Here is a 57,671-nt window from a genome sequence, read left to right on the forward strand (position 1 = left end):
CTGGAAAGCTGAGAATTGCATTTGATTTTCAAAAGTCTGGAAATGCATCAATTGCTGGATAATATTGAACAAAGGAATTTGAAAAAAATTGATATATTTGTGCGTTAATTTGAGGGTAAAAATATAATATACCACATAAATAAGAATTTTTAAACCTAAACACATGCGAAATAAAGGAGCGATTCGTCTACTCGCTATTGTCTTTGCGTTAGTGAGTTTGTATCAATTGACTTTTACTTACGTAACGAAAAAAGTTGAAAAGGAGGCTCAGGAATTCGGAGCCGGCGACATTAAAAAGGAACAAACTTATCTTGACTCGATAAGAGGAGAAGAGGTTTACAATTTCTTTTGGCTGAAAAAATACACTTACAAAGAGTGTAAAGAGTTAGAGTTGAATCTTGGTCTTGACCTTAAGGGAGGTATGAACGTTACCATGGAAGTTTCAGTTGTTGATATCATCAAAGCGATGGCTAACAACAGCAAGGATGAAACTTTTAATGCTGCAATTGCTCAGGCAAAAAAAATGCAGGCAAACAGTGGTAAAGGATTTGTAACCTTGTTCGGGGAAGCATTTAACCAAATTGATCCAAATGCTCAGTTGTCATCTCCTGATATTTTCGGAACTCTTGAGTTAAAAGATAAAATTCCATTTGGAGCTTCTAACTCTGAAGTGTTGAAGGTGATCAAAGAAGAAACTGATGCTGCGATTGATAATACTTACAATATCCTTCGTTCTCGTATCGACCGTTTCGGTGTTGCTCAGCCAAACATTCAGAAAGCTGATGTATCGGGTCGTATCATTATCGAACTTCCAGGTATAAAAGATGCAGCTCGTGTACGTAAGCTTCTACAAGGAACTGCTAGTTTAGAGTTCTGGGAAACTTATAGTGCTCCTGAAGTAATGGGTTATCTTAATGCAGCAAACACCAAGTTGGCAGAAATTAATGCTGCTGCAGATGTAACTGTTGAAGAAGCTGAGGTTGTTGAAGAAGCGAAAGAGGAAGCAAAAGATGAAGATGTTGCTCTTCTTGATAAAATCGAAGAAGGTGCACAAGATTCTTTAGCAAATACTCAAGATGCTAAAGCGATGGCTAAAATGTATCCATTGTTTTCAGTATTGAATCCTACTCAACAAGGAGGATCATCAAAAGCTGTTGTGGGAATGTCTCACATTAAAGATACTGCTGAAGTTAATGATATTCTTAAAATGCCAGCAATTAAATCAAGCTTACCACGTAACCTGAAATTTTTCTGGGGTGTGAAGCCAATTGATGAGGCTGGAAACGTATTTGAGTTGTTTGCAATTAAAGTTACCAGTCGTGATGGAAAAGCTCCTCTTGATGGTGATGCTGTAACTTCTGCTCGTGAGCAAGTTGATCAGCAAACTGCGAAATACGAAGTTTCGATGAGCATGAGTGGCGAAGGTGCTAAAGCTTGGGCTCGTTTGACAAAAGATAACGTAAACCGTGCCATTGCAGTTGTTTTGGACGGATATGTATATACTGCTCCTAATGTAATTGGTGAAATTAAAGGTGGTCAGTCTCAAATTACAGGAGGTTTCTCTGTTACTGAGGCGAAAGACCTTGCTAACATTTTAAAATCCGGTAAACTTCCTGCTCCGGCACACATTATTGCCGATGAGGTTGTTGGTCCATCTCTAGGTAAAGAGTCGATTGAAAAAGGTATGTATTCATTTATCATCGCTTTCGTGTTGGTATTGGTTTACATGTTCTTCTTTTACAGTAAAGGTGCTGGTTTAACTGCAAACATTGCGTTGATTGCCAACTTGTTCTTTATTTTTGGAGTTCTTGCATCATTGGGTGCTGTTCTTACCTTACCTGGTATTGCCGGTATTGTATTAACAATTGGTATGTCGGTTGATGCGAACGTACTTATTTATGAGCGTATTCAGGAAGAGTTGAAAGCTGGTAAAGGATTAAGCCTTGCTGTTAGCGATGGTTACAAAAATGCTTACTCAGCGATTATCGATGGTAACATCACTACTTTATTAACTGGTGTTATTCTTTACTTGTTTGGTGCAGGTCCAATTAAAGGTTTTGCAACTACATTGGTAATTGGTATTTTCTCTTCATTATTTGCAGCGATTTTCATTACTCGTTTGATTTTTGAAGCTTCACTAGTACGTAACAGAGCAATTACTTTCTCAACTAAGTTTACTGATAACTGGTTGCGTAATGCTAATGTTAAGTTTTTACAGAAAAGAAAAATATTCTATGTGGTATCTGCTGTAGCAATTACTTTGAGTGTTGCATCTTTAGCAACAAAAGGATTGAATCAGGGTATCGATTTTAAAGGTGGTAGAACTTATGTTGTAGCTTTCGATGATGCTGTATCTGTTGAAGGTATTGCTCAATCTCTTGATAAAGTTTATGGTCATGCTCCAGAGGTGAAAACTTTCGGTGGAGACAATCAAGTTAAAATTACTACCAAGTATAAGATTGAAGAATCGGGTACTGAGGTTGACGACGAGGTTGAAGAGTTACTTTATTCAGGATTGAAACCTTACTTGGCTGATGGTACTACTAAAGTGGATTTCTTAGAGAACAATCGTAAAATGTCTCAGAAAGTAGGTCCAACCATTGCTGATGATATTCGTACTTCTGCATTTTGGTCTATTTTAGGTGCATTAATCGTTATCTTCCTATACATCATGTTCCGTTTCTCGAACTGGCAATATGGTTTAGGTGCGGTTGCTGCCTTAACTCACGACTCGATTATTGTATTGGGTATCTTCTCAATTGGATATGGAATGTTACCATTCTCATTAGAGATCGATCAGGCGTTTATTGCGGCTATCCTTACAGTAGTAGGTTACTCTATTAATGATACCGTGGTTGTATTTGACCGTATTCGTGAGTACTTGGGATTATATCCAAAGCGCGATCGTGAAGAGGTTGTTAACAAAGCCTTGAACAGTACAATGCGTCGTACATTTAGTACATCGCTTTCTACAATGGTTGTATTATTAGCGATCTTCTTGTTCGGTGGTACTTCAATCCAAGGATTTACATTTGCATTATTAGTGGGGGTTATCGTTGGTACGTACTCTTCTCTATTTATTGCATCTCCTATTGCTTATGACACAAGTTTACGTGTTCAGAAAGCAGCTGCTAAAAAGAAATAATATTTAAAATATTATATTTCAATCCCTCGAATCTTTTGATTCGGGGGATTTTTTTTAGAATAAATTGTAAAGAATCTATGCTTACTCATAAGTTTACTTTCGTCATTTTCTGAAGATGGGTTTGTGATAATGAATTTACCCCCATTATTTTTTTTTGAAAGGTGTTTCATGATGACTTTACCTCCATCAATTTTTTGCGAAGGTTTTGTGATGATAATTTTACATCTATCATTTCTTGAGGATGGGTTTGCGATGATGAATTTACCTCCATTAATTTTTTTGGAATGGTGTTTCATGATGATTTTATATCCATCTATTTCTATGGATTGGTTTGTAATGATGATATTACATCTATCGATATTTGTGGATTGGGCTTCGATGGTGATTTTGTATCTATAATTTTTTGAGGATTGATGTGTACGTATGAACTTATATCCATTATGAATTGAATTAGCTTTAAGATTTTAGTAATACAGAAGTGCTAATTTGTTTGTTTTGAGTAGATCGGTTTAATAAGAATTAAAGTCAATCATCTCTTATTAGAAATTCTTGGTATATTTGTGAAAAATAGATTTCAAATGGATAGTATTCTTTTATTTATAAGCGGAGCAGAAATTGTAATTGTATTGGTTGTAATTCTTTTGTTATTCGGATCAAAAAAAATTCCGGAATTGGCTCAGGGATTAGGAAAAGGTATGAAGGAATTCAAACGTGCTGCTGATGATATTAAAAAGGAAATAAAAGACGAAACGGATATTCTTGAAGATATTAAGGATTTGAAAGATGATATCACAAAGAAATTGTAGTTTCAGTTAAATCTTATCTTATCCGTACCCGGTAAATTTTTTCATATAAATGGATTATTTGTATTTATTCCTAGGATTTATAATCCTGTTATATAGTGGCGATTTGCTTGTTAAGGGCGGAGTAGCGCTTTCTTCACATTTTAGAATATCAACTTTGGTAGTTGGAGTTACGGTTGTTTCTTTTGGAACATCGGCTCCTGAGTTGTTTGTTAGCTTGGATGCAGCATTGTCTGGTAGCCCGGATATTTCCATTGGTAATGTAGTTGGTTCCAATATTTCCAATATTGCATTAGTATTAGGTTTTACGGCAATTTTACTGCCTTTGCCTGTGCGAAGCAATTCGATAAAATACGATTGGCCTGTCATGATGGGTGCTTCGTTATTATTCTATGTTTTTATTCTAAATCATAAGTTAGAAACTTACGAAGGAATTATTTTTATAATCCTTTTGATCTCGTTTATGGTGTGGACCATTTGGAACTCGAGAAGGGAAAATAGGGGTTTGGCAGAGGAATTCCCAGAAGCAAAACATTCTATTCCAATAGCAGTACTTTTATTGATTGCATCATCGGTAGGACTGTATTTTGGTGCCAATTTATTGGTGGATAGCGCAAAAAATATTGCTATCGAATTTGGTGTTAGCGAACGTGTTATTGGATTGACGATTGTTGCCTTTGGCACATCGGTTCCAGAATTGGCAACTTCGGCAGTAGCGGCATTTAAAAAGGAGATGGACATTTCCATTGGAAACATTATTGGATCTAATATCTTCAATATTTTTGGTGTTCTAGGAGTTACTTCAATTGTGAAAAATATTAGGATAACTGAGGCTATCATATCTTTCGATGTGTTAATCATGCTAGCTATATCAGTACTTCTATTTTTACTAATATTGCCATTGAAAAAAGGAAAACTTCACCGATGGAAAGGGATACTACTTCTGTCTTCCTATTTTATTTATGTATATTTGGTTTTCATGAAATAGATGATTCAAAATGATCAGTGCAGAGCAAATCAAAAAAAGTTTTGGAGAGGTTAATGTTCTTAAAGGAGTTGATCTGACTATAGAAAAGGGAGAAATTGTATCAGTTGTTGGAGCCAGTGGAGCTGGTAAAACGACTTTGTTACAAATTTTAGGAACTTTAGATCGCCCTGATACCGGATCCATTATTTATGATGGAACAGATGTGTCTTTATTAAATGAGAAAGACCTTTCTACTTTTAGGAATTTAAATATCGGTTTTGTATTTCAGTTTCACCATTTGTTACCTGAGTTTACAGCATTAGAAAATGTGTGTATTCCAGCCTATATTGCAAAAAAATCAAAACAAGAAGCAACTTCCAGAGCAAAGGAGTTGCTTGAAATGCTAAATCTTGATCATCGTTTGGATCATAAGCCGTCTGAATTATCGGGAGGTGAAAAACAAAGAGTGGCAATTGCTCGTGCGCTTATTAACGAACCTTTGGTTGTTCTTGCCGATGAACCATCGGGGAATTTAGATTCAAAAACAAAACAGGAATTACACGAGCTTTTCTTTAGCTTACGCGATCAGTTCAATCAAACTTTTATTATTGTGACTCATGATCCGGAATTGGCTGAGATGTCGGATCGACAGATTGTAATTTCTGATGGATTAATAGAAAAGGATGCCTGATTTAAATTCGATAGAATTGAAAGAGTTTCTCGATGAGAAATTTGAATTGTATAATCGGGAATCTTTTATTGGTAGTGATCCGATTCAAATTCCTAAACGATTTTCAAAAAAAGAGGATATTGAAATTGCTGGTTTTTTAAGTGCGGGAATTGCATGGGGGCAGCGTCCTACAATAATTCGTAATGCGAATCGTCTAATGGAACTAATGGATGAGCAACCATTCGAATTTGTAACGAACGCATCGGATATTGAATTCAACACCTTTAAAGATTTTAAACATAGAACTTTTAATGGCGAGGATTGTATTTTCTTTTTAAAATCTCTTCGCAATATCTACAGGACCCACTCAGGTTTGGAGTCTGTTTTTACATTAGGATATAAACAGTCGGGTAATATTAAAGGTGCTTTATCTTATTTCAGAAAAGTGTTTTTTGAAATCGATCATCAGCAAAGAACCCAAAAGCACATTTCGAATGTTGATAAAAAATCTGCAGCTAAGCGCTTGAATATGTTTTTGCGCTGGATGGTGAGAAAGGATGATAGGAAAATTGATTTTGGCTTATGGAATAATATTAATATGTCAGATTTGTATTTGCCACTAGATGTACACACCGGTAATGTGGGTAGAAAATTAGGATTGCTAACAAGAAAGCAGAGCGATTGGCAATCGGTTGATGAAATAACATCAAATTTAAGAAAGTTGGATCCTACAGATCCGGTAAAGTATGATTACGCTTTGTTTGGATTGGGGATTTTTGAAAAGTTTTAGGAATGGCAAACAGTTATTTTGACTTCAAGCAGTTTAGAATTAATCAGGAAGGTTCTGCAATGAAAGTAGGAACCGATGGCGTATTATTGGGCGCCTGGACTGATGTTGAAGAAACAGAAAGAATTCTTGATGTTGGTACGGGAAGTGGATTAATTGCTATTATGCTTGCTCAACGAACTGAGGGTAATACAAAAATTGATGCAGTTGAAATTGATAGTGATGCTTATCAACAAGCTGTTGATAACTCGAACAATTGTCAATGGCATTCAAATATTAGCATTTATCACCAATCATTTCAGGAGTTTGAGAAGGAAAATTTGAACACTTACGATAGAATAGTAAGTAATCCTCCTTATTTTATGAATGGCTTAAATGCCAAAAGTGAAGGGAGAACAAAAGCCAGAAATGCTGATCATCTTCCTTTTGAGGATTTATTGAATGGGGCAAAAAAAATGCTTAAACCAGATGGTACCTTGTCAGTAGTACTTCCTATTGAAGAAGGCAATTATTTTGAACGAATTGCCCGATTGAATGGTTTTTGTTTGAAACGAAAAGTATCCGTTTTGCCCAATCCTGGAAAACCTGCAAAGAGATTTTTACTTGAATTTTCCTTAGAAGAAACTGAGGTTAAGGAATATGAAATATCAGTAGAAAATGGTCAAAGACATGTTTATTCGTCTGAATACATTGAGCTAACCAAAGCTTTTTATTTGAAGTTTTAATTCCTTTTTTCGAGCTGAAAGTTTACCCACCATTCTTCCAATTCAAATTTATTTTGGTAGGCTCCAGCCTTCAATTTATCTAATCTTTTGTTGATATATTCCTTACTGGTTAAAGCTGAAAAATATTCTTCATTGGCTTCATTAACACTTGATATACCTATGCTAATTATTCTTTTTTCGGGTATTGTGTTTGGGTATATTGTTTCAATAGGAATACGAACTCGTGAGCTATATAAAACCTGATTGTTGGTGCTTAAATAAACCTGAACAGCTTCATCTTTATTAATTGTAGATAGTAAAATACTTTCATTTATTCTGGTGTCAATGGTTTCATATGCCTGGAATCGATCCATTAATTCTTCTTGAAATTCAACGATAGAAAATCGGTTTATATATTTACGAAAGCTTTTATCAGTAAAAGGGAATTCAACAGGTAAAGGGTAATTAACCGCATAAACATTTTTTGAATGTCCATTAGGATCTATCCAAACACTTAGTCCTAGATTATAGATTTTTTGCAGTGTAATAGGTGAATTGGTTTCTAAAACAATATCCACAAATTTGTCATCGTTAAAAACCTTAATGCTTATTTTATCACTTGCATGATAAAAGTGGGCTTCCGATTTCGAAAAAATATCACTTTTACTATTGTCATTCCAATAGCTATTAAAATATTTTCCTCCTGAGCAGGAAGAAATAAAAATTAGAAGTATTGCAAGAGGTACTAAACGTTTTCCAATCATGAATTCTGTGCTTTAGTTTTCAAAAATATAAAAAGCTCATGATAATAGTGGGGATTAACATGAGCTTTTACTTGAATAAATGATGTTGGTGATTATATAATTTCTTCTTTTTCGATAAATTTTACACCTAGAATTTCCAATTCCCGAAGAACAGGCTCGTATATTTCTGGCATTGTAGGTATGTGTACACCTGGCATTTTTATTTTATCAGTTGCCAACAGTTTTGTGGCAATGGCAAGTGGAGTGCCTACTGTATAAGACATTGCAGTATGATCTTTATCGTTTCCCTCAAAGGTCATTGATGAAATAATTCGTTTTTTCATTCCAGTATTTTCATATTCAAATTGGTGCTGCATAACCAATAAATCTCTATCATTTGGACCTAAGACCCATTTCTTTTCAAGAATTCTTTGAAGAATCATGGCAGGTGTAGCATCTTTTATTCCTGATATTTCATCAGAGAAAATTCCCAGCCAAACCAACTTCTTCATGATTTCTGAATTTGGATCAATACCAACAAATTCACAGAGATTGTTTTCTGTTGTATTAGCATTTTCTGGAAGAAAACTATTGAGATATTCACGATTAGTTAACTGATGAGAGTTCTTCATTGAATAGGAATCATCGGTACAGCCCAGTTGAACCAAAATATTCCAAGCTTCCGAATATCCAGGTCGGCGCATGGTTCCTCTCATTATAGTTGGAATATCGCCCAAACCATAAAGATCGATGTATTGCAATGAATCACGGTTGGCATAAACCTCAAATTCTCCGTAGCCTTCAATTTCTGTTTGAATTAGATTGTTAAAAAGATGATTGTAAGGAATGTATTTGTAATGACCACCTTCTTTGTATTGAGCAATTCCTTGTCCTGCTACAACTACATTTCTTGGATTCCAGGAAAATTTGTAGTTCCAGGGATTGTCATCGCATGAAGGAGCAACCAATCCACCACAGAAAGATTTAAAAGAGAGTAATTTTCCACCTTCTTTTGATATCTGATCGATAATTTTCATTGCCGACATATGATCCAGTCCCGGATCAACACCAAGTTCATTTAGAAATGAAATCCCCAATTCTTTAGCTTCCTCGTGTAATTCTAATATTTCTTCGGATACATAGGAAGGTGTTAGCAAATGCTTTTTATATTTTAAACACTCTTTTGCTACAATAATATGCATAGAAGCTGGTACCATACTAATTACGATATCAGCTGCTGAAATTTCACTGGCTCTCTGTTCTAAATCTTTTAAATTAAATCGTAATGCCGTTCCGTTAGGATGAACTCCTACTTTTTTTTGTGCTGTTTCCAGCGACATGTCACCAACAGTAATATGCCAATTGTATTTTTCAGATTGTTTAAGCAAGTAGTGAATTAGGTCGGTTGAGGATAAACCTGCGCCTATTATTAGAATGTTTTTCATTGGGTTAATTTTATATCAAGTATCTGGTTGTGGTTTGTATATTTATACTTGTTTATTTTCTGTCTGATTTAAATTTACAACATTATGAAAGTAAATACCATGAGAATTGATAGAATTTTTGATAATACTTTTCTATAAGGGCATTTATATTTTATATCAGTTGTATATATCTATAATCTATTTTTAAGGAATGAGTATATTTGTTCGTGATAGAAAAAAATAAAAATTTACTCTAAATATATTTCCCTTGGCAAAACAGAAAAAAGCCGTTGAAACTCCTTTAATGAAACAATATTATCAGATGAAAGACAAACATCCTGATGCGATATTGTTGTTTAGGGTTGGTGACTTTTATGAAACATTTGAGAGAGATGCAGTTCGTGCATCGGAAATTTTAGGCATTACTTTAACTAAGCGTGCTAATGGTTCTGCATCTTATGTAGAGTTAGCAGGGTTTCCACATCATGCAATTGATACCTACTTGCCAAAATTGGTGAGAGCAGGTATGCGTGTGGCTATTTGTGAGCAGTTGGAAGATCCTAAAAAGACCAAAAAGATCGTGAAGCGAGGTATTGTTGAATTGGTAACTCCAGGGGTTTCATTCAATGATAATGTACTTGAACACCGGGAGAATAATTTTTTGGCTTGCGTGCATTTGGAGAAAAATTCTGCAGGAATCGCTTTTCTAGATGCATCGACAGGAGAATTTTTAACTGCAGAGGGAAATTTTGAATACATTGATAAGTTGCTTGGCAATTTCCAACCTAAAGAGGTTTTATATCAGAAAGGAAAGGAAAAGATATTTCATGAATTGTTTGGTGGCAAGTTCTATACCTTCACAATGGACGATTGGGTATTTACCGAAAGTGCTGCTAAAGATCGATTGTTGAGACATTTTGAAACAACATCATTAAAAGGTTTTGGAGTACAGAATCTTCGCAATGGAATTATTGCTTCTGGAGCTGTTTTGCAATATCTCGATATCACCAAACATAGTCAGGCTGGACATGTTACTCAGCTTTCCAGAATTGAGGAAGACAGATATGTATGGCTCGATAAATTTACAGTTCGTAATCTGGAATTATTTGGAGCTTTAAACGATGGTGCTCATACTTTATCGCAGGTAATGGATAAGACATTATCTCCGATGGGATCACGTTTATTAAAACGTTGGATTGCTTTGCCTCTTAAGGATATTGCTAGAATTAACAGTCGATTAGATGTAGTAAAGTTTTTTCATTCACGAGAGAACGAAGCTCTTACCATTGAAGATGAGATCAGACAAATTGGAGATTTGGAGCGTATCATTTCAAAAGTTGCAGTTGCCAGAGTTAGTCCAAGAGAAGTGATTCAATTGAAAAATGCTCTGTTAGCTATTGAACCAATTCGAGATTTCTGTATGCAAAGTGGAAACGATGGTCTTTTGAAAATTGGAGATCAGTTGAATCCATGTTTGAGTGTAAGAGAAAAGATAGAGAAGGAAATTAAAGCCGATCCACCAAATATGGTGAGTAAAGGCGGAGTGATTGCTGATGGAGTTTCCGAGGATTTAGATGAGTTAAGAAAAATTGCTTTCTCAGGTAAGGATTATTTGGTTCAAATGCAGGTTCGCGAAAGTGAGCGAACTGGTATTCCATCACTAAAAATAGGCTTTAATAATGTATTTGGATACTATATTGAGGTAAGAAATACACATAAAGATAAAGTGCCTGAAGAGTGGATCAGAAAGCAGACATTGGTTAGTGCCGAAAGATACATTACACAGGAATTAAAAGAATACGAAGAGAAAATTTTGGGTGCCGAAGAGAAAATTTTGGCTCTGGAAACTCGTCTGTACGATGAATTGGTGTTGGGAATTGCCGATTACATTTCAACCATACAGTTGAATGCTGCAATGATTGGTCGCTTGGATTGTTTGCTGTCTTTTGCACGTTTGGCAAGAGAAAACAATTATTCCTGTCCTGAAATAAACGATTCTCAGGTGATCGATATCAAACAAGGTCGTCATCCGGTTATTGAGAAACAATTGCCAATTGGTGAGCAATATATAGCCAATGATGTATTTCTGGATAATGAAAATCAGCAGGTGATTATTATTACAGGTCCTAATATGGCTGGTAAATCTGCTTTGCTGAGACAAACTGCACTAATTGTACTGATGGCGCAAGTTGGAAGTTTTGTGCCTGCTGAGTCGGCAAAAATTGGTTACGTAGATAAGATTTTCACTCGTGTTGGTGCTTCGGATAATATTTCATTGGGGGAATCAACATTTATGGTAGAAATGAATGAGGCTGCGAGTATTTTGAACAATCTATCTTCCCGAAGTTTGATTTTATTGGATGAACTGGGACGTGGAACCAGTACATACGATGGAATCTCCATAGCCTGGTCAATTGTAGAGTACATTCATGAGAATGTTAAGTCTAAAGCAAAAACTCTGTTTGCGACACATTATCACGAATTGAATGAGATGGAAAAATCATTCAACAGAGTGAAGAATTACAATGTTTCGGTGAAGGAAGTGAATAACAAAGTGATTTTCCTTAGAAAATTGGTTCCTGGAGGTTCAAATCACAGTTTTGGTATTCATGTGGCAAGAATGGCTGGAATGCCAAAATCGGTTGTGAAACGTGCCGATGAGATCCTTCTTCAACTGGAAGGGAATAAAAATGGAGAATCGCTTGGAAAACCTGTTGGTGAGATTGCACAACAGCGGGAGGGTTATCAAATGAGCTTTTTCCAGTTGGATGATCCGGTATTGGAGCAAATAAGAGGTGAAATTTTAGATTTAGATGTAAATAATCTAACTCCTATTGAAGCACTGAACAAGCTAAATGAGATAAAAAAGATCTCAGGATTATAATCAGAGAAAAAAAATAAAAAAAGTGAGGTGCCCATTATTAAAGGCTTTCGGCGCGTACTGTCTGAATTTCAATGAGTCAGAAAAGTGAGATCAATGGAAGCTTTTAAGATGATTTAAAAAAAACGAGATAATTATTTTTTTTCTTTTGCAGAATCAAAAAATACGCATATATTTGCATCGCAATTGAGAGAACAACGGTTCACTTTTAAAAAGCAAAATGCGAGAATAGCTCAGTTGGTAGAGCATAACCTTGCCAAGGTTAGGGTCGCGAGTTCGAGTCTCGTTTCTCGCTCAAAATCCAATAAGGATGCCCAGGTGGTGGAATTGGTAGACACGCTGGACTTAAAATCCAGTGGCCTTTTGGCCGTGCGGGTTCAAGTCCCGCCCCGGGTACTCAGGATGAAAGCCGTTTCAGAAATGAAACGGCTTTTTTTATATACATATACTTCATGTTTTTTTAAGGAATTGAATTGAGATTTTTCGTAATTTCGAATTGTAAAATCGATTCCAATGAACAAACTTATCTTACTACCCTTCTTTTTGCTTCTTTCTTTTGTTGTTAATGCTCAAAAAGTAGAAATCCTTTATTTTACCGATGCTCATAGAATATTTCCTGTTGACGATGTGGAAGGAGGTCGAGGAGGAGTTGCTCGCTTAAAAACAATCGCAGATCAAGTAAAAACAACAAACCCGAACACATTAGTAATACATGGTGGAGATTTGTGCGGAGGTGTTCTGTTTGGCGGAATGTACAAAGGAATGCCGATGATTGAAGCATTCAATGAAATTCCGGTGGATATCTCTAATTTTGGTCAGCATGAGTTTGATTTTGGTGTGGATCATACGTTGGAAATGCTTAGTAAGTCAAAATTCCAATGGCTGAGCTCGAATCTTAAAAACAGAGATGGTGGTACTTTTGCCAGTTTGCCAAAATATCTAATTAAGAAATTTGGCGACATGCGTATTGGTTTTATTGGATTAACCGATGCAATGAATTCAACAATGCAAACCAAGAGAGTGATTCAGGAAGATTTGTTGGTTGCCATATCAGATGTGATTGAAGAATTGAAATCGGTTGATGTTTTGATTGTAATCAGTCAAACAGATTTAAAAACCAATCGAGAAATCCTAAAACAGTTTCCCGAGATTGATTTAATACTTACCGAAGAGCAATACGAGTATGAGAGCAATGTTTTTTACAAAGGGAATACTCCAATCGTTTCTCCTGCGGGAAATATGAGTTCTTTGGCTAAAATAACGATCCAAAATAATAAAAAAGTGCAGGTAGATATGATTTCATTGGATTCAACAATTCAAGCGGAGAAATATCTTCGCGATATGGAAATTTACTATAAAAAGGATATGGATTTAAGATTACAAGAGAAGCTTTGTGACCTGGAAGTTGCTCTGGATTTTAGAAGTGGAATAAAGGGTGAAAGTTTGGCAGGGAATTTAATTAGTGATGCTTATCGTGAATATCATGATTCAAATGTAGGCTTGATAAATGGAGGAGGAATCAGAGCTGATATTTCAGCAGGTGATTTTACTTTAAAATCAGCGCGATCATTATTGCCATTTGGAAATAGAATCTGTCAGATTTTGATTAAAGGAATTGAGATGAAGAAACTACTTATACAGTTTGCAGGTGATACTAGGGGGCAACTTTTACATGTATCGGGCATTCGCTACAATTACAATCAAAAATTGAATTCTATAAATATTGAATGGAAAGGAAAAAAATTGCAGGATGATGATTTACTTACAGTCTCTTTAAACAACTATTTTCTTAAAAAATTAACTGTTGAATTTGAAATTTTAATTGATGAAAATGATCCGCTAGCGCTTGAAGATTTTGAGGTTTTGCGTAAATATTGTGCTAGTAGAAAAATGCTTCATCCTAAATTAGAAGGAAGATTTACGATAATTAGGAAATGATTTTAACAACGGAGCATAAAATTCCACAGAGATAATTATTCTGTGAAATTCTATGAACTCTGGGCTTATATTCTTTTAGGCTATAGATTTAATCCCAAAGTAATGTATAGGCTTCTTCCCGGAGCATATATTGCTTCATCACTTCCTTTTACAGATCTACTCAAATGCTCGTAATAGGCTTCGTCGAAAATGTTTCGAACTCCTCCTGTCAAATGAAATGAGTCTGATATAAAATAGGAAGCATTTAAATCTACAATTGAAAAATCCGGTGTTTCTGTTTCTCCATATGATTTTGCAATTCTACTTTGCTTTAAGGCATGTCTGAAATTAATTTCAGGGTGAAATTTATTTTTACAAAAATGAGCTCCAAAAGCATATCTAATATCCAAAGGCGGAATTTCAGGTAATGCCTGATTTTCATCTTTATTTTTACCGTAAGTATAAGCTAAATTAATACGATGGTAAAATTGCGAATTGATGGTTTGGTTAAAGCTGATCTCAAATCCGCGCATTACAGCCTTATCTATATTATCATACTGTTTAACACCTGGAGCACTGGACATTTTTGGTGATAAATCGTTTCGAATTTCAGCGCTGATATAGTCTCTTAACATGGATGCAAAAACATTAATATCCAAATTGAATGATTTTGATTGCCATGTAAAATTATAATCTATCTGGTAGTTGATTTCGGGATTCAAATCGGTATTTCCAATCCTTTCGTAAGGATCTACATCTACTGGAAGGTAATTTATGAATCGTTCGGTTAAGCTTCCACTTCGAGCAGCACGTCCAAACCAGATTCCCATTCTTACTTTATCAGAAATATCGTGAGTTGCTCCAATACTAAGAGAAAGATTCAAATCATCCGAAGGATCGCCAGAGTTAGCTAAAATGAATTCATTGGCTTTGCTTTTGCTTTCTGCCGAATTGTTGTCAATTCTGGTAGATGCAATAAAATAGGTATTGCCTGATGAGAAATGATACTCTCCAAATACGCCAATATTTGAAATTTTACTATCCTGCCAAATGTTGTCGTAAATTGTGTTGCCTGCCATTGGTCCCATCAACATTTCACGAGAGCGAGTACCATCAGCTTCTTCCGATTTATAATCTACTCCCGCAAATAATGAACTTTCTTTGAATTGAAAAGCCGCCTCTGATCTAAATGCATAGTTTTTGGTTTCAGCTTCGGTAATGGCATTTACTTTTCGCGGATTAAGGTTCTTAGTTAAATTATCCATTACATGATCAACAAAAGATGCATTTGTAGCAGTCGAAATGGATGCTAAGGCTGAATTGTTAAAAGTAATTTTGTGTCCCAGGCTAATAAGTTTGGTATCATCTTCTCGTAAATCCATATTTAAAGCCGGAAAATCAACATCTTCGGCGTAATTGCTATTTGCTGATATTTTTAAACTCTGATTTGAAGATAATTTTAGAACTCCCGAAAGTCCAATATTTCTCCGGTTAAAACTTGAAGTTACTTTGTCTCCATTTCCATCTTCGTAATCCGATCCTTCGCTGTAAGCTCCAAAAATTCCGAAATTGTAGAATTTTCCTTTAACTCCTGCCAGAGCTTCTGTTCTGAAAATTTTCCCATTGCTTTCGTAGTTGGTGGTTGCTCGTCCGAAAGCTTGAGTTTTATCGCTAAAGCTTTTTTGTGAGGATTTAAAATGAATGCTTCCCCCAAATGAATTGCCGTAGCGCAAAGAGTGTGGACCTTTCATGATTTCCACTTTGTCGACCATATTTAAAGGAATTTGACTGATTGGTGGATCCATTCGGTTTGGGCATGCTGCAGTAGCACCTAAACCATCATCCATAATAATGTTAATTTGGTTGTATTTGAATCCTCGTAAAACAGGATCAAAACCATAACTTCCACTTTTTCGAATTCCGCCGATTAATGCAGTCTGACTAAGAAAATCTCCGGCATCGTGCGATAGTTTATCGCTTGAGTTTACTTTCATCACATCTGATTCTGCTTTACCAGTTTTTCGAGCAATAACGGTTGTTGGCATTAAGGAAATATAGGCTTGGGTCAAATATAATTTTCCAGATTCCAGAGCGTCCTTTAGTTGAGTGCTCTTAATGATGATTTTTCCATAGTTAACATGTGATATTTGTAAGTTATCACCTTCATTGTAAACGATATTTATTTCGCCTGTTGCGGAAGAACTTCCTTTTTGATTCTGATACAAATAATGAGCAAATGCGATGGGCTCTTTCGTATCCTGATCGAGAATTTGAATGGTTTTTTGTGCGTAAATCTGAAATCCTAATAGTAGAAAACAGATGGACAATATATTTTTCATCCTTGATTTTTTAAGGTAAGTAATGATGTACTCCTGAAAATTAGGGGTACAAAGAATTTCGATATCAATAAATTGAAATTGATTTCGAGAAAAATGGATATTTCGATAGATTATGAGTTCGGAGGATGATATATGTCTGATATCCCTGTAATGGGACTTAAATTTTTAAAAAGGAAAGAAACCTTATTTTTTGAAATTATTGGTGTTGGTAGTTGTGTGGAAGTATAAAGAATGAAGCATTGAATTTCTTTCTCAATAACTAATTGATCGTTTTTTGATTTGTTTTCTTCCTGTTCTTTGATTTGTTTTTTTAAATGACATTTACCATTGCATTCCATTTCGGGTTTGTCTTTGTTCTCGCAAATTTCTGCGAATATATCTTGGTTGATTTTAAAATTTAGCACGATAATGGCTGTCTCAAATGTTTGGAATGAGAAAAGAATGAGCAGCAGATATGTGAAAAATCTCTTCAATAGGGATAATAAAAGACAATTGTGTATTAAATATACAAAAGCTTTATGTAATGAGTAATGTAAATTAGCCACAAAAATAAAAAAGCTCATCCAAAGTTTGGATGAGCTAATTTTTTATATCGAGTTTTTACTTACAGATTGATTACTTTATCGGCATCTGCCTGAAGAGTAATGATATCAGGCATGCTTCCTATTGCTCCAACTTTAATTTGATCTAACAGGTTGAAATATTCAAGACAAGTTTTACACGCCAGCATTCTAACTCCTTTTTGTTCCAGGTTTTGCAGAGCTTCTAATGCTGGAGAGTTTTCACAAATCAATTTCACTCCTGCATTGTAGAAAACAATGATTTTCGGCAATCTGCCTTCGGCATCTAAAAGTTTAAAATAGTTGCTTGCTAATTTTACACCCAACTCTTCGCTTCCCGAACCCATTCCATTCTGGGTAATCTGTATCAATGTATTTTTGTGCATAATTATCTTACGCTAATATATGGTTCGTTATCATCTTTTCTTTCCATCAATTTACCAATTGGATTCAAGTTGAATCCTTCTGATTTTGCCAGCTCTACAAAGTCTGAAATGTTATCATCGTTTACAGCTACCAAAAGTCCGCCACTCGTTTGAGGATCGCAAAGCAGAGCTTTCTGATCTTCGGTAATTTCTCCAATTAAATGACCGTAAGAAGCCCAATTGCGTCGTGTTCCTCCAGGCGTACTTCCTTTTTGAATCAAATCTTCAACACCATCGATTTTTGGAACAGCATTGTAATCGATTTCCGCATTAACTTTACTTCCTTCGCAAATTTCACTTAAGTGACCTAAAAGACCAAAACCGGTAACATCAGTCATCGATTTAATATATTCTTGTTCTCCGAAAACTACACCAACTTTATTTAAACTGCACATTAAATCAACTGCAATCTGATTGTTTTCGTGAGCGATTAATTTCTTTTTCTCAGCAGTGGTAAGAACACCAATTCCTAAAGGTTTGGTTAAAAATAGAGTACAATTCGGACTTGCTGTATTGTTTTTCTTTACACGATCGGTTGCAACAATTCCATTTACCGATAATCCAAAAACAGGATCACCAATATCGATGGAATGACCACCCGCTAATTGAATGTCTGCGTTTGCACAAACATCTCTGGCTCCTTCAATTACTTTTTGGGCAATATCAGTTGATAATTTATCTAAAGGCCAGGCTAAAATAGCTAATGCCATAATCGGTTTTCCGCCCATTGCATAAATATCACTTATGGCATTTGTAGCAGCAATTCTACCAAAATCATACGGATCATCAACAATAGGAGTGAAAAAATCGGTGGTGCTTATCAAAGCTTGTCCGTTTCCCAAGTCGAATACCGCGGCATCGTCTTTTGTGTCGTTGCCAACCAGTAAATTTGGATTCGGGACTCTTGGTGTGCTGCTTTTTAGTATACATTCTAAATCTTTTGGTGAGATTTTACAGCCACATCCAGCTCCCGGACTAAACTGAGTCAGTTTCTTAGTTTCCATTCTATTATCTGATCTGTTAAATTATCCGGCAAAGATATCACTTTTTAGCCTTCGTTGTCACTCGGATAGCAGTCTAATTTTAACAATATTTATTGTGCAGAGATGAGTAAAATCTCTTAAATTTGATATTTCAATTTTGAATTAATTGTTTGTGATTTGAAAAGACTGTTTAAATTATCTGGATTGTTACTTGTTGTTACAATGATTAGTGCATTCTCGTGTACAACACAGAAGAAATATGCCGAAGCATATTCTGATTGTGATGCATTTACTTGTGTAAATGAGGTGGATAGAAATGAACAGTTAGAATTAAAGAAGATTGGTAAGCGAAAATTACAGATCTATTTGATTCGACACGCTAAGCCAAATTTGAAAAAGAAGTTGTTCTATTCGGCGAAAGAAGCGCAGCAGTATGTGATCGATTACAATTCGGTGCCAGTAATTCCTATAGATAAAAATCTTGTGGAAGTAAACTTAAATCCTGATCATACCATCTATTGTTCCAATTTACCTCGCTCACAGGAAACTGCGCTATCGATTTTTGGAGATCGTTTTCCAGTAGTTTCTGATTCCATCTTTCGAGAGTTTGAAATCAGAATGATAAACGCAAATAGCATTGTAAAGCTGCCTCTTGGATTATGGCAGGCTTTTAGTCGCGGAAGTTGGATGTTGGGCTACAATCACCGTGGAATAGAGAGTCGGGAAGAATCAAAATTACGTACAAAACAAGCTGCCGAAAACCTAATTAAAGTTGCAGAAAAGGAAGAAACAGCGGTCTTAGTTGCTCATGGCATGCTAAACGGAGGAATTGCAAAGGAACTAATTAAACAAGGTTGGCAGATCACTCAAAAAAAAGGTCAGGTAAACCTTGGAGCTACCATCCTTGTTAAAATTGTTGATTTGTAATTTGAAGAATTACTTTTTCCGAATCATCATCAATCCATGACGAATGGGTAGCATTAGATTTTCTACTCTATCGTCTTTTTGTACGTGATCGTTAAATGCGAGAATTCCTTGAGTTTGTTTATCGTTTGGGTCTACCTTATCAACAACTTTACCATCCCAAAGAACATCGTCGGCTAAAATGAAACCACCTTGTTTTAGTTTTGGTAATACGGCTTCGAAATACTCAATGTACTGGCGCTTGTCGGCATCAATAAATACCATGTCAAAACATTCTTCAAGTTTTGGAATGATATCCAAGGCCTCGCCAATATGGAACTCAATTTGATTTTCGCAACCAGATTGCTTAATAAATTTTCGGGTGAAATATTCCAATTCATCATTGCAATCAATGGTATGAATAACGCAATCATCTGAAGTTCCCATAGCCATACTAATGGCGGAATATCCAGTGTATGTGCCAATTTCCAGTACGCGTTTAGGATTCATCATTTGGCAAATCATTTTTAAAAACTTGCCTTGTAAATGTCCCGAAAGCATTCTTGGGCGAAGCATTTTAACATGTGTTTCGCGCGATAAATCTTTTAAAACTTGCTCTTCGTTTTCGGTGTGTGTTAGAATATAGTCTTCCAGCTCTTTGTTAATCTCCAGCATGACTTATTTGTACATCAAAGTGGTTAATTTTTCTTTGTCTAAAATCTCGTTGGCAACTTCCATCAACTGTTCCGCAGTTATCGATTCTACTTTTTGGTAAATCTCCTCAAGAGAATCTACACGATTGTACAGGAGGAAACTTTTGCCAACATTCAACATCAAATTTTCATTGTTCTCCGATGAAATGGCAATTTGACCAATCATCTGATTTTTAGCCTTTGTTAATTGTCCAGGTCCTAATTTCTTTGTGCAAAGTAAATCCATTTCTTTGTGAATTAGACTTAAACATTTATCAAGATAACCTTTGTCAGTTCCAAAGTAGATGCTGAAAACTCCAGTATCAACGTAAGGTGAATAATTGGCTTCGATATTGTATGCCAGTCCGTGTTTTTCGCGAAGAGTTAAATTCAATCGAGAATTCATTCCTGGTCCACCTAAAATATTGGTGAGCAGTGAAAGAGGAATTCTTCTTTCGTCATTGGCATCGTAAGCTACATTTCCAAGTACACAATGTCTTTGAAAAGTATTTTTTTCTAATGTTAATGTTCTTGGTTTGTAAGAATTTGGTTTGATTCTTTTGTTAGTGCGAAGATTCACGGGAATGTGGCCAAAGAATTTCTCCACCATTTTAACCAGCTTCTTAAAATCGATATTCCCAACCGAACTAATTACCATTTGATCTGTATGATAATTGTTCTCGATAAAACTCAGAATATCATTTCGCTTAAAAGCTTTAATGTGCTTTGGAGTTCCTAAAATATTTCGTCCTATCGGGTCTTTTTTGAAAATTAATTCTTCGAAATCATCAAAAATTAATTCCGAAGGAGAATCTTTATATGAATTGATTTCATCAAGAATTACCTCTTTTTCTTTTTCCAGTTCCTTATCAGGAAAAACAGAATTAAATGTGATATCGCTAATTAGCTCAAGAGCTCTTTTGTAATCCTTGTCAAGGAAAGTAGTGTAAACACATGTTTCTTCCTTGGTTGTGTAAGCATTCAATTCTCCGCCAACATCTTCCATGCGACTTAAAATATGATATGCTTTACGCTTTGTTGTTCCTTTGAACACCACATGCTCTATAAAGTGAGCAATTCCCCATTCTTCTTCTTTCTCATCTCGGGAACCGGTATTCAAAATAATTCCGCAATGCGCAACAGTGGCATTCACCGGACGATGAATCAGGCGGATACCATTTGATAATGTGTGAGTTTCGAATACCATATACTTTTTTATTAGGCTGCAAAGGTAACAAGAAGTTTATAATCCGATTAAAATTCCTCTCTAATTTTCTTGTTTTTATTTGGAGGTGTAAATTTTTTACGTACTTTTGCATCGCTCAAGTAAAGAGGGTGCCATAGCTCAGTTGGTAGAGCAATGGACTGAAAATCCATGTGTCCCTGGTTCGATTCCAGGTGGCACCACCACTTTTTCTTCGAGTAATAATACCAGAAGGGTACCATAGCTCAGTTGGTAGAGCAATGGACTGAAAATCCATGTGTCCCTGGTTCGATTCCAGGTGGTACCACGAAAAGAGAGAAAAGCGTAATGTTTTTCTCTCTTTTTTGTTTTTGTATATTTGATATTACCAATGAATAATATCAAATGATAAAATATCACTCTAAAATTGGAACAGGAATTCTTATTTTTTTGATTGGAATTTTAGGTGGTTTAACCGTAATTACGATATACTACGAAGCTTGGCTTGGTGTAGTAATTATAGGTTCAGTAGGGGTATTTATAGGCTATATCTTCTCTTCAACCCAATATATTATTCATGATCAGATATTGAATATCAAAAGTGGATTTGTAGTTAATATTTCTATTCAGATTAGTGCAATTAAAAGTGTTACCAAGAGCCGTAACCCGATTAGTTCTCCCGCCAATTCTTTCGATAGAATTGAGATTAGATACAATAAGTATGATACGATATTAATCTCGCCTAGAAATCAAAAAGTATTTATTCAGGATTTGAAAGAAGCTAATCCAAGTATTGAGCTGAAAGGTTTTTAGTAAAGCAATTAGAATAAATTATTCATTTACTCAAACCTCATTTGCTTATTTAATTCGCATCAATTAACTCTTCTAATCCTTTTTTCTTGAATTCTCTTTCGGTAGTTGATAAAGACTTTGCAGCAGTTATAACAGGGAAACTTCCTTGATTGATATATTCAAGAGCTGCCCTAAAGTTAGATTCGTCTAGATCTCCAAAATCATGGCTCAAATCATCTGAAATTTCGTAATCTACAGAAATGCCTTCAAAATAATTTCCTTCATCATTGGCATTTGTAATTGAAAAACTAATTGGAACAATTGCTAAATCATATTTGGGTTCTTCAAAAACATACATGCCTACAGGTTTTCCATGGGTTGTACTTCCTATCAGTATTACATTTTCCTCTCCTAAGTATGGCTTAAGACCATTAATTACCATTTCGCTTGCCGAAGCTGTTGATGAGGTGGTAATGATAAATACTCTGTTGAAATCATATGCTGATGATTGATCGTAGAAAGCCTCTGTGAAATCTTCATTTGTTTTACTTTCGTTATGAAAGGTTTTAGAGTAGATTTCACCCTGAAAGATATTTCCTGTGATTAAACCTGCTAGTTGGTTCGATATATATGTACTTCCACCGCCATTATATCTAAGATCAAGAACTAATTCATCAGCACTATTTGCTTTGAAATAATCAAAAGCTTCATTTAAGTCATCTTCAGAACTTCCAATAAAACTGTCGAATGCTAGATAAGCCACTTTATTTCCTTCATATTCGATTACTTCTCTTTTTAAAACAGAATTTTGATCCAATTCAATCTGATTTGCTGAGAATTCCTTTTTTTCACCCAAATCATTTTCAAAAACGAAATTACCCGAAGTTTTATCTAACTCGTTAAGAACTTGATCGTCGGTTAAGTCTGAAATCATATTGCCATTTAATTCCATTAATTTCCAGCCTCTGGTAATTCCTTCTTTTACCAAAGGAGATTCACTAAATATCAACTTCACCCTAAGCTCGTCATTTTGATCATATTTAAATGCCAATCCATAACCTGTATAAGTTCCATTTTCAAAATATGCAAGTAACTCTTCTAAATTGGCAATATAACTCCATCGATCTTTTGAGGAAAGTAAATTTTCAAAGTATTTATTAACTGAGGAGTAGTCATCTGAATTAAGGTTTGGAATTTCATCATTCCATAAATACCATTCGTTCATTGTTTTATCAATGGTTTCGAAAATGCTTACATCATCACCTCTGTTAAAGCTGTTGTTGTCATCGTCACTGCAAGAATATAGAGTAAATAATGAAAAAATGATTAGAATTAAATATCGAACTGACTTATTGGAAAGAATATGTGTCATAAATCTGATTTTTTAGTATTTAATAGTAAGATTGTATGAATAACAAAAATCATACCTTGTTTAATTTTAAACGAACAAAGTAAAGCTCTATTGTTTGAGAAAGTGAATAATGTATTTGTAAACGATCTAAATAAGGGGTGAAAAAATTGATTTTGAATTGATTTGAGTATTCGGTCATTGTGAAGTTGAATTTCATTTGTCTGAAATAATTTTGCAAAGTAGGATTTTTATTTACTTTTGTAGCACCAAAACAAAGGGTACCATAGCTCAGTTGGTAGAGCAATGGACTGAAAATCCATGTGTCCCTGGTTCGATTCCAGGTGGTACCACGAAAAAACCGATCGAATGATCGGTTTTTTTTGTTTTATACCGAAGCTATTTTTCTCAAATTGTAGATTTTCACAACACTTATTTCAATAAATTTTTGTTTGAGATTGAACAAATTTCAAAAAGCAAACGTTTTCGATCTAAAATAAAGACTTTCAATCCTCTAAGTTCTTTTTTTATTACAATTATTAGGATATTTTTGCAAGACTTAGATATAGAATAACAGAATATTAGATATAAAATACTTCGAAATGACAGATAATAAGAAAGCTTTATTGATGATCCTTGATGGATGGGGAATTGGTGACAAATCAAACTCTGATGTAATTTCATCTGTGGCAACTCCATACATGGATAGTTTATTGGAAACTTACCCAAATTCTCAGTTGCAAGCGGCAGGTAGATTTGTAGGTTTGCCTGAAGGACAAATGGGAAACTCTGAAGTTGGACACTTAAATATTGGTGCAGGTCGTGTTGTTTATCAGGATTTGGTAAAAATCAACATGGCTGTAGAGCAAGATACTTTGAAAGATAATGAGCAAGTTGTTAAGGCATTTACTTATGCCAAAGAAAATAACAAGAAAGTTCATTTGATCGGTTTGATTGGTGATGGTGGTGTACACTCTTTAAGTTCACATGCAATTGCTCTTTGCGATGCAGCTCAGGCTTTCGGATTGAATGATGTATTTGTTCACGGTTTAACTGATGGACGTGATACTGATCCTAAATCTGGTTTGGGATTTGTGAAGACTTTTTCAGAAGCAATCGAAAAAACGGGTTCTGCTAAGTTTGCTTCTATCATTGGTCGTTACTACGGAATGGATAGAGACACCAACTGGGATAGAGTAAAATTAGCTTACGATTTATATACAAAGGGAGAAGGAAAGGCTACAACAAGTGCAATTGCTGCAATGGAAGAATCATATGCAGAAGGTGTAACTGACGAGTTCATTAAACCAGCTGTTATGGTTGACGCTAATGGAGCACCAGTAGCAAAAATTGAAAAAGGTGATGTTGTAATCTGTTTCAACTTCCGTACAGATCGTTTGCGTCAGATGACAACCGTATTTACTCAGGAAAACATTACTGATTTTGGCATGCAAACCATGGATGTAGAATGGTACACCATGACTTGTTACAATGCGAACTTTAAAGGTGTTAATGTAATCTACGATAAGGATAATGTTAAAAACACAATGGGTGAGGTTGTTGCAAATGCAGGTAGAAAGCAAATTCGTATTGCTGAAACTGAAAAATATGCTCACGTAACATTTTTCTTCTCTGGAGGACAGGAAGCTGAATTCGAAGGAGAGAGCCGACTGTTGGTTGCTTCGCCTAAAGTAGCAACTTACGATTTACAACCAGAAATGTCGGCTCCAGCTGTTGCTGATAAAATTACTGCTGAATTGAATGCTAAATCTGCTGATTTTGTTTGTTTGAACTTTGCAAATGGCGATATGGTAGGTCACACAGGTGTTTACGAAGCGATCTCAAAAGCTGTTCAGGCTGTTGATAATTGTGCAAAGCAAGTTGTGGAAGCTGCAAAAGCTAATGGTTACGATGTAATTATTATTGCAGATCACGGGAATGCTGATTTTGCCGTAAATGCTGATGGTTCACCAAATACTGCTCACTCATTAAATCCTGTTCCATGTATTTGGGTTACTGAAAATCCAAAAGAATTGGACAATGGTATTCTTGCCGATGTTGCTCCAACTTTATTGGATATCATGGGAATTGAGAAGCCTGAGGATATGACAGGAAAATCGTTGATAAAATAACAGATTGTAACTGTATATAAAACATTCCGTATTATCTTTGCGCGATAATACGGAATTTTTTTATCAGCTTGGCTGGTATAATTTTAAAAGCAGGAAATAGTGTTACAGATAGGGAAAGCCATAGTAAGTCTTGATGTGATTGAAAAGAAATTCATTTGCGATTTCGGCAAATGTAAAGGTGCATGTTGTATCGAAGGAGATTCAGGCGCACCTTTAGACGAGGAAGAAAAAGCAATTCTTGAAGAAATCTATCCAGATATTAAAGAATATCTTACTGAAAAAGGAATTGAGGAGATTGAGAAGCAGGGTACTTCAGTGATTGATTCTGATGACGACTTGGTTACTCCCATTATTAATGATAAGGAATGTGTTTACACCATTTTTGAAAATGGATCTGCTTTATGCGGTATCGAAAAGGCGTATCTCGATGGAAAAATAAAATATCGCAAACCAATTTCATGTTCTTTATATCCAATCAGAATTGACAAATATGCCGAATTTGATGCGGTAAATTATAACAAATGGGACATTTGTAAACCTGCTCGCGAATTGGGATTTAAGAATGGTACGCCTGTCTATAAATTTTTAAAAGAGCCATTGATTCGTAAATATGGAGAAGATTGGTATAAAGAATTGGAATATGCAGCAGAGAATATTGGTGAAATCATGAAAATTAGAAAATAGCTAATTTTAAAGAGATATAAAGGAGAACAGCGATCGAAAGGTCGCTGTTTTTTTTATGCTAATTGTTTAGTAGGTTGGATTTTGTAAATAATTCTTAAATCTCATATATAAATTCTCACGATCTATTGTATATTTACCTTCCAATTTATTTAAATACAATAAACACACTTAATATGGAGAATATTAAAGCATATATTGAAGAGAATCAGGAGAGATTCCTGGAAGAATTATTTGAATTAATTCGAATTCCTTCTATTAGCTCAATTGAAGCGAATAAGCCTGACATGTACAAAGCAGCAGAATGCTGGAAGAAACTGATGTTGGATGCTGGTGCCGATAAAGCTGTTGTAATGGAAACTGAAGGTAACCCTGTTACTTATGGTGAGAAAATTATCGATCCAAACCTACCAACAGTAATGGTTTATGGTCACATGGATGTTATGCCGGTTGATCCTATCGAACTTTGGGATACTGATCCTTTTGAGCCAGTAATTAAAGATGGTAAAATTTGGGCTCGTGGTGCTGATGATGATAAAGGACAAGCTTTCATGCACGCGAAGGCTTTTGAATATATGGTGAAGAATGATTGCCTTCCATGTAACGTGAAGTTTATGATTGAAGGTGAAGAAGAGGTTGGATCTCCAAATCTCCCTAAGTTCTGTGAAGATAACAAAGAGATGTTACAAGCTGATGTAATTTTGGTATCTGATACAGGAATGATTGCTCCTGATATCCCATCGATTACTACAGGTCTTCGTGGTTTAATGTATTGGGAAGTTGAAGTAACTGGTCCTAATCGTGATCTTCATTCAGGATTATTTGGTGGTGCTGTAGCTAATCCAATCAACGTATTGGCTAAAATGATTACTCAAATGGTTGATGATAATGGTCACATTACCATTCCTGGATTTTACGATGATGTTATCGAAGTTACTGCTGAAGAAAGAGCAATGATGGCTGAAGCACCATTTAATGAGGAAGAATACAAAAAAGCTATTGATGTGAAAGCATTGGCAGGTGAAAAAGGATTTTCTCCTTCAGAGCATACTGGTATCCGTCCATCATTCGATATTTGTGGTATTTGGGGTGGTTACATTGGGGAAGGTGCTAAAACTGTACTTCCTTCAAAAGCTCACGCTAAGATTTCTACTCGTTTGGTTCCTAACCAAAACTGGGAAAAGATTTCTGTTCTTTTCAAAGAGCATTTCGAAGCTATTGCTCCAGATTGTGTTAAAGTTGAGGTTACTCCATTGCATGGTGGTCAGGGATATGTTTGTCCTATCGATTTCCCAGCATATATTGCAGCTGAAAAAGCTTATACTGAAGTTTATGGTAAGCGTCCGGTTCCTGTACGTTCAGGTGGATCTATTCCAATCATTTCTTCTTTCGAAGAGATTTTAGGAATCAAATCAGTATTAATGGGATTCGGTTTGGAAAGTGATGCAATTCATTCACCAAACGAAAATTATCCATTGGAGCAGTTTTTCAACGGAATCAACACAATTCCTTTGTTCTACAAGCACTATGCTGAATTGTTGAAAAAGTAATTTGTTAAATTGCTATAAATTAAGGGCATTTCCATGTGAAATGCCTTTTTTTTGTTGCAAATCAAATTTTGGTATGATAACTTTGCATTCTGCTAATAAGGTTAGGGAATTCTTTATGTGATTGCAAAAATATTTATTATATTACATTGAATTATAATGATAATTTCGATCAAAAGTCTTTCTAACCTTGAATTTAGCTAAAACAATAGCTAAATTAGTAATGTATAAAATTGGATGATTTAGTAACGTTTTTTGTGTGGAAAGTTTGTGTACTAAGATGTAAAACGTTAGAATCGGACAGCTTGAAGTAAATTTGTATTACATGGATGAAATTTTTGGAAAAATAGGTACGGCTCAAACATTAAGTCAAAAAATCGAACGCCGAATCGAAGAAGCAATAAGACAAAAGAAGTTATTGGTTGGAACCAAATTACCTTCTGAGCGAGAATTGTGTGAAATGTTTGCTGTTAGTCGAACTGCTCTTCGCGAGGCTTTAAGAAGATTGAGTGCTCGAGGATTGATTCAAATCAAAAAAGGTAGTGGAATGTTCGTAAGCGAACTGAAAGTTGAAGATGCAATAGAATCTTTAAACTTGTACTACGATTTAAGTTTCGATAGTGACCTGATTTCTCAAATTATTGAAGTTAGAAGAGTATTTGAACCAGAAATAGCTAGAATTGCAGCCCTAAATAGAACAGATGAAGATTTGGCTGTATTAAATAAAAATATAACTGATCTGGCAGATTGTGATCCAGATAATACACAGTTAGAAGCTGATATCATCAATAAGTTTCACTTAAATGTTGCCAAAGCGACTGGTAATAAGGTGATGATTATTTCAATGGAGCCGATTTATTCATTGTTACCTAGAATGCGTAATTTAATTTATGCCAATGTGGATGGTGAAAAAGATTTTACTGTAAAAGCACATCGTTCCATTTTTGAAGCCATTCGAGATAAAAATGGAGATTCTGCCTATAAGGAAATGGCACTTCAAATCGATCGTACTTTAGAAATATATACTCAGCACTTAAAGTAAGATTAAATTGAGTGGATGTGAAAAGCGGAGTTTGAAAATTAGTTTCAGACTCCGCTTTTCGTATTTATGTGCGTGTGGTACTTATGCTTTTCTATATGCTTCAATTGCCTTTTTTACTGAACCATGTTCAAGTAATAAACCTTTCGAGGATTCTTTGTCAAGTTTTAATTCTTCCATAATCATTAAGGTACCTCTCTCAACTAGTTTTTTATTGGTTAGTTGCATGTTAACCATTTTGTTTCCTTTAACTCTGCCCAGTTTTATCATCAAACTGGTAGTAATCATATTTAGGATTAATTTTTGAGCGGTTCCAGCTTTTAACCTGGTGCTTCCAGTAACGAATTCAGGTCCTACAATGGCTTCGATTACAATTTCAGCCTCTTTCGAAACAGGTGCCTCTGGATTGCAGGTAATACAAGCAGTTAGTAGACCATGTTCACGAGCTTTTTTTACACCGCCAATTACATAAGGAGTTGTTCCTGATGCAGCAATTCCTAATACCGAATCATTATCGTTAATGTCATAATTTTGAAGTTCTGCCCATGCTTTTTCAGGATCATCTTCAGCAGATTCAACAGCACTTCTTAATGCTTTTTCTCCTCCTGCTATCAAACCAATAACGATATTGGCGGGAACTCCAAAAGTAGGAGGAAGTTCTGAAGCATCAAGAACGCCAAGTCTTCCACTAGTTCCTGCACCTAGATAAAATAATCTTCCACCCGATTTAATTCGATCAATTAAAAGACTAACGAATTTTTCTATGGCAGGAATAGCTTTGTTAACTGCCAAATGAATTTGACCATCCTCTTGATTAATTCCAAGAAGTAATTCGTTTACCGACATCTTCTCCAGATCAGAAAAATTTGATGGTGCTTCTGTTATTTTGTTATTGGTTTTCTTATTTGGTGTTTTATTCATGTTTCAAATCTTATTCTTCGATATGGAATTTAATCAAGCCTTCAAGCGGGCTCTTGATTATTTTGCCTAATTGTAGTTTCATTTGTTCAGCAACTACATTTAATTCGTTTTTAAAATAGTATGCAACACTTCCTATAAAATGAATTGGAAGTGATGAATGATTATTATATTGATTGATGTTGCGTTCAAAAAACCTGGTGAATTCTTCTTGAACTAAATTAGTTACATAAGAGTGTTCTATATTTTCGGAAAGAAAAACTGTAAACTGAGCCAAAAAACGGCTCGGTGCTTCTTCTCTGTATACTTTGTTAATAATATCAGCGTATTCTAAATCATGTTTTTTATAAAATGTTATAGTGATGTCTTCTGGGGCTACTCCTTTTAAAATGTCAGCAATCAGCCTTTTCCCAAGTACAGCGCCACTTCCTTCATCTCCTAAAATATATCCTAACGGACGAACATTGTGAATGATAGTTTCACCATCATAAAGGCATGAATTTGATCCCGTCCCAATAATACACGCAATTCCTTTTTCTCTTCCACAAACCGATCTTGCGGCGGCTAAAATATCACTATGAATTTCGCTTGATGCATGCGGAAATACTTTAAATAAGGCATCTTTTACTTTTTGTTTAGTGCCATCGGTAGCGCAACCTGCTCCATAGAAAAAGATTTGATCAATTGACTGAAATCTTTCAAGAGATTTAATATTCTCAATTATTGAATTGATGTCTTGATGAAAAGGGTTTATTCCTAAAGTTTGTACTTGTTTATGAATATGCCCTTCATTTAAAAGAATCCAATCCGTTTTTGTTGATCCGCTTTCCGCAATTAAAATCATATGTTTTTTATTTTTATAACATGTATGATGAGTCATACTTTGAGGTGAAATTATATTTTAATTTAGAATTTATCAACTAAATAGCATAAGAAAAGCGTGCTGAAATCATCTCTAAATCCTTTTGTTAATAGGAATTCCACTTTCATGATACAAATATATAAAAAATATTTGCGGGTTAAAAGTATTATATAACATGTAATACCAATTTTGGAAAATTTAAAATTCTATCCTATTTTTGATTCGAAAGTAATTTAAATCAGGAGATAGCAAAATGGAAAATCAGATATTACAATTTGGAGGAGAGCTTGATGTAGCTAAGTTGTATTACCAACCATCAGATGAATTCGATAAAACGGTAATGACAAGATATGAAAAAATGCCTGCTGATATTTTTGCAACAGCTGAGAAAGGTGCAAAATGGGTTGCTCATGAAATTGCAAATTTAATTAGGAAGAAGGCAGATCAAAATGATTTTTGTGTGCTTGGATTGGCCACCGGTGCAACACCTTTAGGAGTTTATGCAGAATTAGTACGCTTGCATAAAGAGGAAGGATTATCGTTTAAAAATGTGATTACTTTTAATTTGGATGAATATTATCCAATGGTAAATAAGAGTGCGCAAAGCTATAATTATTATATGGATGATGTATTATTTAACCATATTGATATACCAAGAGAACAAATTAATGTTCCTGATGGAGAAGTGAGTAAAGAGGGAATATTTAAATATTGTTCTAATTACGAATTGAAAATTGATTCTTTCGGAGGTCTTGATCTTCAAATTTTAGGAATTGGTAGGACAGGTCATGTTGGATTTAATGAACCTGGTTCACAATTAGATTCAAAGACTCGTTTAATCATGCTTGATTCATTAACAAGACGTGATGCTGCCAAAGATTTTAATGGATTGAATAAGGTGCCAAAAGCTGCTATTACAATGGGAGTTGGAACCATTTTTAAAGCAAAACGAGTTATTCTAATGGCTTGGGGTGAGGGAAAAGCTTCAATTGTAAAAAAGGCGTTGGAAGAAAGTCAGAGAGATTCAGTTCCAGCAAGTTATTTGCAGCGTCATGATGAAGTGCAATTTGTTTTAGACGTACCAGCAGCGAACGATTTAACAAGAGTTAAGCAACCATGGTTAGTTGGTAGTGTTGAGTGGGATCGTTTTTGGATTCGTAAAGCAGTTGTTTGGCTTTGTAACAAATTAGAGAAGCCCATATTAAAGCTTACCAATAGAGATTATAATGACAATGGCTTAAGTGAACTTCTTGCGTGGTATGGATCGGCTTATGAGGTAAATATTAAAGTTTTTAATGATCTGCAGCATACAATATCTGGATGGCCAGGAGGAAAGCCAAATGCTGAAGATACTTATCGTCCGGAAAGAGCTGTGCCAGCAAGTAAAAGAGTTTTGGTTTTTAGTCCACATCCCGATGATGATGTGATTTCTATGGGTGGAACTTTAAAAAGATTAGTGGATCAGAACCATGAAGTACATGTTGCTTATCAAACCTCTGGAAATATTGCTGTTGCTGATGATGAGGCAGTTCGTTATTTGTCTTTTGTGAAAAGTTTTGCAAGAACACACGATACTAACGAAGGGAATCTTCAGTGTGTTATTGAAGATATTCGTAAGTTTTTACTAGAGAATAAGGAGCCAGGAGGAATTGATACTCCTGAGGTAAGAAGAATGAAAGCTTTAATTAGAAGAGGAGAGGCTAAAGCTGCTTGTCGATTTGTGGGTGTTCGCTCTAAAAATCTTCATTTTCTTGATCTTCCATTCTATGAAACAGGAAAAGTGAAAAAAAATCCAATAGGAGAAGAGGATGTTCAAATTCTTGTTAATTTATTAAGAAAGGTGAAACCTCACCAAATATTCGCAGCTGGAGATTGGTCCGATCCGCATGGAACTCATCGTGTTTGTTGGGAGGGAATTTATCAGGCTCTTCAGATTGTAAAAGAAGAGGAATGGATGGATGATTGTTATGTTTGGTTGTATAGAGGAGCTTGGCAGGAGTGGGATTTGGATGAAATACAAATGGCAGTTCCAATTAGTCCGGAAGAGTTACAGCTTAAAAGGAATGCTATTTTACGTCATCAATCGCAGATGGAATCTGCTCCATATATGGGAGGAGATTCAAGATTATTTTGGCAAAGATCTGAAGAAAGAAATAGAGCAACAGCTAATTTATTTAACAAATTAGGATTGGCAGAATACGAAGCAATTGAAGCTTTTGTCAGGTTTATTGTTTAGATTTAACAAGGGTTAAATTGGAAGAATATTGCTTTGCTAAAATTTTAAAGTTTTACACGAAATATCCTTGATTTACAGTGAAATATTTCACAACAAATTCTTTTATGAGTAATCAATTTTATAAAATAATCGGATTATTTACCATCTTATTGATCGTAAATTTTAATGTGCAGGCTTCTGAAAAATCTAATCGTAAACAGCGAAAAGCAGAAAAAGCAGCTATAGAATTTGCAGAGCAAGTTTCTTCTGATTTTAGATACAAGTTTAAACTTGATAGTCTTCTATTAAATCCAAATAGGATGGAAATTGTAGTGTATATGAATTCTGTATTTTCATATATACCATTTCGTAATGAAACTGTAGAACAGTACAAAGTAAATCTTCAAAAAAATCTTGGCAGAAAATTCCGGAACTATTTTGTTCGTATTGAAACAATGGGAATGCCAATAGAAGATTTAATTCCAAATTTTTATCGTGAGGATGCTATCGCAAAAGATAGGTTAAGTCCATTGAAAGACAAAAAGCAAGCTTTGGTTCGTAAGCTTAGTTCAAATTCAAACTTAAATAGGGGATTGCAAGGAAATCATATCGCATTGTGGCATTCACACGGGTGGTACTATGATAATACTTTGGATCGATGGGAATGGCAAAGAGCACGAGTTTTTACTACTGTGGAAGATTTGTGGAGCATGGAATTTGTCGTGCCTTATATTGCTCCAATGCTGGAGAATGCTGGAGCCGTTACTTTGTTTCCTCGTGAGAGAGATGTTCAGAAAAATGAGCTTATTGTTGATGCTGATTGGAGTTCTGGAAATTCAGAATACAAGGAAATTGGAAATTGGGAAGTGAACACACTGAAAGGATTTGCAAATAAATATCCATTTTATCTGGAAGGAGAGAATCCTTTTAATTTGGGAAATAGTAAGCAAATTGAAGCAAGCGAAAATTCAACTTCCACTGTACAATACATTCCAGAAATCCCGCAAAAAGGTGAATATGCTGTTTATGTATCTTACTCTTCGGATGATGATAATGTAACGGACGCACATTATTCCGTACATCATTCTGGTGGAACCTCAGATTTTTTGGTGAATCAGAGTATGGGTGGTAAAACCTGGATCTACTTGGGAACATTCCTGTTCGAAGAAGGGAAAAATCCTGAAATGGGAATGGTGGAATTGAGCAATCAGAGTAAAGAACAAGGGAACTGGGTATCTGCCGATGCAGTTCGATTTGGCGGAGGAATGGGAAATATTGCTCGTGGTACAAATGCAGAACTTGAAAACTTAAAATCAGAAAGAAACAATTTAGGTTTCGAAATGGATTCTTCAGTTTGGCAAAAATACACAAGTAACCGACCGCGTTATCACGAGGCTGCTCGATATTATTTACAATATGCCGGAATGCCTGATTCTATTGTTTATAGTATCAATAAAGATTATAAGGCTGATTATAGCAATAGAGGTAAAGATGCGGCTAAGTTTCAGAAAAAGGAAGAAGGAAAAACTGATTACAAGGATGACTATATGAGTAGGGGTGAATGGGTTGACTATTTAATAGGTGCTCCTTCCGGTCCAACAAAACAGGTTGATGTTAAAGGTTTAAGTGTTCCAGTTGATATGGCTTTAGCATTTCATACGGATGCAGGAATTACACCTAATGATAAAATAATTGGAACTTTAGCTATTTATAATACCACAAGAGGAGATACTGATATTTTTCCAAATGGACAGTCAAAATGGGCTAGTCGTGATTTGTGTGATATTGTACAAACGCAGGTAGTTAATGACATTAAGAAATTATACGAACCTAAGTGGAGTAGGCGAGGAATGTGGAACAAGCAATATTCGGAATCTTATCGTCCAAAAGTTCCAACCATGCTTTCTGAAATGTTGTCTCATCAGAATTTTGCAGATATGTATCAGGCAATGGATCCAAAATTCAAGTTTGATGTAAGTAGAGCCTATTATAAAGGAATTCTAAAATTTTTATCAAATCAGGATGGGAGAGATTATGTGGTTCAACCCTTGCCGGTAAATTATTTTAAAATTGATGAAACTGATAAAGGCATCAGACTAAGTTGGAAAGCTGTTGATGATGAATTGGAGGTAACAGCTAAACCTGAAAAATATAAGATTTACACCCGAATAAACGATAGAGGATTCGATAATGGAATTCTTGTAAGTGATAGTTTTTACGAGATTAAAAATATTGAATCTAATGTGATTTATAGCTTTAAGGTAACAGCGATTAACGATGGAGGTGAAAGTTTTCCTTCCGAAATCTTAGCTTATTGTAAGTCGGAAAATGGAAAGCAACCTGTTCTTATTGTCAATGGATTTGATAGAGTATCTGCTCCACAAGGTTTTGATGATGGAAAGTACGCTGGCTTTATGAGTTCTGTTGATGAAGGTGTGGCTTATAAAAGAAATATTGCTTATGTAGGCGATCAATATGATTTGGATCGTAAATCAAAGTGGAAGGACGATGATGCTTGTGGTCATGGCTCTTCTTATGCTGATTTGGAGGATAAAATAATACCAGGAAATAGTTTCGATTATCCTTATGTGCATGGTGAAGCTATAAAAGCATCAGGTTATGGATTTATTTCAATGAGCGATGAGGCTTTTGAGGAACAGGAATGGAACTCAGAACAATATTTTGCTTTGGACCTTTTATTTGGAGAGGAAAAAACAACATCAAGAATTTACGGATTGGAGAATAAGGATTTTATCATTTACACTCCTAAAATGCGTAAAGCGATTAAAAAGTACATACTATCTAAGGATGCTAAAATGATTTTATCCGGTGCATATATTGGGACAGATGTAGAATTATGTGGAGATTCTTTGGTGAAAGAATTTACCGAAAAAGAATTGCATTATCAGTTCAGAACAAATTATGCTAGTAAATCGGGAATGGTTTCGCATCCAAACGAAGTGAGAGAAGATTTTGATGGAAATTATCGGTTTGAAACCGGATATGATCAAAATATATACAAAGTTGAAGCTCCAGATGCAATTGAACCAGTCGGAAAAAATACAAGCGTATTTTTAAGATATAGTAAAAATACTAAAAGTGCAGGAGTTCTTTTTAATGGTGATTATAAGTCAGTAATAATGGGATTTCCATTTGAGACAATAGAAACTGAGGCGGAGAGAATCGAAATGATGTCTAAGATTTTAAAGTTTTTTAATAAAGAGAAAAAATAACAAAAAAGACTATATAAAATGAGTGCAAAAATTACGTGTTTCATTCCTTTTGGAACAAAAGAGGAAACAACAATAACGGTAAGTGAGTTAAATAAATCAGCATTAGTTTCTAAAATTTATCTTGTAGGTAATACAAAAGGAGAAGCTATTGAGGGTGCAGAACACTTGACAGATAAAAGCTTATTATCTGGGAAAACTATTCAGGCAATTGCAGAAAAAACGGATACGGATTATGTTTTTATCTACACAAAAACAAGTGCCTTAACCTTGGGGCAGTTGGCTTTGGATCGTTTTTATCAGGTAGCTAGCGATACAAATAGCGGGTTGGTATATTCAAATCATAGAGCAATTAAAGAAGGCGTCGTTGAGAATTTACCAGTGATCGATTATCAGGAAGGAAGTTTAAGAGATGATTTCAATTTTGGTTCGGTTCTTTTTTACGATGCTAAAGTAGTAAAGGACGCGGTGAAGGATGTAGAAGTAAATTATGAACATGCAGGATTGTATGCATTGCGATTGGCAGTTGCAGCCCGTTCAGAATTTCTAAGAATTCCAGAGGTATTGTATACCGAAGAAGAATTGGATACTAGGAAATCTGGCGAAAAGATTTTTGATTACGTTGATCCAAAAAATCGTTCTGTGCAAATCGAAATGGAAGTTGCGTGTACTGAGCATCTGAAAAGAATTGGAGCTTATTTGGCGCCTAAATTTGCTGATGTTGCTTTTGATGAGGGAAACTTTAAAGTGGAAGCTTCTGTTGTAATTCCGGTTCGCGATCGTGTAAAAACAATTGAAGATGCTATTAAATCAGTGCTAGCACAAAAAGCTAATGTCGATTTCAACTTGATAATTGTTGATAATTATTCTACTGACGGAACAACTGAAATCATTAAAAAATATGCTGAGCAGGATTCTCGTTTGATTCATATCATACCGGAAAGAAAAGATTTGGGTATTGGTGGATGTTGGAATGAAGCTGTAAGCAATGAGCTGTGCGGAAAGTTTGCAATTCAGTTAGATAGTGATGATTTGTATGCGGATGAAACAACTGTTCAGCAAGTTGTTGATGCATTTTACAGAGAAAACTGTGCAATGGTTGTTGGTACTTATCAAATGGTGAATTTCGATTTGGAAGAAATCCCTCCGGGAATTATCGACCACAAAGAGTGGACACCAGACAATGGTAGAAATAATGCACTTCGTATTAATGGATTGGGAGCGCCACGAGCATTTTACACTCCTGTATTGCGTAAAAACCCTATTCCAAATGTGAACTATGGTGAAGATTATGCTTTAGGTTTGGCAATTTCTCGTAAGTACCAGATTGGTAGAATTTACAATCCAATTTATTTGTGTCGTCGTTGGGATGATAACTCTGATGCTTCTTTGGATGTGGAAAAAATGAACGCACACAATACCTATAAGGATAGAGTTCGAACTATTGAATTAAAGGCAAGAAAACTGCTAATTAAATAAGATATTGATAGAATAAAAAACGGAGTTCTGTGAATTGACAGAACTCCATAGAATATTTAGAGATGAGAAAATTGCATGCGATTATTTTAATTTCACTAGTTATAGTTTTTACTGCTTGTATCGGAAATACGAAGCCTCAGGATAAAAATGTTATTGGGATTGAATTTTCTGATTCAACAGATCAGGCTATTTTTAATTCAATAAAAGATATAGTCAAACAACAATCACTAGATTCCTTATCTATTGATCTCAGAATAATTGAAATTGCAAAAATGTTCTTGCAAACTCCGTATGTTGGAGGAACTTTGGAAGGGAATGGACCTGAAAAACTTCGGGTTAATCTTAGACAATTAGATTGTACCACCTATCTTGAGAATGTTGTTGTTTTATCAGCAATTGCAGGCAAAAAAGATATTAAAGCAAGTGATTTTTTAAAGGAGTTGGAAACATTGCGCTATCGAAGTGGTAAGTTGACTAATTATACTTCACGTTTGCATTATTTTACGGATTGGATTTTTGAGAATGAATCAAAAGGAATTGTCAAAAATATAACTGCAGAAATAGGTGGTGTTCCTTTCGAAAAGAATATCAACTTCATGAGCACTCATGTTGAAAGTTATGCTGCCTTAAAAGCAGATTCGTCTTTTGTGAAAATAATCCGTGAAAACGAAAATGTTATTAATAATAGGGAAATGTACTTTATCCCCGAAGAGGAAATTACTATAGTTGAAAAAGAAATTCACGATGGAGATTTGATTGCGATAACCACCAAGATAAAAGGTTTGGAGATTTCTCATGTGGGAATAGCATTACATGTTAATGATCGATTGCATTTGATGCATGCATCAAGTCTTGCTAAAAAGGTTGTGATTTCTGAGACACCTCTCGCAGAAATGTTATTAAAAAATAGATTGCAATCGGGAATTATGGTTGTAAGGGTGCAATAAAAATGAATATTTAATTACCAGTTATATAAAACATGGATATAAACTGCATAGAAAAATTAGAAAGTTTATTGGAAAAGAGTCCTTCCGATCAGATATTAAGTAACTTTCTGAATCAGCAGGTGAGAGATTGGCCTCTGGCAAATGGAAATTTTAAAGGATTGGAAAAGGTTGAAGAGAAAGAATTTGAATTTGATGGATTTAAAATGAAAGTGCAATTTAATCCGGAAAGAATTCGTTCATCTGCTGCTAAGGTTGATAAAAAGAGTATTGAAAATAGAGCCTGCTTTCTTTGTTTGGATAATTTGCCAGCAGAGCAAGGCGGCTTAGCTCAAGGAGAAGGTTTTGTGATTTTGGTGAATCCATTTCCTATAATCCCTCAGCATTTTACCATTCCAAAAGTAGATCATGTTGATCAAAGCTTTATGCCCAATATTAATGGAATGTTGAGTTTGGCCAAAAGTATGGAAGGATACACCTTGTTTTATAATGGACCAAAATGTGGTGCTTCAGCTCCTGATCATATGCACTTTCAGGCAGGAAACAAAGGATTCATGCCAGTAGAATCGGAATATTTTTTTTTAAAAGATAAATCAGAATTACTTGTTAAAACTGAAGAAGTTGAGGTAAGATCATTTAATCATTTTTTAAGAAAAATGATTAGTGTAGAATCGACCAATACTAAGGATTTGGTAAAAATAGTTACTGACTTTTACAATGTTTTTTCCGAAATGCAGCCAGAAGAGAATGAGCCGATGTTAAATGTAATCTGTTCATATGTAGATGGAAAATACATTATGCATTTGTTCCCTCGCAAATTGCACAGACCTACTCAATTTTTTGCTGAAGATGATGAGCAATTGTTAATAAGTCCTGCCTCGGTAGATTTTGGTGGAGTTTTTATTACCCCACGTCGCGAAGATTTTGAGAAAATTACCGCAAGTGATATTGAAGATATTTTTAAACAAACTTGTGTAGATGAAGACACTTTCTTTACTCTTTGTGAGAACTTGAAATAACCCAATTAACTATGAAAATAAAAGAACCACAACTACGAGTTGGAATCATGTACGAAAAAGAGATTTCGTTTCAATTAAACGGAACTTATGTACTTCAACAAAATGGGAAAAAATACGCTGGAAATCAGCATGCAAAATTTGTTGATGGAAAAATTGTTTTCGATGGATTATGCGAGAATGAATTGATTTTCAACCCTGAAAATGAAAAAGAGGGATGCTTTGATCTGTTTGGTGTAACCATTGGAATTAAATTTCATTGGGAGAGAAAAGAAGATCAGAAATTTAAAGGAGCCTTGCATTTTATCGTGGAAGACGAAAAACTGACTGCAATTAATGTGCTTTCCCTTGAAGATTATCTGGTAAGCGTAATTTCTTCTGAAATGAGTGCTACAAGTAGTATGGAACTTTTAAAAGCTCACGCTGTAATTTCACGATCGTGGTTGATGGCTCAGGTAATAAAGGGTGAAGAATTACTGCAATCCAATACAAATTACCAAAGTATTGTTGAAACAGAGGATTCTTATATTCGCTGGTACGATAGAGAAGATCATGTTAATTTCGATGTTTGCGCCGACGATCATTGTCAGCGTTATCAGGGAATTACAAGACAATCTACACAATTGGTAGTTGAGGCAATTGAATCTACGCGTGGCTTGGTTTTGACCAGTGAAGGAAGGATTTGTGATGCAAGATTTTCCAAATGTTGTGGTGGTGTTGCTGAAACTTTCGAAAATGTTTGGGAACCGGAAAATCACAAATACTTGCAGGCAGTGATCGATAATCCTCAGGCACCTGCTGGTTACGATATGAATTTAAAAGATGAACTTGCTGCCGATAAATTTATTCGCACTTCGCCTGAGGCATTCTGTAATACAACAGATAAGGAAATTCTTTCGCAGGTTTTAAATGATTACGATCAGGAAACCATGGATTTTTATCGCTGGAAAGTGGAATACACACAGGAAGAAATTGCAGAATTAATCGAAAGAAAAACAGGAAAAGAATTTGGACAGATTTTGGATCTTATTCCAGGTAAACGAGGTGAATCGGGACGATTAATTACACTGAAAATTATTGGCAGTAAACGATCATTAACCATTGGGAAAGAATTAGAAATTCGAAAAGTACTTTCAGAATCTCATTTGTATAGTTCCGAATTTGTGGTTGATAAATTGGATCTTAAAAATGGAGTACCTTCTAAATTTGTTTTGATTGGTGCCGGTTGGGGACATGGCGTTGGTCTTTGTCAAATTGGAGCAGCCGTAATGGGAGCCAAAGGATACAAACACGATGAAATTCTACTTCACTATTTCAGAGGAGCTGAATTAGAAAAAAGATATTAACAAATGTTTGAGAGTTTTATTTCGAATGAGGCTCTCAATACTATCAACTCGTTTTCATAATGGAAAAGAGTAAAAGGATTAATAAAATCAATACAATGTCAAAATCAAAATCAGGAAATCGCTCACCTTGGGCATGGATTCCATCCTTATATTTTGCTGAAGGTATTCCTTATGTAGTAGTGATGACGGTTGCAGTTATCATGTATAAACGATTGGGTATTTCAAATACAGATATTGCACTTTATACTTCCTGGTTATACTTGCCGTGGGTAATTAAGCCATTTTGGAGTCCAATTGTTGATATTTTAAAAAGTAAGCGTTGGTGGATTGTAAGCATGCAACTTTTGATTGGTGCTGGTTTAGCTGGTGTTGCTTTTACTGTTCCAACAACTTTGTTCTTTCAATCAACATTAGCATTTTTCTGGTTATTGGCTTTTAGTTCCGCAACTCATGATATTGCCGCTGATGGTTTTTACATGTATGGGATTGATGATAGTCAACAAGCTTACTTTATTGGGATTCGATCTACATTTTATCGTTTAGCGATGATTACGGGGCAAGGGCTATTGATTATTTTAGCAGGCTTTTTCGAAGTTGCTTGGGGATTAGAGCCAGTTGAAATAATGGTTAATTCTTCAATGAAAGATTCTAAAAAGGTTGAGTTGTTGGCGGAAAAAAGTACTGAGAAATCTAAGGATGATTTTTATTTTACTCTGGATAATACAAACCTTTTCGTAGAATCTGGTGTTATGATTGAGTCTGAGTTTGATTCCATTTCAAATCATGTTAAGAATTCTAATGTTGAGAATGGTTTTGTTTTACTTGAAAAAGAAAAAGAGGAAGAAAAAGAGGAAGATTCTTGGTGGGATAAATCTGTTGTAGATCCTTTGGAAGGTTTCATTAAAGACAATTTTGGATCTACTAAATATTCAAAAGATAAAGAAATCATAAAAGGAAATGTTGGAGTGGCTCATGTGAAACTTTCACTTGAACCTAAAGAAGGTAAGGAAATAATTTTAAGCTTATCTAGAAAAAAAGGTAATGAAAGTATTAACCTGATCAGTTCGGATCGATTAGTGTTTACAAAGGAGAATTGGGATAAGGAAGCTATTCTTCTTTTTCAAGTAGATCCTAAGATGAAGAAATCATCAAGTTCAATATTCATAGGAAGATCTGGAAATATTCCAATGGCATGGTCGATGATTTTTGTGATATTAGCAGGTCTGTTTCTATTGTTTTCATTTTATCACAAATTTGCTTTACCAAAGCCTCAAGGAGATGAAGAGAAAGAAGTAAAAGGTTTTGCCAATGTATTTTCCGATTTTACTGAAACATTCACTACATTTTTCTTTAAGAAAGACATCTTGTTGATCATCGGGGTACTACTAACTTATCGCCTTGGAGAGTCGCAATTGGTAAAAATGGCTTCACCTTTCTTGTTAGACGGTAGAGAAATTGGAGGATTGGGATTATCTACCAGTGAAGTGGGAATTGTTTATGGAACCATTGGAATTCTTTTTCTTACGATTGGAGGTATTTTGGGAGGATATGCAGCTTCACGAAAAGGTTTAAAGTACTGGCTGTGGCCTATGGTGATTGCTATTAACCTGCCAAATTTGGTTTATGTGTATCTTTCTTATGCATTGCCTGAATCATTTGTTTTGGTTTGTGCATCGGTGGCAGTTGAGCAGTTTGGATATGGTTTCGGATTTACAGCTTATATGTTGTATCAGATTTATGTATCCGAAGGAAAGCACAAAACAGCGCATTTTGCATTTTGTACGGGTTTAATGGCATTGGGGATGATGATTCCTGGAATGGTATCTGGTTGGATTCAGGAAATGATTGGATATCAACACTTCTTTGTGTGGGTAATCATTTGTACCATTCCAAGTTTTATTATGGTGAAATTAATCAAGGTTGATCCTAAGTTTGGTATCAAGCAAAAATAATTTCACAGAATATAGATCATTAATAATTGCCAAATATTACAAAATTAGATATGAAAAAGCGAATTGCATTTCTCGGAGATAGCCTAACTCATGCAGGAAGGTGGGAAGAGTATTTTCTAAATGCCGATATATCTAATAATGGAATTCCAGGAGAAATTTCGATAGAAATTCTTTCACGTTTGGATGGTGTATTGCAAAAGCAACCTGATATTATTTTTGTGATGATGGGCATTAATGATTTGGGAAGTGGTATTAATGTGGAAGAGATTCTGGGTCATTATAATCAACTTATTGATCGGGTTAAAAGAAATTCAAAAGCAAAATTGATTGTGCAGAGTTTGCTTCCTGTGAATTTTGAACTATTTCCTATCACTATTTTTAATGCTGAGGATATCATCAATTTGAATGATTTGCTAAAATCTCAATGTAAAAAGGAAGATATCACTTTCGTGGATCTGTATTCATCTTTCGCGACAGGTTCCAATGAACTAATGAAAGAGTATACCTACGACGGGCTGCATTTAAATGATTCGGGATATTCTGTTTGGAAAAATAAATTGTTCTCTGAAAACCTATTATAACATTATGGAAAAACCGAAAAGACTAATGGCTTTGGATGCCTTTCGTGGGTTAACCATTGCTACAATGATTACTGTAAATACTCCGGGGAGTTGGAGTCATGTGTATGCTCCATTGTTGCATTCAAAATGGCATGGTTGCACACCAACGGATTTAGTATTTCCATTCTTTTTATTCGCTGTTGGAGTCGCCATGTTTTTTGCTTTTGGGAAGTTCAATCATCAATTGAATGCCGAAGCTGGAAAGAAAATAATAAAACGGACTCTTATTATATTTGGCATTGGTTTGTTGCTGAATGCATTTCCGTTTTATCACATCAAGTTTGAAAATTTGAGAATAATGGGCGTTTTGCAGCGAATTGCTTTGGCTTACGGCATAGGTAGTTTTCTTTGTCTGACTTTAAACAAAACAAGGTTATTGTATCTATCTGGGGCAATTTTATTTTCTTATTGGGGCTTGGTGTATTTCTTTGGCGGAGAAAATCCATATAGTTTAGAAGGTAATCCTACTATGGCTTTTGATACAATGATTTTAGGAGCAAGTCATATGTATAAAGGTTTTGGAATTACATTCGATCCGGAAGGTTTGTTTAGTACACTTCCTGCAATAGTCACGGTTATTTTGGGATATCTAACGGGAGCTTTAATTTCCAAATCGGAAAAGAAAAGAATTGTTCCAAAACTATTAGTATTTGGAGCTTTTGGAGTGATATTAGGATTGGTTTGGAGTTTAGGATTCCCGATTAATAAACCCATTTGGTCGAGTTCTTATGTGATTTACACTGCAGGCTTGGCTCAATTGCTTATGGCGGTAATGATATATCTTATCGATATACTGGATTATAAAAAATGGGCACATCCATTTCTTGTTTTTGGAATGAATCCCCTTTTTATTTTTGTGCTTTCTGCTGTTTGGGTTAAGATTATTGTTTATGTAGTTCACTTTGCTGATGATGCAGGAAAAGTTATGAACGGCTATTCTTGGTTGTATCAGAATGGATTTGCTTCCTGGGCTGGACCTTTAAATGGATCTTTGCTCTTTGCATTAAGCCATATTTTGGTGTACTGGTTGATTGTATTGTATTTATATCGGAAACGAATTTTTATTAAAATATAATAAAAAAGCTTCGGAATTCCGAAGCTTTTTTATTTTGCATTATTGATATAACCAATATTGTTTTGATTTCTTTTTAAATTCTTCAGCAGGAATATCCCAAAGTTCTATGATATCTTCTACTCTGTACCTTTTAGAAAATAGACTTCTTATCTTTTTGCTACCACAAACTTTATCAAACATGCTTAATCGTGACTGATCACACATTTTGAAAATATTTTTTTGTGGATATAATTTATGTAACTCTTGTAATACATAGAATTGAATTAAAGATAATGGAGCTTTTTTGATATCAGTAAAGTGAACCTGGACTCCATGAATCATTCTACCTTTGCTAACTGAGTAATAGGGCTTGTAATGAATTGGGCGAAACAGAGTGCCTGGTAAATTTAAATCATTCAGATTTTTTGATAGATCATCAGCATTTATCCATTCGGCAGCGAATAATTCAAATGGTTGAGTATAGCCAACTCCTATTGATATTGTATATAATTCACCTAAAATTCCTGAAATAGGATAATATATAGCACTTAATGAGTTTGGAATGTGAGGCGATGTTGGAACCCATGGTAATTTGGTATCAGCAAAAAGCATGTCTCTTTTCCAGCCTTCCATTTTTATAACAGTTAATTGGCATTTTTTTTCATTTTTCAACAATCCTTCATTGTTAATATAGTTTGCCAATTCTCCACAGGTAAGTCCGTAAATGTATGGGATAGGAAATTGACTAACAAATGAAATATAGTTAGGCTCAACCAAAGCGCCTTCAACTTTTAATCCACCAATCGGATTTGGACGATCCAAAACTATTAATTCCAAATTGTTTTCAGCGCAGGCTTCCATAGCTAAACCCATCGTACTGATGTACGTGTATGAGCGAACACCAATATCTTGAATGTCATAAACCAAAGCATCTAAACCTTTAAGCATTTTGGCATTTGGTTTTTTATTTTTTCCGTATAATGAGTAAACGGTGAGTCCGGTTTTTTTGTCGATGTAAGTTCCGACTTTATCTCCAGCTGCATGGTCACCACGAATTCCATGTTCAGGACTGTATAGTGCTTTGATTTTTAACTCTGGAGCAGCATGTAGAAGATCTATAGTAGATTGAAGATGTTGATTTACCCCCGTTGGATTGGTAATAATACCAATAGATTTTCCATTTAGGCTCTCAAAATTAGTTTTTTGTAGTACATCTATCCCTGTTAGTACTTTTTGAGCCTTTAACTCTTTAAGCGAAAATACTTGGGTAAATACAAATATTATAAGAAAGAATAGTTGTGTCTTTTTGATGTGAATGCGCTTGTTGATCAGTTTCATAACTATTTTTAGATTTTCACAAATTAGAACTTTGTTTTTTATAAAATTCTATTGCAAAACTAATAAAATTTCTATTTTTGTAACATGTATGACAAGTTAATGAATTCTACAAAATCACAAAATTATTTTCCTAAATTTTATTTTTGCTTTTTTCATTCTAATTGTGTGTTTTAATCACTCTTGCAAAAGTAAAAACAATTTAGCTTTTATAATTGAAACAGGTGAATTCAATATTGCTAATCAGATCATTAATGGTAAGAATTAATGATAGATTAAAAGAATACATACATAAAATAAGGACTAATTAATATTTAGTAAGGAGAATAAGAATAATAAGGAGTGAATTTGTGCTGCAATAATTGGCATTTGTTACTTGATAGAAAATTACAAATAGATATGAAAAAAATTGTAATACTTGGGTTAATGATTTTGGTAAGTTTGTGTGTTTCTGCAAAAAAGAAATCGCCCAAAAGAGAAATGCGAGCAGTATGGATTGCTACGGTAGATAATATCGATTGGCCATCGAAATCGGGATTAAGTGTTGCTGAGCAAAAGGCAGAATTAATCGCTCATCTGGATCAGCATAAAAAAAATGGCATGAATGCTGTAATTTTTCAGATTAGACCGGCAACAGATGCTTTGTATGAATCCAGGTATGAGCCTTGGTCGCAATGGCTGACTGGTAAACAAGGGCAAGCACCGAATCCATATTACGATCCATTGCAATTTGCAATTGAGGAGTGTCACAAACGTGTAATGGAATTGCATGCTTGGATGAATCCTTACCGAGCTGTATATTCATATAAAGGGGCGAAAACTGATCCAAAGCACATTACCAATATTCAACCTGAACTTTTTCTAACCTACGGAAAACACAAATATTTTAATCCTGGCTTGCCTGAAACTAGAAACTATGTTTCGAAAATTGTTGGTGATGTTGTTCGCAGATACGATGTGGATGCGATTCATTTCGACGATTATTTTTATCCTTATAAAATAAAAGGAGAAGCATTCCCGGATTCATTAAGTTTTGCTAATCATGGTGGTAATTTTTATCCAAACCGAATTGATGATTGGAGAAGAGAGAATGTAAATCTGGTGATTAAGCAAATAAATGATACCATAAAATCCATTAAACCATGGATGCCTTTTGGCATATCTCCTTTTGGAGTCTGGAGAAATAAGAGTCTGGATAGAAAAGGTTCACGTACTAAGGCTGGGCAAACCAATTACGATGATTTGTATGCTGACGTTTTACTTTGGCTAAAGAAAGATTGGATTGATTATGTAACTCCGCAAATTTATTGGCACATTGGTAAGAAGGTAGCCGATTACAAAACAATTGCAAAATGGTGGAATAAAAATTCCTTTGGTAAACCATGTTACATTGGACAAGGTGCTTACAGATTGAATCCGAAATCAGGAGTGAAAGCATGGCACAATTCCGATGAAATTATTACTCAATTGAGGCTGAATAGAAAATTGAAACGAGTTGACGGTAGTATGTTTTTCTCATCAAAATCATTTACAAATAACCTTTTAGGAATAAATGAGAAGCTGCAATCTCAAATCTATCAGAAATTAACTTTAATTCCTGAATGTAAAACAATAGATCCAATTCAATTGTCTGCTCCAATGAAAATTGGTCTAAGTAAAGGGTATCTGCATTGGGATCAAGTAAAAGGTGCAAAATGTTATGTCGTTTATGTATTTGATAAAAATGATAAAATACAACTTGATAAAGCAGATACTATTCTTTCAATTACTTCTCAGTCTCAATTGAAATTGGAAAATGGATCCGAAAATTGTAAGTACGTGGTAACATCTATAAGTAGGACAAATACCGAAAGTATTGCCAGCGAATCTTTCGAGATTGAAAAATAGTCGTAAAAATATTATCACCTAAATAGAAACATAGAGTTACTTGGAGAAAGACTGATAAGTGACGAACTTCTTATTACTCAATAAAAGGAGTTTTTGTTAACTCTTTTTTAAATACTTAAAATCTAATATCACACGAATGAATACATGGATTGTTTTTGGAGTAGTTTTTGGCTATTTCGCACTACTTATGCTTGTATCGTGGTTGACATCACGAAATAGCAGTAATGAAACTTTTTTTACAGGAAATCGACGATCGCCATGGTATTTGGTGGCTTTTGGGATGATTGGAGCATCTTTATCTGGAGTTACTTTTATATCTGTTCCAGGTGAAGTAGGAAATACTGGTTGGAGTTATTTTCAATTTGTTTTGGGGAACTTAGTTGGTTATTGGGTGGTTGCCAAAGCATTAATTCCACTTTATTATAAACTGAAATTGGTTTCGATTTATGCTTATTTAAATCAAAGGTTTGGCTTTAGAACTTATAAAACAGGATCTTTTTTCTTTTTGGTATCTCAAACTATTGGTGCTTCATTCCGTTTATTTCTAGTTGCAGGAGTTTTACAATTGGCTTTTTTTAATGCTTTTAATATCCCTTTTTGGGCTACAGTATTAATTACCATTATCTTGATTTGGTGTTATACCTTTCGTGGAGGAATTAAAACCATTGTTTGGACAGATACATTTCAAACATTATTTATGCTGGGATCTGTTATTATCACCATCATTGTGATTGCAAATAGATTAGATTATAGCGCTATCGATATGATATATAATATTGGGGAGCATGAATATTCAAAAATATTTAGCTGGGATTGGCAATCGCCACGTAATTTCTTTAAGCAATTTTTAGCCGGAATAGCTGTTGTTATTGTTATGAATGGTTTGGATCAGAATATGATGCAAAAAAACCTTACCTGTAAGAATACAAAAGAAGCTCAAAAGAATGTGTATTACTTCAGTTTCTCCTTTGTTCTGGCTAATATCCTGTTTTTATCCTTAGGTGTGTTGTTATACGTTTTCGCACAACAACAAGGAATTTCCTTGCCCACAAAAAGTGATGATATGTATGCTTTCTTAGCTTTAAATCATTTTGGTTTATTGGCTGGAATTGTATTCCTTTTGGGGATAACTGCTGCCGCATACTCAAGTGCTGATTCGGCATTAACAGCCTTGACAACTTCATTTTGTGTTGATTTTTTAGGAGGGGATGTCACGCGAAGAAAGAGACTTTTAATTCACTTGATGTTTTCTGCTATCATGTTTTTTGTAATCGTATTGTTTGATATTTTAAATAATGATAGCGTTGTAACAGCAGTCTTTAAGGTTGCCGGGTACACTTATGGACCATTATTAGGATTGTTTGCATTTGGAATGGGAAGTAAAAGATTGGTTCGTGACAAATGGGTTCCAGTTGTATGTGTTTTATCTCCTGTCTTAACTTATTTACTCAATTCTTATTCGGTTGAATTGTTGTGGGGGTATCGATTTGGTTTCGAGCTTCTTATTGCAAATGGATTAATAACTTTTGCAGGATTGTGGATTGTTTCATACTCATCAAACGAAAAGAAATAGAAGAGCGTTAAATTTGCTATTAAATAATAAAGGTGGGATCTAAGAATTAGATCCCACCTTTATTTTATATTGATTGTAAAATTACTTTTTTCGAAATCTTAGTTTGCAGTTGAATTCTTTTCCTTAAATACTCGTATTGCATCGTAAATTCCCTGATGAATAGCTGTTCTTATATTCTTCTTGTAAATCTCTCTGCTTTTTCTGCTTGGGTGAACTCTGTTTGATAGAAAAATGTAAATCAATTGTTCTTTTGGATCTGCCCAAACAAATGTTCCTGTAAAACCAGAGTGACCAAAACTTTCTTTACTTGCTCCATAAGCTGGGTAGCATTCTTGAAGAGATAAGGTATCATTTCCAAATAATGGCTTATCAAAGCCTAAGCCTCTTCTGTTATTATTTTCAGGAAATTGGGTTTTTGTAAACTTTCTCATTGTTTTTTCTGATATATATCTTCTTCCTCCATATTCTCCCATTTGTACATACATTTGAATTAGCTTTGCCAAGTCGTTTGCGGTTGAAAACAAACCAGCATTACCGGATATTCCGCCCATCATTGCACAACCTTCATCATCTACATAACCATGAAGTAAGGTGTTTCTGAAATCATTGTCGTACTCCGTGGGTATAATTCTATCTGTAGAGAAGTTTTTGTAAGCATTAAAATCTAAAGTATAAGCTCCTAAAGGCTTATATAATTCATTCTTTATAAAATCATCGTAGGTATTATTTGTTATATTTTCGATCATTTTTGGGAATAAATAAAAAGACAAACCGGAATACTTGTAGTGTTTCTCTGGGAGTAATTCAGATTTTTTAATAGCCTTATAAATTTTCTTTCTATAATTCTTATTAAGAAACATGTGTGGAGCTACTTCTACAGGATATTTTCGAGATTGTCTATAACTATAAGTTCGCTTTTTAAATTGATTGGAACTATCTACTGTATTTTTCCAAAAGGCTATCCATGGTTTCAGTTGTGCTTGGTGTGCCAATACATCTCTAAAAATAATATCTTCTTTATCGGTTCTTTTAAAATCTTTCCAGTACAATGAAAATTTTTCATCCATATTAATTTTACCATTGTCAGCAAGTTGCATAATAGCTGGTAAGGGGCCTGTGATTTTTGTTACAGAAGCTAAATCATATATATCATTAGGCAATACAGGTAATAGTTTATTATAAGAGTGATAACCAAAGCATTCATGATAAATTATCTTTCGGTCTTTAGCTACAAGTACTTGACAACCGGGGAATGCGTTAAATTTAAGCCCAACATTCGCAACCGAATCAATTGTTTTATGTAAGGTTTCAGAATCAATGCCTGCTACTTCTGGTGATGTATATTGAAATCTAATTTCTCCTTTTGTTATTTTTCCTGATTTTGCGGGATATTTGCCAAGTTCATGATCAAGAACTCCTTTTGATGAGATTCCACCAAAGATAATTTGAGCTGCTGTTTTCTGTACTTGTTCGGTAGAAGTTTTCGCAAATAGTAAAGATGATGGATTATTGTTCTCCTTTACTAAGATTTCTGAATTAGGAGTGTTAAACAAAACCGCGATTGTTTCACTTGCTGTGGTAGTATTCGATATAAAATTATCAACTAGATCAATTTTGTTATCTGATATGTTTCGAAGGCTAAAAATAACGATATCATTAGATTTTAAATTTATGTCAATCCAATCAGTTTTTTTATTTAATGAATCAACGTGAAACTGATAACATTCAATCTTTGTATACTTTTTTAGCATTTGCTGAAAAGGTGAAATTACTTGTGTTGTATCTGTATTAATAGATATCGAAACGATTTTATTCTTCTCTAGATTATATATGGGAATTAAGTCATTTCTATTTTCTAATACACAAATCGAATCAGCCATTTTCTTTGAATTCTGTATTATTAAATCGGCTGTTTTTGTGTGAAGAGATAATTCTATCGGATGAGAATTACAGTTTTTGTGAGATTGTTCTTGTGCTTTTAAGACTAACGAACTAAAGCATATTAATACTACAAGTAAATATAGACGTATCATAAAATAGTAAATTATTAAAATATGAGGTAAATATAGATATATTCGCCATATTTGTAATACATCATATCAAAAAAATCATATTCTAGTTTATTCTTGAAATAAGAGTACATTATTAATGTAATAAATTTCAATATATCGGTCAATGTAGTTGTATTTAGGTGAATAGGTGTAGGTTGTTGAATGGAATAATCTTACAACTAAATATTTTTAATTGTATAGTAATTGGAATTTTATTGTTAATGTATGACATGTATGATATGTTGTTAGAGTAATACTTAAGATTAAGTGTAAATAAACATGAACTAAAATTACTAAGAATTTGGACATATGAGTAAGTATATAGGCGTAATGTCGGGTACTAGTTTAGATGGTGTTGATGCTGTACTGGTTTCAATTAAGAACGATAATGTTGAGGTTATTAAAAGTGTATCTCATGATTTTCCATCTGATTTGGTTAATGACCTTAAGAGATTACTGGAAGAGGGAATTATTTCGCTACAGAAACTTGGAGAAATTAATTACCGCTTGGGTTTGGTTTATGCTAATTGTGTTAATGATTTAATTTTAAAGGCTGGAATAAATTCTGATGAGGTGACAGCAATAGGTTGTCACGGACAAACTGTATTTCATGATCCAAGAAGTAAGTATCCTTTCTCGATGCAGCTTGGAGATGGTAATGTGTTAGCTGCAAAGACTGGAGTTGACGCAATTATGGATTTTAGAGGAATGGATATTGCTTTTGGTGGAGAAGGAGCTCCTTTGACTCCTGCTTTTCATCAAGAATTTTTCAAAGAACAAAATGAGAATAGAGTGATTTTAAATCTTGGTGGAATTGCTAATGTTACAGTTCTTAACGAAGATAAAATATTAGGATTCGATACAGGTCCAGCGAATTGTTTGATAGATTTATGGATACAGAATGAATTGGGAAAACAGTTTGATAAAAACGGAGATTGGGCTCGATCTGGTAATATTCATAGTGAATTGTTGACTCATTTTATGAATGAAGATTATTTTAAACTTAAAGCTCCAAAGAGTACAGGCAAGGAATTATTCAACCTAGAGTGGATTAAAGAAAAACTAGTCGATTTTCCAAATATTTCCAATAAAGATGTTCAAGCTACAATCACAGAGTTAACTGCCAGATCAATTGCAGAAGCTATTCATCTTTATGCTTCTAATATAGATGCAATGTATATATGTGGTGGAGGTGCTTTTAATTTATATCTACGAGAAAGATTAAGTCATTATATGCCGAAAATAAAAATATCTACTACTTCGGACCTAGGTATTCCCGAGCAATTGGTTGAAGCTGTTGCATTTGCATGGTTGGCTCATCAAAGAGTTAATGAGTTATCTGGTAATTTACCAAGTGTGACCGGATCAGGTAATACCGCCATTCTTGGTTGTGTTTATAAATATATAGGGTAGAGGTCAGTCATATTAGGTAATTGCCTTTTTCGATTAAGTAGATCTTAATATGGAGATTTTTGTACTACAAATTTTTACAATCTTATAGTATTTCTATAAATTGTATGTTCCTTCTGTTGAACTTGACTTTAGTTTTACTATTTGTGTACTGCCTATGTGTAGTTGCCTGTAAGTCGTAATTTGCCATATTTGGGTGTAAATCTGAACAATGCGACATGTTGTAAAACATGCAATTATGTCTTGGCTTTAAGTGTATGTGTTATATTTTTGGAATCATGTAAGATGTAATACCAATTATTTTAATGCAATGAAACAAATTTCATTTATAGTACTTTTTTTAATGTGTGTAGCTTGTTCTAATAATTTGGAATTATTACAGCGAGTGGAGCAAATATCAAATGGGCTTAAAAATAAGTTGGCTCCAGATAGCAGGGAAGCCATATATCAAATAAAGTTCTATTTCGAGAAAAATAATAAGTTAGTGATTAGGGGTGAAACTTCTCTGCCAGATGCGAAAAGCGCCTTATTGACGGCTGTTAAAGAATTAGGAGTTCAATGTATAGATAGTGTAAGCTTACTACCTGATGAGAAATTGGGAGAAAGAAATTGGGCTCTGATAAATTTAAGTGTTGTTAATCTTAGAGCAAATCCAAGGCATTCGGCAGAGCTTGTTTCTCAAGCCATAATGGGTACTCCCGTAAAAATCCTTAAGAAAGAAAATTCTTGGTATTTAGTTCAAACTCCCGATAAGTACATTGCTTGGGTGGATGCAGCCGCATTAAATCTCAGAAATGAACAGGAGTTGCAAAATTGGAGAGAATCTGAAAGAATAATTTTTAAACCATCTTTTGAGGTTGCCTCTAGTGGTAATGGTAAAGAAGTGGTTACTGATATTGTAGCAGGATCTATTCTAGAGATTGATACAATTATTGGAGGAAATTATTTGTTGAAACTACCTGATGGACGCTCTATTGGATTGGATAAAGAGAAATGTGAGAAGTTTAATGAATGGAAAGTTAAAAACATTACCGATGTATCCATTTTGACTTTAACAGCTAAGCAATTTATGGGAAGACCTTATTTATGGGGTGGTACTTCTTCGAAGGGAGTGGATTGTAGTGGTTTTGTAAAGTCAGTTTATTTTATGAATGGTATCATTCTCGCACGTGATGCATCCTTACAGTTCCTTCATGGTCAATCGATTTTACCAAGCCAAGGATTTATGGATTTAAGAGAAGGTGATTTGGTGTTTTTCGGTAGAAAGGCTGCAGAAGATGCAAATCAAAAGGTTACTCATGTTGGAATGTATATGAAGGATGGTGAATTTATTCATTCTGCTGGTCGTGTTAAGATTAATAGTTTCGATCCGAAAGCTTATAATTTCAGTAATTATAGAACTGTAAGTTGGTTGGGAGGACGAAGAATTTTAAATAGAATTGGCGAGAATGGAATTGTACGTGTAGCAAATCATCCTTGGTATTAAAAGAAATAACTACAAATGAAAATTGATAGAAGGAAATTTTTAGGGAATACAGGTTTATTGCTAGGTGCTAGTTGTGTACTTCCATTGAATGGTGGTTGTGGTAATATAAGTGCCAATGAATCTAGCTATAAAGGTAAAGGATTAAAGTTAAGTTTTGAGCCGTATGATTTGCAGTTGAAACATGTTTTCACTATCGCATCTTTTTCAAGAACAACTACACCAGTTATGCTTGTGAAAATTGAGTGGGGTGGTGTTATAGGTTATGGTGAGGCTTCTATGCCTCCATATTTGGGCGAATCTCACAAAACTGCTACTAAATTTTTAAAAAGTCTTAAGCTAAATCAATTTCATGATCCATTTCGATTGAATGAAATTCTATCATATGTTGATGGTGTTGCAAGTGGTAATTGCGCGGCTAAGGCATCGGTTGATATTGCTCTTCATGATTTGATTGGAAAATTAATGGAGAAGCCATGGTTTAAAATATGGGGCTACAATAAAGAGGATACACCTGTTACAACTTTTACAATTGGCATTGATAAACCAGATGTTGTTGTTGAAAAAGTTAAGGAAGCTGTACCCTATAAAATGCTTAAGGTTAAAATTGGTAGAGGTAATGATGAGGAAATGATTAAAACAATTAGAACCGTTACCAAAATTCCTTTATGTGTTGATGTGAATCAAGGGTGGAAAGATAAACAGGAAGCCTTAGATAAAATTCATTGGTTGAAGGAACAAGGTGTTGTATTTGTTGAACAACCAATGGATAAATATGATTTAGATACCATGGCTTGGTTGACACAGCATAGTCCTCTTCCAACTATTGCAGATGAAGGTATTCAGCGTTTAGCCGATATACCAAAATTGAGTGGAGCTTATTCAGGTATCAATATTAAGCTAATGAAATGTACAGGTATGCGTGAGGCGCATAAAATGATGAATTTGGCTCGATCATTAGATATGAAAGTAATGATAGGTTGTATGACCGAGACTTCGGTTGGAGTTAGTGCAGCAGCTCAACTTTCTCCTATGGTTGATTGGGCAGATCTGGATGGAAATTTATTAATATCGAATGACCCATTTAAAGGTGTAACAGTTAAGGAAGGTAAAGTAATATTACCGGATCAATCTGGAATAGGAGTAATTAAATTATAATTTGGAATCTAAATTTAACACTATATAATTTGCTAATCTAAATTTAATACTATGAAAAAAATTGCGTGCTTAGCGTTAATTATACTTCTTAGCTGGCAGATATCCTGGGCACAGGAATTGCTAGTGAAGGGTACAGTTACAGGTAGCGATAATGTAACTTTACCAGGGGTATCAATTGTAGAAAAAGGAACTTCTACTGGAACCATTACCGATATTGATGGTAAATACGAATTGAAAGCAGAAGTTGGTGCTACCTTGGTATTTACTTTTGTTGGAATGGAACCTCAAGAGATTGTACTTACAGGACAACAAGTTATTGACGTAGTGCTGATACCTCAGTCGATTGGAGTTGATGAAGTTGTAGTTACAGCTTTGGGAATTAAAAAGAGTAAAAAATCTTTGGGGTATGCAGTTCAGAATATAAAATCTGATGAATTACTTGCTGGTAACCAGAGCAATATGGTTAACACTTTGCAAGGTAAAATTGCAGGTGTAAGCATTAGTAGTGCTGGTGGATCCCCAGGAGCTTCGTCGATTATCATGATTAGAGGTGGTTCTTCATTGAGTGGAAATAACCAACCTCTATTTATTGTTGATGGATTACCTATCGATAACTCGACTAATTCGAGTTCTGAAGTTGCTAGTGCTAACCGTGCTTCCGATATTAATCCAGAGGATATAGAATCTATATCTGTGTTGAAAGGTGCTACAGCCGCTGCTCTTTATGGTATACAAGCCGCTGAAGGTGCTATTATTATTACAACTAAAAAAGGTAAAACAGGTGAAGGTAAAATTTCATTCTCTTCTACTTTATCTGTTGATGAGGTTATAGGTACTCCTGATATACAGAATACCTTCGGACAGGGAAGTTACGAATATAACAGCGATGGAGATATTCTTGGTTATGACCCATCACCGGGAATACACTTACAATCGTGGGGTGATGTAATTCCTGAAGGAACTCCTACTTATGATAATATAAGTAATTTATTCGATAAGGCAGTTACGCAAAAATACAATGTGAACTACTCAGGTGGTAATGAACAAACCAATATCTTTGCTTCTGCATCTTATTTAGATCAAAATGGTGTTATCGAAAACACTGGTTACGAAAAACTGAATCTTACTTTTAACGCACAGTCTAAATTTAGAAAAAACTTGACTATTGGTGTTAATGCTAAGTATATTAATACTCAAACTAAAAGTAATAAGCAAGGTACTTCTTCGGGTGGTTCTTTTATAAGTATGCTTAAATATCCTGTTACCTATGATGCACGTGATTATGCAAACGAAGATGGTACACAAAAGATATTTATGGATTCAAAAGAAGATCAAGATTTTGATAATCCATACTGGAGTCTTGATAATTCACCTAATACCGATGAGGTAGACAGATTAATTGGACAAGTTAATTTGAATTATAAACCTCTCGATTTTCTTACTATTTCTTATCGTTTAGGAACCGACTATTATTCACAATTTAATAAGAAGATTACTGATTTTGGATCTCTTATTAAAGGTAGATCTGATGGTTACCTTAGACAATACGAGAAAACTAGTCGTTTAGTGACTTCTACACTTCTTGTTATGATGAATAAAACTTTTGACGAAGATTATTCTCTTGACGTAACTTTAGGACATACAGTTGACGAAAAGAAGACAAGAACAACTTATACAGGAGGTAATAAGTTTCAAGCTCCTGATATATATAGTGTGTCAAATATTGCTGCTGATGACCAAACGCTTTCAGAATCTAAATATAGAAGAAGAAGTATGGGTGTTTTTGGTGAAGCTAAATTTGGTTGGAAAAACATTGCATTTTTAAATGTAACCGGAAGAAACGACTGGTCTTCTACTTTACCGATTGGAGATCATTCATTTTTCTATCCATCTGTAGGTACCTCTGTTGTTGTTTCTGATCTTCTTAATGAATTAGGTACTGATATTACTTCAGATAAGTTCCTTTCATATCTTAAATTAAGAGCTACTTGGGCGCAAGTTGGTAAAGATGCAAGCGCTCATATGTCAGAATCTTATTTAACACTACGTTCATGGCACTATGTTCCTGTTTCTGATGGTTATACTTGGAATTCAGACCAAGCTGGTAATCCAAATTTGAAACCTGAATTTACCACTTCATTTGAAATTGGTATGGATGCTCGTTTTTTAAAGAATAGAGTTAAGCTAGATTTTAGTTACTACCATAGTTTATCTGAAGACCAACTTTTAAATGTGAGACTACCGCCGGCTGCAGGAGCTTATATCGCTCAGCTTAATGGTGGATCTGTTAAAAACGAAGGATACGAAGCTTTAGTTAATGTTTCTTTACTTCCAAGATCGAGTGACTTCCAGTGGGATATGTCTTTCAATTTTGCAAAAATGGAAAGTACTGTTTATGATCTTCCTGGTGAATTAGTTGAGGTAAATAACGATCAGTCGTGGACATGGAATAGCACAGCTTTAGGTGCTGCTG

43 protein-coding genes and 5 tRNA genes (2 of these 48 cut by a window edge) are annotated in these 57,671 nt (G+C 34.7%); 36 read left to right on the forward strand and 12 right to left on the reverse strand.

Annotation, left to right across the window (positions count from 1 at the left end; all coding sequences use genetic code 11):
* The 8 genes from GCQ56_RS17305 to GCQ56_RS17340 form a co-directional block, all read left to right on the forward strand.
* Positions 1–12, forward strand: partial view of a retropepsin-like aspartic protease gene (locus GCQ56_RS17305; protein ID WP_152735797.1) — the 3' end only. Its footprint begins 414 nt before the window's first position; 12 of the gene's 426 nt are visible here — the last part of the coding sequence; its start codon lies off the left edge, out of view; the stop codon is at positions 10–12.
* Positions 13–163: 151 nt separating this feature from the next.
* The gene (gene secDF / locus GCQ56_RS17310; RefSeq protein WP_152735798.1) at positions 164–3,145 is read left to right on the forward strand and encodes a protein translocase subunit SecDF; all 2,982 of its coding nucleotides are present in this window, start codon (positions 164–166) and stop codon (positions 3,143–3,145) included.
* A gap of 168 nt (positions 3,146–3,313) precedes the next feature.
* On the forward strand, positions 3,314–3,544 hold the full coding sequence (locus tag GCQ56_RS17315) for a hypothetical protein (protein WP_152735799.1): 231 nt from the start codon (positions 3,314–3,316) through the stop codon (positions 3,542–3,544).
* 179 nt (positions 3,545–3,723) lie between these two features.
* Positions 3,724–3,951: a twin-arginine translocase TatA/TatE family subunit gene (gene tatA / locus GCQ56_RS17320; protein WP_152735800.1), complete on the forward strand. Its 228-nt coding sequence runs from the start codon at positions 3,724–3,726 to the stop codon at positions 3,949–3,951.
* Between the two features lie 49 nt (positions 3,952–4,000).
* Positions 4,001–4,936, forward strand: a complete 936-nt coding sequence (locus GCQ56_RS17325; RefSeq protein WP_152735801.1) for a calcium/sodium antiporter — start codon at positions 4,001–4,003, stop codon at positions 4,934–4,936.
* Between the two features lie 10 nt (positions 4,937–4,946).
* The gene (locus tag GCQ56_RS17330) at positions 4,947–5,606 is read left to right on the forward strand and encodes an ABC transporter ATP-binding protein (protein ID WP_152735802.1); all 660 of its coding nucleotides are present in this window, start codon (positions 4,947–4,949) and stop codon (positions 5,604–5,606) included.
* Positions 5,599–6,375, forward strand: coding sequence for a TIGR02757 family protein (locus GCQ56_RS17335; protein WP_152735803.1), 777 nt, complete (start codon positions 5,599–5,601; stop codon positions 6,373–6,375). The genes GCQ56_RS17330 and GCQ56_RS17335 overlap by 8 nt, the downstream gene beginning before the upstream one ends.
* Positions 6,376–6,377: 2 nt before the next feature.
* On the forward strand, positions 6,378–7,097 hold the full coding sequence (locus tag GCQ56_RS17340) for a tRNA1(Val) (adenine(37)-N6)-methyltransferase (RefSeq protein ID WP_152735804.1): 720 nt from the start codon (positions 6,378–6,380) through the stop codon (positions 7,095–7,097).
* Here GCQ56_RS17340 and GCQ56_RS17345 read toward each other — a convergent pair.
* Positions 7,094–7,840: a hypothetical protein gene (locus GCQ56_RS17345; protein ID WP_152735805.1), complete on the reverse strand. Its 747-nt coding sequence runs from the start codon at positions 7,838–7,840 to the stop codon at positions 7,094–7,096. The genes GCQ56_RS17340 and GCQ56_RS17345 overlap by 4 nt on opposite strands.
* Before the next feature lie 92 nt (positions 7,841–7,932).
* Complete coding sequence (locus GCQ56_RS17350) at positions 7,933–9,264, reverse strand: saccharopine dehydrogenase C-terminal domain-containing protein (protein WP_152735806.1); 1,332 nt, start codon at positions 9,262–9,264, stop codon at positions 7,933–7,935.
* A 247-nt stretch (positions 9,265–9,511) separates the two neighbouring features.
* Here GCQ56_RS17350 and mutS point away from each other — a divergent pair, with 247 nt between their 5' ends.
* From mutS to GCQ56_RS17370, 4 genes are all read left to right on the forward strand, one after another.
* Positions 9,512–12,127, forward strand: coding sequence for a DNA mismatch repair protein MutS (mutS, locus tag GCQ56_RS17355; protein ID WP_227006105.1), 2,616 nt, complete (start codon positions 9,512–9,514; stop codon positions 12,125–12,127).
* A gap of 219 nt (positions 12,128–12,346) precedes the next feature.
* A tRNA-Gly gene (locus GCQ56_RS17360) sits at positions 12,347–12,419 on the forward strand.
* A gap of 17 nt (positions 12,420–12,436) precedes the next feature.
* Positions 12,437–12,520 (forward strand) — tRNA-Leu (locus GCQ56_RS17365).
* 117 nt (positions 12,521–12,637) lie between these two features.
* Positions 12,638–14,062, forward strand: coding sequence for a bifunctional UDP-sugar hydrolase/5'-nucleotidase (locus GCQ56_RS17370; protein ID WP_152735807.1), 1,425 nt, complete (start codon positions 12,638–12,640; stop codon positions 14,060–14,062).
* 80 nt (positions 14,063–14,142) lie between these two features.
* Here GCQ56_RS17370 and GCQ56_RS17375 read toward each other — a convergent pair whose 3' ends face one another.
* From GCQ56_RS17375 to selD, 3 genes are all read right to left on the reverse strand, one after another.
* Positions 14,143–16,380, reverse strand: a complete 2,238-nt coding sequence (locus tag GCQ56_RS17375) for a TonB-dependent receptor domain-containing protein (protein ID WP_152735808.1) — start codon at positions 16,378–16,380, stop codon at positions 14,143–14,145.
* A 604-nt stretch (positions 16,381–16,984) separates the two neighbouring features.
* Entirely contained in the window at positions 16,985–17,326 is a 342-nt protein-coding gene (gene yedF / locus GCQ56_RS17380) for a sulfurtransferase-like selenium metabolism protein YedF (RefSeq protein ID WP_152735809.1), read from the reverse strand.
* A 2-nt stretch (positions 17,327–17,328) separates the two neighbouring features.
* The gene (gene selD / locus GCQ56_RS17385; RefSeq protein WP_152735810.1) at positions 17,329–18,369 is read right to left on the reverse strand and encodes a selenide, water dikinase SelD; all 1,041 of its coding nucleotides are present in this window, start codon (positions 18,367–18,369) and stop codon (positions 17,329–17,331) included.
* Positions 18,370–18,525: 156 nt separating this feature from the next.
* On the opposite strand from selD, the gene GCQ56_RS17390 reads away from it, so the two are divergent.
* Positions 18,526–19,275: a histidine phosphatase family protein gene (locus tag GCQ56_RS17390; RefSeq protein WP_152735811.1), complete on the forward strand. Its 750-nt coding sequence runs from the start codon at positions 18,526–18,528 to the stop codon at positions 19,273–19,275.
* 9 nt (positions 19,276–19,284) lie between these two features.
* Here GCQ56_RS17390 and GCQ56_RS17395 read toward each other — a convergent pair whose 3' ends face one another.
* Together GCQ56_RS17395 and GCQ56_RS17400 are read right to left on the reverse strand one after the other, a co-directional pair.
* Positions 19,285–19,926 (reverse strand): O-methyltransferase, encoded by a 642-nt coding sequence (locus GCQ56_RS17395; RefSeq protein ID WP_152735812.1) that lies wholly within the window; start codon positions 19,924–19,926, stop codon positions 19,285–19,287.
* Between the two features lie 3 nt (positions 19,927–19,929).
* Entirely contained in the window at positions 19,930–21,150 is a 1,221-nt protein-coding gene (locus GCQ56_RS17400; RefSeq protein ID WP_152735813.1) for a pitrilysin family protein, read from the reverse strand.
* A gap of 127 nt (positions 21,151–21,277) precedes the next feature.
* Here GCQ56_RS17400 and GCQ56_RS17405 point away from each other — a divergent pair.
* The 3 genes from GCQ56_RS17405 (at position 21,278) to GCQ56_RS17415 (ending at position 21,939) form a co-directional block, all read left to right on the forward strand.
* A tRNA-Phe gene (locus GCQ56_RS17405) sits at positions 21,278–21,353 on the forward strand.
* A gap of 28 nt (positions 21,354–21,381) precedes the next feature.
* A tRNA-Phe gene (locus GCQ56_RS17410) sits at positions 21,382–21,454 on the forward strand.
* Positions 21,455–21,531: 77 nt separating this feature from the next.
* On the forward strand, positions 21,532–21,939 hold the full coding sequence (locus GCQ56_RS17415) for a PH domain-containing protein (RefSeq protein WP_152735814.1): 408 nt from the start codon (positions 21,532–21,534) through the stop codon (positions 21,937–21,939).
* A gap of 49 nt (positions 21,940–21,988) precedes the next feature.
* On the opposite strand, the gene GCQ56_RS17420 is transcribed toward GCQ56_RS17415, so the two are convergent.
* On the reverse strand, positions 21,989–23,290 hold the full coding sequence (locus GCQ56_RS17420; protein WP_152735815.1) for a S41 family peptidase: 1,302 nt from the start codon (positions 23,288–23,290) through the stop codon (positions 21,989–21,991).
* A 256-nt stretch (positions 23,291–23,546) separates the two neighbouring features.
* On the opposite strand from GCQ56_RS17420, the gene GCQ56_RS17425 reads away from it, so the two are divergent.
* From GCQ56_RS17425 to GCQ56_RS17445, 5 genes are all read left to right on the forward strand, one after another.
* Positions 23,547–23,619, forward strand: a tRNA-Phe gene (locus GCQ56_RS17425).
* Between the two features lie 249 nt (positions 23,620–23,868).
* Positions 23,869–25,398 carry a 2,3-bisphosphoglycerate-independent phosphoglycerate mutase gene (gene gpmI / locus GCQ56_RS17430; RefSeq protein ID WP_152735816.1) on the forward strand — a complete coding sequence of 510 codons (1,530 nt, stop codon included), beginning with the start codon at positions 23,869–23,871 and terminating at the stop codon, positions 25,396–25,398.
* Positions 25,399–25,497: 99 nt separating this feature from the next.
* Positions 25,498–26,082, forward strand: a complete 585-nt coding sequence (locus GCQ56_RS17435; protein ID WP_299994303.1) for a DUF3109 family protein — start codon at positions 25,498–25,500, stop codon at positions 26,080–26,082.
* 173 nt (positions 26,083–26,255) lie between these two features.
* On the forward strand, positions 26,256–27,629 hold the full coding sequence (locus GCQ56_RS17440) for a dipeptidase (protein ID WP_152735817.1): 1,374 nt from the start codon (positions 26,256–26,258) through the stop codon (positions 27,627–27,629).
* A gap of 322 nt (positions 27,630–27,951) precedes the next feature.
* Complete coding sequence (locus tag GCQ56_RS17445) at positions 27,952–28,668, forward strand: FadR/GntR family transcriptional regulator (protein ID WP_152735818.1); 717 nt, start codon at positions 27,952–27,954, stop codon at positions 28,666–28,668.
* Between the two features lie 81 nt (positions 28,669–28,749).
* Here GCQ56_RS17445 and murQ read toward each other — a convergent pair whose 3' ends face one another.
* Positions 28,750–29,586: an N-acetylmuramic acid 6-phosphate etherase gene (gene murQ, locus GCQ56_RS17450; RefSeq protein WP_152735819.1), complete on the reverse strand. Its 837-nt coding sequence runs from the start codon at positions 29,584–29,586 to the stop codon at positions 28,750–28,752.
* A 10-nt stretch (positions 29,587–29,596) separates the two neighbouring features.
* Positions 29,597–30,427: an ATPase gene (locus GCQ56_RS17455; RefSeq protein ID WP_152735853.1), complete on the reverse strand. Its 831-nt coding sequence runs from the start codon at positions 30,425–30,427 to the stop codon at positions 29,597–29,599.
* A gap of 271 nt (positions 30,428–30,698) precedes the next feature.
* On the opposite strand from GCQ56_RS17455, the gene nagB reads away from it, so the two are divergent.
* From nagB to GCQ56_RS17500, 9 genes are all read left to right on the forward strand, one after another.
* On the forward strand, positions 30,699–32,681 hold the full coding sequence (gene nagB, locus GCQ56_RS17460; protein WP_152735820.1) for a glucosamine-6-phosphate deaminase: 1,983 nt from the start codon (positions 30,699–30,701) through the stop codon (positions 32,679–32,681).
* Positions 32,682–32,785: 104 nt separating this feature from the next.
* Entirely contained in the window at positions 32,786–35,893 is a 3,108-nt protein-coding gene (locus GCQ56_RS17465; protein ID WP_152735821.1) for a fibronectin type III domain-containing protein, read from the forward strand.
* 18 nt (positions 35,894–35,911) lie between these two features.
* A complete protein-coding gene (locus GCQ56_RS17470; RefSeq protein WP_152735822.1) occupies positions 35,912–37,369 on the forward strand; it encodes a glycosyltransferase family A protein in 1,458 nt (485 codons plus the stop codon).
* A 62-nt stretch (positions 37,370–37,431) separates the two neighbouring features.
* On the forward strand, positions 37,432–38,316 hold the full coding sequence (locus GCQ56_RS17475; RefSeq protein WP_152735823.1) for an N-acetylmuramoyl-L-alanine amidase-like domain-containing protein: 885 nt from the start codon (positions 37,432–37,434) through the stop codon (positions 38,314–38,316).
* 32 nt (positions 38,317–38,348) lie between these two features.
* Positions 38,349–39,332 (forward strand): DUF4922 domain-containing protein, encoded by a 984-nt coding sequence (locus tag GCQ56_RS17480; protein ID WP_152735824.1) that lies wholly within the window; start codon positions 38,349–38,351, stop codon positions 39,330–39,332.
* Between the two features lie 11 nt (positions 39,333–39,343).
* Complete coding sequence (locus tag GCQ56_RS17485; RefSeq protein ID WP_152735825.1) at positions 39,344–40,675, forward strand: SpoIID/LytB domain-containing protein; 1,332 nt, start codon at positions 39,344–39,346, stop codon at positions 40,673–40,675.
* A 95-nt stretch (positions 40,676–40,770) separates the two neighbouring features.
* Positions 40,771–42,627, forward strand: a complete 1,857-nt coding sequence (locus tag GCQ56_RS17490) for an MFS transporter (RefSeq protein WP_152735826.1) — start codon at positions 40,771–40,773, stop codon at positions 42,625–42,627.
* 50 nt (positions 42,628–42,677) lie between these two features.
* Complete coding sequence (locus tag GCQ56_RS17495) at positions 42,678–43,208, forward strand: GDSL-type esterase/lipase family protein (RefSeq protein ID WP_152735827.1); 531 nt, start codon at positions 42,678–42,680, stop codon at positions 43,206–43,208.
* 4 nt (positions 43,209–43,212) lie between these two features.
* Positions 43,213–44,322 (forward strand): acyltransferase family protein, encoded by a 1,110-nt coding sequence (locus tag GCQ56_RS17500; protein ID WP_152735828.1) that lies wholly within the window; start codon positions 43,213–43,215, stop codon positions 44,320–44,322.
* Positions 44,323–44,361: 39 nt separating this feature from the next.
* Here GCQ56_RS17500 and GCQ56_RS17505 read toward each other — a convergent pair whose 3' ends face one another.
* Positions 44,362–45,639, reverse strand: coding sequence for an exo-beta-N-acetylmuramidase NamZ domain-containing protein (locus GCQ56_RS17505; protein ID WP_152735829.1), 1,278 nt, complete (start codon positions 45,637–45,639; stop codon positions 44,362–44,364).
* Between the two features lie 396 nt (positions 45,640–46,035).
* On the opposite strand from GCQ56_RS17505, the gene GCQ56_RS17510 reads away from it, so the two are divergent.
* Positions 46,036–47,523 (forward strand): glycoside hydrolase family 10 protein, encoded by a 1,488-nt coding sequence (locus tag GCQ56_RS17510; RefSeq protein WP_152735830.1) that lies wholly within the window; start codon positions 46,036–46,038, stop codon positions 47,521–47,523.
* A 136-nt stretch (positions 47,524–47,659) separates the two neighbouring features.
* Entirely contained in the window at positions 47,660–49,096 is a 1,437-nt protein-coding gene (locus GCQ56_RS17515; RefSeq protein WP_152735831.1) for a sodium:solute symporter, read from the forward strand.
* A 98-nt stretch (positions 49,097–49,194) separates the two neighbouring features.
* Here the strand turns inward: GCQ56_RS17515 and GCQ56_RS17520 are convergent, their stop codons facing one another.
* Complete coding sequence (locus GCQ56_RS17520) at positions 49,195–50,976, reverse strand: serine hydrolase (protein WP_227006106.1); 1,782 nt, start codon at positions 50,974–50,976, stop codon at positions 49,195–49,197.
* Between the two features lie 480 nt (positions 50,977–51,456).
* Here GCQ56_RS17520 and GCQ56_RS17525 point away from each other — a divergent pair, with 480 nt between their 5' ends.
* From GCQ56_RS17525 to GCQ56_RS17540, 4 genes are all read left to right on the forward strand, one after another.
* Complete coding sequence (locus GCQ56_RS17525; RefSeq protein ID WP_152735833.1) at positions 51,457–52,560, forward strand: anhydro-N-acetylmuramic acid kinase; 1,104 nt, start codon at positions 51,457–51,459, stop codon at positions 52,558–52,560.
* Positions 52,561–52,867: 307 nt separating this feature from the next.
* Positions 52,868–54,043: a C40 family peptidase gene (locus GCQ56_RS17530; protein WP_152735834.1), complete on the forward strand. Its 1,176-nt coding sequence runs from the start codon at positions 52,868–52,870 to the stop codon at positions 54,041–54,043.
* Between the two features lie 15 nt (positions 54,044–54,058).
* A complete protein-coding gene (locus GCQ56_RS17535; RefSeq protein WP_152735835.1) occupies positions 54,059–55,198 on the forward strand; it encodes a dipeptide epimerase in 1,140 nt (379 codons plus the stop codon).
* A gap of 51 nt (positions 55,199–55,249) precedes the next feature.
* Positions 55,250–57,671, forward strand: partial view of a SusC/RagA family TonB-linked outer membrane protein gene (locus GCQ56_RS17540; protein ID WP_152735836.1) — the 5' portion only. 689 nt of this gene lie beyond the right edge of the window; the window shows 2,422 of its 3,111 coding nt (coding positions 1–2,422); it begins with the start codon at positions 55,250–55,252; the stop codon falls past the right edge of the window.

This window comes from Marinifilum sp. N1E240 (genome assembly GCF_009295825.1).
GTDB lineage: Bacteria > Bacteroidota > Bacteroidia > Bacteroidales > Marinifilaceae > Marinifilum_A > Marinifilum_A sediminis.

What these genes read in the sequence shown, in the direction of transcription:
- secDF (WP_152735798.1), top strand. Translation starts at nt 164, where the DNA reads ATGCGAAATAAAGGAGCGATTCGTCTACTCGCTATTGTCTTTGCGTTA.
- GCQ56_RS17315 (WP_152735799.1), top strand. Translation starts at nt 3,314, where the DNA reads ATGATGACTTTACCTCCATCAATTTTTTGCGAAGGTTTTGTGATGATA.
- tatA (WP_152735800.1), top strand. Translation starts at nt 3,724, where the DNA reads ATGGATAGTATTCTTTTATTTATAAGCGGAGCAGAAATTGTAATTGTA.
- GCQ56_RS17325 (WP_152735801.1), top strand. Translation starts at nt 4,001, where the DNA reads ATGGATTATTTGTATTTATTCCTAGGATTTATAATCCTGTTATATAGT.
- GCQ56_RS17330 (WP_152735802.1), top strand. Translation starts at nt 4,947, where the DNA reads ATGATCAGTGCAGAGCAAATCAAAAAAAGTTTTGGAGAGGTTAATGTT.
- GCQ56_RS17335 (WP_152735803.1), top strand. Translation starts at nt 5,599, where the DNA reads ATGCCTGATTTAAATTCGATAGAATTGAAAGAGTTTCTCGATGAGAAA.
- GCQ56_RS17340 (WP_152735804.1), top strand. Translation starts at nt 6,378, where the DNA reads ATGGCAAACAGTTATTTTGACTTCAAGCAGTTTAGAATTAATCAGGAA.
- GCQ56_RS17345 (WP_152735805.1), bottom strand. Translation starts at nt 7,840, where the DNA reads ATGATTGGAAAACGTTTAGTACCTCTTGCAATACTTCTAATTTTTATT.
- GCQ56_RS17350 (WP_152735806.1), bottom strand. Translation starts at nt 9,264, where the DNA reads ATGAAAAACATTCTAATAATAGGCGCAGGTTTATCCTCAACCGACCTA.
- GCQ56_RS17370 (WP_152735807.1), top strand. Translation starts at nt 12,638, where the DNA reads ATGAACAAACTTATCTTACTACCCTTCTTTTTGCTTCTTTCTTTTGTT.
- GCQ56_RS17375 (WP_152735808.1), bottom strand. Translation starts at nt 16,380, where the DNA reads ATGAAAAATATATTGTCCATCTGTTTTCTACTATTAGGATTTCAGATT.
- yedF (WP_152735809.1), bottom strand. Translation starts at nt 17,326, where the DNA reads ATGCACAAAAATACATTGATACAGATTACCCAGAATGGAATGGGTTCG.
- selD (WP_152735810.1), bottom strand. Translation starts at nt 18,369, where the DNA reads ATGGAAACTAAGAAACTGACTCAGTTTAGTCCGGGAGCTGGATGTGGC.
- GCQ56_RS17395 (WP_152735812.1), bottom strand. Translation starts at nt 19,926, where the DNA reads ATGCTGGAGATTAACAAAGAGCTGGAAGACTATATTCTAACACACACC.
- GCQ56_RS17400 (WP_152735813.1), bottom strand. Translation starts at nt 21,150, where the DNA reads ATGGTATTCGAAACTCACACATTATCAAATGGTATCCGCCTGATTCAT.
- GCQ56_RS17415 (WP_152735814.1), top strand. Translation starts at nt 21,532, where the DNA reads ATGATAAAATATCACTCTAAAATTGGAACAGGAATTCTTATTTTTTTG.
- GCQ56_RS17420 (WP_152735815.1), bottom strand. Translation starts at nt 23,290, where the DNA reads ATGACACATATTCTTTCCAATAAGTCAGTTCGATATTTAATTCTAATC.
- gpmI (WP_152735816.1), top strand. Translation starts at nt 23,869, where the DNA reads ATGACAGATAATAAGAAAGCTTTATTGATGATCCTTGATGGATGGGGA.
- GCQ56_RS17440 (WP_152735817.1), top strand. Translation starts at nt 26,256, where the DNA reads ATGGAGAATATTAAAGCATATATTGAAGAGAATCAGGAGAGATTCCTG.
- GCQ56_RS17445 (WP_152735818.1), top strand. Translation starts at nt 27,952, where the DNA reads ATGGATGAAATTTTTGGAAAAATAGGTACGGCTCAAACATTAAGTCAA.
- murQ (WP_152735819.1), bottom strand. Translation starts at nt 29,586, where the DNA reads ATGAATAAAACACCAAATAAGAAAACCAATAACAAAATAACAGAAGCA.
- GCQ56_RS17455 (WP_152735853.1), bottom strand. Translation starts at nt 30,427, where the DNA reads ATGATTTTAATTGCGGAAAGCGGATCAACAAAAACGGATTGGATTCTT.
- nagB (WP_152735820.1), top strand. Translation starts at nt 30,699, where the DNA reads ATGGAAAATCAGATATTACAATTTGGAGGAGAGCTTGATGTAGCTAAG.
- GCQ56_RS17465 (WP_152735821.1), top strand. Translation starts at nt 32,786, where the DNA reads ATGAGTAATCAATTTTATAAAATAATCGGATTATTTACCATCTTATTG.
- GCQ56_RS17470 (WP_152735822.1), top strand. Translation starts at nt 35,912, where the DNA reads ATGAGTGCAAAAATTACGTGTTTCATTCCTTTTGGAACAAAAGAGGAA.
- GCQ56_RS17475 (WP_152735823.1), top strand. Translation starts at nt 37,432, where the DNA reads ATGAGAAAATTGCATGCGATTATTTTAATTTCACTAGTTATAGTTTTT.
- GCQ56_RS17480 (WP_152735824.1), top strand. Translation starts at nt 38,349, where the DNA reads ATGGATATAAACTGCATAGAAAAATTAGAAAGTTTATTGGAAAAGAGT.
- GCQ56_RS17485 (WP_152735825.1), top strand. Translation starts at nt 39,344, where the DNA reads ATGAAAATAAAAGAACCACAACTACGAGTTGGAATCATGTACGAAAAA.
- GCQ56_RS17490 (WP_152735826.1), top strand. Translation starts at nt 40,771, where the DNA reads ATGTCAAAATCAAAATCAGGAAATCGCTCACCTTGGGCATGGATTCCA.
- GCQ56_RS17495 (WP_152735827.1), top strand. Translation starts at nt 42,678, where the DNA reads ATGAAAAAGCGAATTGCATTTCTCGGAGATAGCCTAACTCATGCAGGA.
- GCQ56_RS17500 (WP_152735828.1), top strand. Translation starts at nt 43,213, where the DNA reads ATGGAAAAACCGAAAAGACTAATGGCTTTGGATGCCTTTCGTGGGTTA.
- GCQ56_RS17505 (WP_152735829.1), bottom strand. Translation starts at nt 45,639, where the DNA reads ATGAAACTGATCAACAAGCGCATTCACATCAAAAAGACACAACTATTC.
- GCQ56_RS17510 (WP_152735830.1), top strand. Translation starts at nt 46,036, where the DNA reads ATGAAAAAAATTGTAATACTTGGGTTAATGATTTTGGTAAGTTTGTGT.
- GCQ56_RS17515 (WP_152735831.1), top strand. Translation starts at nt 47,660, where the DNA reads ATGAATACATGGATTGTTTTTGGAGTAGTTTTTGGCTATTTCGCACTA.
- GCQ56_RS17520 (WP_227006106.1), bottom strand. Translation starts at nt 50,976, where the DNA reads ATGGCTGATTCGATTTGTGTATTAGAAAATAGAAATGACTTAATTCCC.
- GCQ56_RS17525 (WP_152735833.1), top strand. Translation starts at nt 51,457, where the DNA reads ATGAGTAAGTATATAGGCGTAATGTCGGGTACTAGTTTAGATGGTGTT.
- GCQ56_RS17530 (WP_152735834.1), top strand. Translation starts at nt 52,868, where the DNA reads ATGAAACAAATTTCATTTATAGTACTTTTTTTAATGTGTGTAGCTTGT.
- GCQ56_RS17535 (WP_152735835.1), top strand. Translation starts at nt 54,059, where the DNA reads ATGAAAATTGATAGAAGGAAATTTTTAGGGAATACAGGTTTATTGCTA.